The organism is Escherichia sp. Marseille-Q3837, assembly GCF_916618735.1.
Taxonomy (GTDB): Bacteria; Pseudomonadota; Gammaproteobacteria; order Enterobacterales; family Enterobacteriaceae; genus Escherichia; species Escherichia ruysiae.
This window is the reverse complement of the sequence record NZ_CAKAKC010000001.1, coordinates 2475102-2532772: the sequence shown is the minus strand read 5'-3', so window position 1 is coordinate 2532772 and position 57671 is coordinate 2475102. Positions and strand designations below refer to the sequence as shown.

Genomic DNA, 57671 nt, shown 5'->3' with positions numbered 1-57671 from the left:
AGATTACTGGGCGGCAAACTTACCGGTAAACCGTGGGCGCTGGAATTTCGACACCATTCGCTACGATTATTACCTCGATGATAATGTCGCTTTTGAAGCATTTAAAGCCGGTGCTTTTGATTTGCGTATGGAAAACGACGCCAAAAACTGGGCCACGCGCTATACCGGTAAAAATTTCGACAAAAAATATATCATCAAAGACGAACAAAAGAACGAGTCGGCACAGGATACGCGCTGGCTGGCGTTTAACATTCAGCGTCCGGTATTCAGCGATCGCCGGGTCCGGGAAGCGATCACTCTCGCCTTTGACTTTGAATGGATGAACAAGGCGTTGTTTTACAATGCCTGGAGTCGCACGAACAGTTATTTTCAGAATACCGAATACGCGGCCAGAAATTACCCCGACGCAGCTGAACTGGTGCTTCTGGCGCCGATGAAAAAAGATCTACCGCCAGAAGTCTTCACGCAAATCTACCAGCCGCCGGTATCCAAAGGCGATGGCTACGATCGTGACAACCTGTTAAAAGCCGACAAACTTCTCAACGAAGCGGGCTGGGTGCTGAAGGGGCAGCAACGCGTAAATGCCACAACGGGTCAACCGCTCAGCTTTGAGTTATTGCTGCCTTCGAGCAGCAATAGTCAGTGGGTATTGCCGTTCCAGCACAGCCTGCAACGGCTGGGTATCAGTATGGACATTCGCAAGGTGGATAACTCGCAAATTACCAACCGAATGCGCAGTCGCGACTATGACATGATGCCGCGCGTGTGGCGAGCAATGCCGTGGCCCAGTTCCGATTTACAGATTTCCTGGTCATCGGAATATATCAATTCCACTTATAATGCACCCGGCGTGCAAAGTCCGGTTATCGACTCGCTGATCAACCAGATTATTGCCGCGCAGGGAAATAAAGAAAAATTGCTGCCGTTAGGGCGCGCACTGGATCGCGTATTAACGTGGAATTATTACATGCTGCCAATGTGGTACATGGCGGAAGACCGTCTCGCCTGGTGGGATAAATTCTCCCAACCCGCTGTGCGCCCTATTTACAGCCTCGGTATCGATACCTGGTGGTATGACGTCAATAAAGCGACCAAACTGCCGTCAGCCAGACAACAGGGAGAGTAGATGGGCGCTTATCTGATTCGCCGTCTGTTGCTGGTGATCCCAACGTTATGGGCGATTATCACCATCAACTTTTTCATCGTGCAAATTGCGCCTGGCGGTCCGGTCGACCAGGCCATCGCCGCCATTGAGTTTGGTAATGCCGGAGTATTACCCGGCGCAGGCGGTGAAGGTGTTCGTGCCAGCCATGCGCAAACGGGCGTCGGCAATATCAGCGACAGTAATTACCGTGGCGGACGCGGATTAGATCCAGAAGTGATCGCCGAGATCACTCATCGCTACGGTTTCGATAAGCCGATCCACGAACGTTACTTCAAAATGCTCTGGGACTACATCCGCTTTGATTTTGGCGACAGCTTGTTTCGCAGCGCCTCGGTGCTGACGCTGATTAAAGACAGTCTGCCGGTTTCCATCACCCTCGGATTGTGGAGCACGCTAATTATCTATCTGGTGTCGATTCCGTTAGGCATTCGCAAAGCTGTTTATAACGGTAGCCGCTTTGACGTCTGGAGTAGCGCATTTATCATCATCGGTTACGCCATTCCGGCCTTTTTATTTGCCATCTTGCTGATTGTCTTCTTCGCAGGCGGCAGCTATTTCGACCTGTTCCCTCTACGCGGCCTGGTTTCCGCTAACTTTGATTCGCTGCCGTGGTATCAGAAAATCACTGATTATCTGTGGCATATCACGTTACCCGTGCTGGCGACAGTGATTGGCGGCTTTGCGGCACTTACGATGCTGACCAAAAACTCATTCCTTGATGAAGTGCGCAAGCAATACGTGGTTACCGCGCGTGCGAAAGGGGTCAGTGAGAAAAATATTCTCTGGAAACATGTGTTTCGTAACGCCATGCTGCTGGTGATTGCCGGTTTTCCGGCGACGTTTATCAGCATGTTTTTCACCGGTTCGCTGTTGATTGAGGTGATGTTTTCGCTCAATGGCCTCGGCTTACTGGGCTACGAAGCGACCGTCTCGCGCGATTATCCGGTGATGTTTGGCACCTTGTATATTTTCACCCTGATTGGCCTGCTGCTGAATATCGTCAGTGATATCAGCTATACGCTGGTCGATCCGCGTATTGATTTTGAGGGACGTTAATGTCGCGACTCAGCCCCGTCAATCAGGCCCGTTGGGCGCGTTTTCGCCATAACCGTCGCGGCTACTGGTCGTTATGGATTTTCCTCGTCTTGTTTGGTTTGAGTTTGTGTTCTGAACTTATCGCCAACGATAAACCGTTGCTGGTGCGTTATGACGGCAGCTGGTATTTCCCGTTGCTGAAAAACTACAGCGAAAGCGATTTTGGCGGTCCGCTGGCAAGCCAGGCAGATTATCAGGACCCGTGGCTGAAACAACGGCTGGAAAATAACGGCTGGGTACTGTGGGCACCGATTCGCTTTGGTGCTACCAGTATCAACTTTGCTACCGATAAGCCCTTCCCTTCTCCCCCCTCCCGGCAAAACTGGCTGGGAACAGATGCCAACGGCGGCGATGTGCTGGCGCGCATTCTCTATGGCACGCGGATCTCAGTTCTGTTTGGCCTGATGCTGACCCTCTGCTCCAGCGTGATGGGCGTGCTGGCGGGGGCGCTACAAGGCTATTACGGCGGGAAAGTCGATCTCTGGGGGCAACGTTTTATTGAAGTATGGTCGGGGATGCCGACGCTGTTTTTGATTATTTTACTTTCCAGCGTCGTACAGCCTAACTTCTGGTGGCTGTTGGCAATTACCGTCTTGTTTGGCTGGATGAGTCTGGTCGGTGTGGTGCGGGCGGAGTTTTTACGTACCCGTAATTTCGACTACATCCGCGCGGCGCAGGCGCTTGGCGTCAGCGATCGCAGTATCATTCTGCGTCATATGTTGCCAAATGCCATGGTCGCTACCCTTACCTTTTTACCGTTTATTTTATGCAGTTCAATAACTACCCTGACCTCACTCGATTTCCTCGGCTTCGGTCTGCCGCTCGGTTCACCGTCACTCGGCGAACTGCTGTTACAAGGGAAAAATAACCTTCAGGCCCCGTGGCTTGGGATCACCGCCTTCTTGTCGGTGGCGATATTGTTGTCTTTGCTGATCTTTATTGGTGAAGCCGTCCGCGACGCATTTGATCCTAATAAGGCGGTGTAGCATGACGCAAACTCTGTTAGCGATTGAAAACTTGTCGGTGGGTTTTCGCCATCAGCAAACTGTCCGTACCGTAGTGAATGATGTTTCACTACAGATTGAGGCTGGCGAAACGCTGGCGCTGGTGGGCGAGTCAGGTTCTGGCAAGAGCGTTACTGCACTGTCGATTTTACGTCTGCTCCCTTCCCCGCCGGTAGAATATCTTGCTGGAGATATTCGTTTTCATGGCGAATCGCTACTTCATGCCAGCGAGCAAACGTTGCGCGGCGTACGCGGTAATAAGGTAGCCATGATCTTCCAGGAGCCAATGGTGTCGTTAAATCCATTGCATACTCTGGAAAAACAGCTTTATGAAGTGCTTTCACTCCATCGCGGGATGCGACGAGAAGCGGCACGTGGCGAGATATTAAATTGCCTTGATCGCGTCGGTATCCGTCAGGCAGCAAAACGACTGGCAGATTACCCTCATCAGCTCTCAGGCGGCGAACGCCAGCGGGTGATGATTGCAATGGCGCTATTAACGCGCCCGGAATTATTAATTGCCGATGAACCGACTACCGCACTGGACGTCTCTGTCCAGGCGCAGATTTTACAGTTGTTGCGCGAACTGCAACATGAACTGAATATGGGGATGCTGTTTATTACTCATAACCTCAGCATCGTCAGAAAACTGGCTCACCGCGTGGCAGTGATGCAAAACGGTCACTGCGTGGAGCAAAATAACGCCACTGCGCTATTTGCCTCTCCTGTTCATCCTTACACGCAAAAGCTACTCAACAGCGAGCCGTCAGGCGACCCGGTGCCGTTGCCAGAACCAGCCTCAACGCTGCTTGATGTTGAACAGCTTCAGGTTGCCTTCCCCATTCGCAAAGGGATTTTGAAACGCGTTGTCGATCATAACGTGGTAGTGAAAGACATCAGTTTTACGCTACGAGCAGGTGAAACGCTGGGTTTAGTGGGCGAGTCCGGTTCCGGGAAAAGCACGACAGGACTGGCGCTGCTGCGACTGATTAACTCTCAGGGCAGCATCGTCTTTGACGGTCAGCCATTGCAAAATTTAAATCGCCGCCAGCTATTGCCGATTCGCCATCGCATTCAGGTGGTATTTCAGGATCCAAACTCCTCGCTCAACCCACGACTCAACGTATTGCAGATAATTGAGGAAGGGTTGCGGGTTCACCAGCCGACGCTTTCTGCCGCACAACGCGAACAACAAGTGAAAGCCGTGATGCATGAAGTGGGGTTAGATCCTGAAACACGCCACCGCTATCCGGCAGAGTTTTCCGGGGGGCAACGACAACGCATAGCGATTGCCAGAGCGTTGATTCTTAAGCCTTCACTGATCATTCTTGATGAGCCAACATCGTCGCTCGACAAAACGGTACAGGCGCAAATATTGACGCTATTGAAATCATTGCAACAAAAGCATCAACTGGCCTATTTGTTTATCAGCCACGATTTGCACGTTGTCCGCGCGTTATGTCATCAGGTTATCGTACTGCGACAAGGGGAAGTGGTGGAACAAGGGCCGTGCGCACGCGTATTTGCCGCACCACAGCAGGAGTATACGCGTCAGCTACTGGCGTTAAGCTGACGCTTAAAAAGGATTGTAATTTGAGAAGGGCTCGGCAATTGCCACACCAAAATTTTTCAATCGGCATGTCGCCGCAAACTCATCATGGCGATTTACAAACAGGCACGGCTCACCTTCACACTCCAGTACCGAGCATGGAACTTCAATGTCGCTTAACGCCTGGCTTAGTTTGTACATCACCGACCATGCATTATCACCATCCGGGCTAAGCAATTTAAGCGCCACCAGGCTGTTGTCACCGCACGGTCCATTTTGCGGAATCGGTTCAACCTTCGAACCTGCGAAACCAGCAGACCAGCGATAGTTCTGCGGCAGTCGATGGACGATTGAGAGTTGTAATGAAGTCACTTATTTTCCCCGGAAGCACATTTACTTCACAATTTGTTTACATCAATTTTAACACATCATCAACAATCCGTCTTTATACAGATCGTAAAGATTGATGCCTCGCCTGCGTGGCCTCTATGGCTCTGATTTAAATAATATCTGCGGGCGCGGTCACGTTTGCGGGGCTATATGTACCCGTTTCTGCGATCTAACTCAACCTTTTTAACTACAATGATGTGACTTTTTACACAAATTGATTTTACATAAAATAAACAAATGACGGGAGACTGATAGATTTGCGGTTGATATGCATCAACAAAGGAAGCCTTTTAGCTTCCCCGTTGTGCAATAGATCACCGTTTTTTCGGCCGACTGGCGTACAGACAGAAGAGAATGGAGCAGGTCGCACAGAACGCAATCGACCAGATCATCGGCCATGCGGAGTTAAAGGTCGCAAGGGAGAGCAATGCACCGACAATGGCGCCAATACCAAAGCGGAAGGTTCCTGCCAGCGATGATGCCGTTCCCGCCATATGGGGAAACTCATCCAGAATGACCGCCATCGCATTGGATGACACCATCGACACGCAGCCCACAAACGCCGCCACACCAACCACCAGCGACCAGAACCCCAACCCCAGCAGCGCACTGATGACCATCCACGCTGCCATAATAAATTGTATCCACAGCCCCGACCGGAACATATTCAGCGCGCCAATGCGGCGAACAAAGCGACTGTTAAAGATGGTCATCACGAACAAGAAAACAATATTCAGCGCAAAGTAATAACCAAAGTTTTCCGGCGCGACGTGGTTAATTTCAATGTAGACAAACGGTCCGGCGCTTAAGAATGAGAACATCCCGGCAAAGCTGAAACCGCTGGCCAGCATATAACTCAGGACGCGCTTATGGCGGAACAGTGCGGCAAAGTTGCCAATGGTGGTACGGATGTGAAACGGCTGACGACGCTCCGGCGGTAACGTTTCTTTGATCAGGAAGAAGATCATCGCCGAAGCCAGAATCGCCGCCACGGCGAGGATCCAGAAAATGTAATGCCAGCTCAGCCACACCAGCACCCAGCCGCCAACAATCGGCGCCATCAGAGGCGCGATGGTCGTTACCAGCATGACAAACGACATCATCCGCGAGAACTCTTCTTTCGGGTAGATGTCGCGCATCAGGGCGTTGATGACCACGCTGGCCGCCGCCGCTGCCAGCCCGTGAAAGAAACGCATCACAATCAGCTGATCGATAGTTTGCGCCAGTGCACACGCCACCGCCGCCGCAGCAAATACCAGCGTACCGCCAAGAACCACCGGCTTACGCCCGAAGCTATCCGCCATCGGCCCGTAGATTAACTGCCCCAACGCAAAACCCAGAATATAGGTACTCAGGGTCATCTGCGTACTGCCCGCTGGCACACCAAACTGCGCAGAAATCACTGGCAGCGCGGGCAGATACATATCAATCGACAGCGGCATCAACATGGCCAGCAGGCCAAGGATAAAAACAATAGCAAACGACGAATGCTGTCGGGTGGTCACAACGGGCTCCTGAAAGTTATTAAAGTGTTAGACGACGCTGGCAACTTCTTCTTCAGTTAATGGACGATATTCACCGGGTGCTAAATCAGCATCCAGCGTAATGCCGCCAATACGTTCACGATGCAGCTCAACCACGTGGTTACCCACGGCGGCGAACATGCGTTTCACCTGATGATAACGCCCTTCGCTGATGGTCAGACGTACCTGCGTCGGCGTAATCACTTCCAGCACAGCAGGCTTAGTGAGATCTTTTTCGTTATGTAACTGCACGCCTTTAGCAAACTGCTCTGCCGTATCGGCTGCCACCGGGGACTCCAGCGTCACCAGGTAGGTTTTCTCGCAATGATGACGTGGAGAAGTAATGCGGTGCGACCACTGACCATCGTCAGTCATCAGCACCAGGCCGGTAGTGTCGATATCTAGCCGCCCTGCTGCGTGTAGTTTCCACGCCACAGGTTCATCCAGAAAATAGAGCACCGTTGGGTGATCCGGATCGTCAGTAGAACAAACATAGCCCTGAGGCTTATTGAGCATGAAGTAACGTGGTCCGTGTTGCTGTGCCAGCGGGTTTCCATCGTAAGCCACACTGTGTTCAGGGAGCAGTTTAAACGCTGCATTGCGGACGATTTCGCCATCGACGGTGACACGAGTAGCACGGATTTCACGCCCGGCAATAGCACGGCTAACGCCGAGTTGCTGTGCGATAAATTTATCAAGTCGCATGTGTGTGATTTTGCCTGTAAAAAACGGAGGTCGGGTAATGACCCGAAAATCTGAACTGTTGTTCGCCCAGTATAGCGGTCTAATAACTTCCCTCAAGAGAAAAAGATCCGTGGCATACTATTAGCAGAATAATCTACCTACGCGAGACCATGATTTTTACACTCCGTCCATATCAGCAAGAAGCCGTGGATGCCACGCTCAACCATTTTCGTCGTCATAAAACCCCTGCCGTTATCGTGCTGCCTACTGGTGCAGGTAAAAGCCTGGTGATAGCGGAACTGGCACGGCTGGCGCGTGGTCGCGTGCTGGTGCTGGCGCACGTCAAAGAGCTGGTGGCGCAAAACCATGCAAAATATCAGGCTCTGGGGCTGGAAGCCGATATTTTTGCCGCCGGGCTGAAGCGTAAAGAGAGCCACGGTAAAGTGGTGTTTGGCAGCGTGCAGTCCGTCGCTCGCAATCTCGATGCCTTTCAGGGTGAATTTTCGCTGTTGATTGTCGATGAATGCCACCGCATTGGCGACGATGAAGAGAGCCAGTATCAGCAAATCCTTACTCACCTGACAAAAGTGAATCCCCACTTACGCCTGTTGGGGCTGACCGCCACGCCTTTTCGGCTGGGCAAAGGCTGGATCTACCAGTTCCATTATCACGGCATGGTACGTGGCGACGAGAAAGCCCTTTTCCGTGACTGCATTTATGAGCTGCCGCTGCGTTATATGATTAAACACGGCTATCTGACGCCACCAGAACGGCTTGATATGCCGGTAGTGCAATACGATTTCAGCCGCTTGCAGGCACAGAGCAATGGGCTGTTCAGTGAAGCCGATCTCAACCGCGAGCTGAAAAAACAACAACGTATTACGCCGCACATCATCAGCCAGATTATGGAGTTCGCCGCAACGCGCAAAGGGGTGATGATTTTCGCCGCGACGGTTGAACACGCAAAAGAGATTGTGGGATTGCTGCCCGCCGAAGATGCAGCACTCATTACCGGTGACACACCCGGCGCTGAACGTGATGTATTAATTGAAGATTTTAAAGCCCAGCGTTTTCGCTATCTGGTCAACGTTGCGGTACTGACCACCGGATTTGACGCCCCGCACGTCGATCTTATCGCCATCCTGCGCCCTACTGAATCAGTGAGTCTTTACCAACAAATTGTCGGACGCGGTCTGCGTCTGGCGCCCGGCAAGACTGATTGCTTAATTCTTGATTATGCGGGTAATCCTCACGATCTCTACGCGCCAGAAGTTGGCACCCCAAAAGGCAAAAGTGACAACGTTCCGGTACAGGTTTTCTGCCCTGCCTGCGGTTTTGCCAACACCTTCTGGGGCAAAACGACCGCCGACGGTACATTGATTGAACACTTTGGTCGTCGCTGTCAGGGGTGGTTTGAAGATGACGACGGTCATCGCGAACAGTGTGACTTCCGTTTCCGTTTTAAAAATTGCCCACAATGTAACGCGGAAAACGATATTGCCGCCCGACGATGCCGCGAATGTGACACGGTACTGGTTGATCCAGACGACATGTTAAAAGCGGCGCTACGACTCAAAGACGCGCTGGTATTACGCTGTAGCGGCATGTCTTTGCAGCATGGTCACGACGAGAAAGGCGAATGGCTGAAAATCACCTATTACGATGAAGACGGCGCGGATGTGAGTGAGCGTTTCCGTCTACAAACGCCCGCCCAGCGTACCGCCTTCGAACAACTTTTTATCCGCCCGCATACGCGCACACCGGGCATCCCTCTGCGCTGGATAACCGCCGCCGATATCCTCGCCCAGCAAGCCTTATTGCGCCATCCGGATTTTGTTGTTGCCCGCATGAAAGGTCAGTACTGGCAAGTGCGTGAAAAAGTGTTCGATTACGAAGGTCGTTTTCGTCGGGCGCATGAATTACGCGGTTAATGGTAGTTTTGATTGATGTATAAGGCGATTGAGTATAGAATCTCGCCCGCTTTTGCATACGCAAAGCAGATCACTTACCTGTTGCTGGGTCGCCTGTAGCAGGATTAATTTAAGAGAGAAAGAAATGTTTACTATCAACGCAGAAGTACGTAAAGAGCAGGGTAAGGGTGCGAGCCGCCGCCTGCGTGCCGCTAACAAGTTCCCGGCAATCATCTACGGTGGCAAAGAAGCGCCGCTGGCTATCGAGCTGGATCACGACAAAGTCATGAACATGCAAGCTAAAGCTGAATTCTACAGCGAAGTTCTGACCATCGTTGTTGACGGTAAAGAAATCAAAGTTAAAGCTCAGGATGTACAGCGTCACCCGTACAAACCGAAGCTGCAGCACATCGACTTCGTTCGCGCTTAATTGCTGAATAAGTTGTAAAAAACCCCGCTCCGGCGGGGTTTTTTGTATCCGCAGATTATGCCTGATGCGACGCAGTGCGTCTTATCAGGCATACAGGTATTACCGTTATTTGCAGGCCAGAGAAGGCGTCACGCCGCATCTGGCATTCATTACGTAAAACCGATTAATTACCGCCAGACGTCCGGCGCTGAAGCTGATCGCGCAAGTTCGGCGGCGTGCCCTTAATGGTCAGGGTATCGGTCGCCGGGTCCCAGAAAATCCGTTCGCCTAACAGCATTGCATCAAAGTTGATGGTTAAGCCACCACCGCTACCGGCAAACTTAGTCAACTGACGCAGCGTGCTACGATCTGCCGGGAAGCTCTCTTCCAGTTCATAGCCTTTTTCAGCCGCAAATTCCGTGAAGCTCACTTCGCTGACGCCCGCCAGTTCTTTCGACAGCGACTCCAGCTCGATCTCTTCGCCCGCCTGCAATTGCTCATTACAGTAGCTATAAACCTGCTGGCGAACGTTCTGCCGTTCTGCTTTATCCAGTTGCGCTTCGGCGGTAAAGTCATCGACCGCCTGTAACAGTCCACGGTTTTGCGCTTTCGCGTTCAACCCTTCGCTGGCACCGAGGAAATCCATAAAGAAATCTGCCACTTTGCGCCCTACTCGCCCTTTCAGGAAAGTGAGATAACGGGTCGATTCTGGATTGGTTTCCCACTCGGTCAAATCGATACGCGCAACGATATCAGCATGATTAATATCGAGATAATGGGTCGGGTTGATGTCGAGGTTTTCGTTAACGCGCATACTGCTTAAATTGTTCAGTACGCAAATCAGCAAATACTCAACCGCCAGATAGCGATAGTGACAAAACAGCACGAAGCCGCCGTCAGCAAAAGGATATTTCGCCAGTTCGTCACGCAGGCGACCAGTTGCTGCCCGACTAAATGCCAGAAAGTCTTCTTCGCCCTGACGCTGTAAGCGCAGCGTCTGCGCCAGTTCACTTTCCTCGCTAAACAAACCGTAGGCTTTATTCTTGGCGCTATAGACACGATGCAGCTCCGCCACCATCTCAACGACGGTTTCCGTCGGTTCCAGCAATGAATCGCGCAGCACCAGCTCAAGGTTCTGCTCATCACGCTTGATAAGCTGGTGCAGAGCAATCTGGTTGATATCCAGACTCATGATAAACTCTCCTTTTAGACCGGGCGGTATTCAACCACCGCCGGTTAAGCGACGCAATAAAAGATGGCGGTCATTTTACAGAAGGTGGCGTAACGCGAATGATTTAAAGTATAAAAAAGCAGAAAAAAAACCGTTGCTACGGTAATATGTTGCCCTTTCATCAACTAACTGATTTCGATTTATGCCACAAATTTCCCGCTACAGTGATGAACAGGTTGAACAATTGCTCGCAGAGCTGCTCAACGTACTGGAAAAACATAAGGCTCCGACCGACCTTTCCCTGATGGTGTTAGGCAATATGGTCACCAACCTTATCAACACCAGCATTGCCCCGGCTCAGCGCCAGGCGATTGCCAACTCTTTTGCCCGCGCCTTACAGTCCTCTATCAACGAAGACAAAGCGCACTAAGGGAAACAGATAACAGGTTATGGTAACTCATCGTCAGCGCTACCGTGAAAAAGTCTCCCAGATGGTCAGTTGGGGGCACTGGTTTGCACTGTTCAATATTCTGCTTTCGCTCGTCATTGGCAGCCGTTACCTGTTTATCGCCGACTGGCCGACAACGCTTGCGGGTCGTATTTATTCCTACGTAAGCATTATCGGTCATTTCAGCTTCCTGGTGTTCGCCACCTATTTGCTGATCCTCTTCCCGCTGACCTTTATTGTCGGCTCCCAGAGGCTGATGAGGTTTTTGTCCGTCATTCTGGCAACGGCGGGAATGACGCTATTACTGATCGATAGCGAAGTCTTTACCCGTTTCCATCTCCATCTTAATCCCATCGTCTGGCAGCTAGTTATCAACCCGGACGAAAATGAGATGGCGCGCGACTGGCAGCTGATGTTCATCAGTGTGCCGGTAATATTATTGCTTGAACTGGTATTTGCGACGTGGAGCTGGCAAAAGCTGCGCAGCCTGACACGTCGTCGGCGCTTCGCCCGTCCGCTGGCCGCATTCTTATTCATCGCCTTTATCGCCTCGCATGTGGTGTATATCTGGGCCGATGCCAACTTCTATCGCCCGATCACCATGCAGCGCGCTAACCTGCCGCTTTCGTACCCGATGACGGCGCGACGTTTTCTTGAGAAGCATGGTCTGCTTGATGCGCAGGAGTATCAACGCCGTCTTATTGAGCAAGGCAATCCAGATGCTGTTTCCGTACAGTATCCGTTAAGCGAACTGCGCTACCGCGATATGGGCACCGGGCAAAACGTCTTGCTGATTACTGTCGATGGCCTGAACTACTCACGCTTTGAGAAGCAGATGCCTGCGCTGGCAGGCTTTGCGGAACAAAATATTTCGTTCACGCGCCATATGAGTTCCGGCAACACGACCGACAACGGCATCTTTGGCCTGTTCTATGGCATATCGCCAAGTTATATGGACGGCATTCTGTCGACCCGTACACCTGCGGCATTAATTACCGCGCTTAACCAGCAAGGCTATCAACTGGGGTTATTCTCATCCGATGGCTTTACCAGCCCGTTGTATCGTCAGGCATTGTTGTCAGACTTCTCAATGCCGAGCGTTCGCACGCAATCCGATGAGCAGACTGCCACACAGTGGATCAACTGGCTGAGCCGCTACGCGCAAGAAGATAATCGCTGGTTCTCATGGGTATCTTTCAATGGCACTAACATTGACGACAGCAATCAGCAGGCATTTGCACGGAAATATAGCCGCGCGGCAGGTAATGTCGATGACCAGATTAACCGCGTTCTTGATGCGCTGAAAGCGTCCGGCAAGCTGGACAATACGGTGGTGATTATTACTGCCGGTCGGGGCATTCCGCTGGTCGAAGAGGAAGAAACCTTTGACTGGTCCCACGGTCATCTTCAGGTGCCGTTAGTGATTCACTGGCCAGGCACACCGGCACAGCGAATTAATACCCTGACCGACCATACCGATCTGATGACCACGCTGATGCAACGTCTGCTACACGTCAGCACACCGGCGAGCGAATATTCGCAAGGTCAGGATTTGTTCAACCCTGAGCGCCGTCATTACTGGGTGACTGCGGCGGATAACAATACGCTGGCAATTACCACCCCGAAAATGACGCTGGTACTGAACAATAACGGTAAATACCGCACTTACAACTTACGTGGCGAAAGAGTGAAAGACGAAAAACCACAGTTAAGTTTGTTATTGCAAGTGCTGACAGACGAGAAGCGTTTCATCGCTAACTGATTAATTATAAATCAGTTAGCAAAATATCTTACTTGCAATCGGTGTGGAAAACGGTAGTATAAGCAGCCACGAGTCGGCACGTAGCGCAGCCTGGTAGCGCACCGTCATGGGGTGTCGGGGGTCGGAGGTTCAAATCCTCTCGTGCCGACCAAAAATCCCAAGAAAACCAACCTTTACGGTTGGTTTTTTTATATCCACAGCATTGTCTTGCTACCCTCACTTGCAGTTTTACTACATGCCCATACATAAAATGGGGTAACATTCACGCGCCTGGTAGCGTTACCAACGCTACGCTCAAACATAATGATTCTAATAAAACCTCAGGAGACTACTATGCCTGAAGCAACGCCTTTTCAGGTGATGATTGTGGATGATCATCCACTTATGCGACGCGGTGTTCGTCAGTTACTGGAGCTTGATCCTGGTTTTGAAGTGGTCGCCGAAGCAGGCGACGGCGCTAGTGCTATCGATCTGGCTAATCGACTGGATATCGACGTTATCTTGCTGGATCTCAATATGAAAGGTATGAGTGGCCTGGATACCCTCAATGCCTTGCGCAGGGATGGCGTTACCGCGCAAATTATTATCCTGACCGTATCAGATGCCTCCAGCGATGTCTTTGCACTGATAGACGCAGGCGCAGACGGCTATCTGCTAAAAGACAGCGACCCGGAAGTATTGCTGGAAGCAATTCGCGCCGGAGCAAAAGGCAGCAAAGTCTTTAGCGAACGCGTCAATCAGTACTTGCGCGAACGTGAAATGTTCGGTGCGGAAGAAGATCCCTTCAGCGTGCTGACGGAGCGTGAGCTGGATGTTCTGCACGAGCTGGCGCAAGGGCTGTCGAATAAGCAAATTGCCTCGGTGTTGAATATTTCTGAGCAGACGGTAAAAGTGCACATTCGCAATCTGCTGCGTAAACTCAATGTCCGCTCACGCGTGGCGGCCACCATTCTGTTCCTGCAACAACGCGGGACACAATAAAAAAATAGCCCGATGGATTTATCATCGGGCTGAGATTGATGACAAACGCAAAACTGCCTGATGCGCTATGCTTATCAGGCCTACGCAGATCGAGCAATGTATTGAATTTGCACGATTTTGTAGGCCGAATAAGGCGATCACGCCGCATCCGGCATAAACATAGCGCACGTTGTCATCCGCCTGGCTCCAATGGCGTCACCATCGGGCTTCTTCTTACTTACTCTCCTGCGGCGACAAATGCTGCATCGCCTGCGCGATACTGCGCTCAATCACCGCACGGCGAGTATCGTTGGCAGGTAAGAGTTTCAACATCATCTCCCACGCGGCAACGGCTTCGCCAAATCGCTGCTGCTCAAAGGCGTTAAACGCATACATGCTCAGCACGCGAATATTGCTGTGGTCACTTCTCACCAGTTGACGCAACAACTCGCCGCCCAGGCGGTTATCGTTGGGGTCAGAAGAACGCGTTAACGCCTCCGCGTAACCTAGCGCAGCATCACTGTTTTTCGGATCGAGGCGATACGCAGTGGCATATGCATCGGTCGCGATACTGGCGTTACCCAGCGCCATCCCAACGCGACCCAACATAATCCAGCCTTCAATATCTCCTGGATTTTTTTGCAGTTGAGTACGCATCCCCAGCGCAAGACGTGACATCTCTTCTTCGTTGAGCGGATCGGCTTTCGGATCCAGCGCCCTGTCCAGCAACGCCGGAGCCTGCGCCGTGGCCTGCTGCCAGATTTTCACCTGCTGATAATTGCCAGTCTGGTAGTAGCTGACGCCAGCTACAATTAACGCCACCACAATACCCGGCAGATAAACAACATATCCGGCACGCTTACCTTCCGGCACGCTTTGTTCAGGAAACTCCTCCTGCGCCACATGCACCCGACGCCGCGAGCGGGAGTAAATCACCCAGCCGCCGATACCAATAGCGACAACTGGCAGCACCCACAGCAGCACGGTCAGCGGTGTTAATGGCGGATCGTAAGTGACGAAGTTGCCGTAACGCGCCACCATATAATCAACAATCTCTTTCTTGCTTTTACCTTCCTGCATCAGTTCATACACTTTCTGGCGCAGGTCAGTGGCAATCATCGAGTTGGAATCGGCAATACTGTTGTTCTGGCATTTCGGGCAGCGCAGTTCTTCCGTGAGCTGGCGGAACTGCTGTTCCTGTGCTTCATCTTTAAACTGCAACACGTCGATGGTCGCCAGCGCCGAGCCGGAGATCATCAGCATCAGCACGCCCAATAAAAACCTCATTGTGCGGCCTCCTTACTGTATTTCTCCCACAGCGGCTTGATCTCTTCTTCCCAGACGCGAGGATTGAGATCGCCCGCATGGCGATAGCGAATGATGCCGTTGCCATCGATGAGAAACGTTTCTGGCGCGCCATACACGCCGAGATCCAGCCCTAACATGCCGTCGCCATCAAACAGGCTTAGCGCGTAAGGATTGCCCAGTTCTTTCAGCCAGCTAATTGCTTTCTGCCAGTCGTCTTTATAGTTCATACCCACCACGCGGATGCCCTGCGCAGAAAGCTGATTCAGATATTGATGTTCCGCACGGCAGGTCGGGCACCAGGTCGCCCAGACGTTAAGCAGCACCGGTTTGCCCTGAGTCAGCACATCTGCCTGATAAAACTGCCCCGGATTGTCCAGTGATTCGAGGCGAAACGTCGGCACTGGCTTGCCAATGAGCGCCGATTCCAGATTGGTCGGATCATCCCCTTCGGCATTACGCGCCAGCTGCCACAGCAATGCTGCGGCAATCGCCAGGAAGATAATCAAAGGAATTAACAATACTTTGCGCTTCATACAGCCTCCGGCGCAGTTTTCTGCGGGTTCACGCGCTTACGATAGCGAGGATCAAACAGACACAGCAGTCCGCCCAACGCCATCATCAGCCCGCCCGCCCAAATCCAGCGAACAAATGGTTTGTAGTAAAGACGCACGGCCCACGCGCCGTTTTCCAGCTCTTCACCGAGTGCCGCGTACAGGTCACGCGTGATGCCACCGTCAATCGCCGCTTCGGTCATCATCGACCCGGCAGTGTTGTAATAACGTTTTTCTGCATACAGCACTGTTTCCGGCTTGCCATCTCGCGTTACGCCGATAGTCGCCACACCGCCACGCCAGTTCGGACCAGTCACCTCTTTGACATCACGGAAGGTGAAGCGATATTCATGAATATCGACGCTATCGCCGGACTTCATGCGCACATCACGCTCAACGCTATAGTTCTGGCTAAAAGCAATGCCAACAATTGTCACTGCCAGCCCCAGGTGAGCCGCCACCATCCCCCAATAACTGAAGGTGGTTTTCGTGCCGCGTGAAATACGCAGCGCAGCTTCCGCAATTGCCAGCACCGCAATCCAGCAGGCCATTGCCAGACCGAGCACCGTCATCGCCACAACTTTGCTTTCGAACAGCCACGGCAACAGCAGCGACAGCACCAGCGTAGAGATGAAGGCGATAATCAACAAATTGCGGATTTTACGCGGGCGATCGCGTCCCCAGCGCACCAGAGGGCCGACACCAAGCAGTAGCGCAAACGGCACCATCAGCCAGGTAAACATAGTGTTGAAGAACGGTTCGCCAATCGAAATACTGCCCAGTCCCAGTTGCTTGTGCACCAGCGGCAGCAGCGTCCCCAGCAACACCACCAGCATCGCGGCGACCAGCAAAACGTTGTTCGCTAACAGCAAAGATTCCCGCGACCACAGCGCATTGTTTACGCGTGAGCGAACTTTGTGTCCACGCGCGGCAAACAGCAGCAGCGAACCACCAATCACCAGCACCATAAAGGCGAGGATAAACATACCGCGTGCCGGATCAGACGCAAACGCGTGTACCGATACCAGCACGCCGGAACGCACGAGGAAAGTCCCCAACAGACACAACGAGAAGGCACTGATTGCCAGCAGTAATGTCCACGCTTTGAAGCTGGCGCGTTGTTCAGTGACCGCCAGTGAGTGCATCAGCGCAGTCCCCACCAGCCACGGCATAAACGAGGCGTTTTCTACCGGATCCCAGAACCACCAGCCGCCCCAGCCGAGTTCGTAATAGGCCCATGCGGAACCAAGCACAATGCCGAGCGTCAGGAAGATCCACGCCGCCAGCGTCCACGGACGGGTAAAACGTGCGTAAGTGCTGTCCAGACGCCCACTCAGCAAAGAAGCAATGGCAAAAGCAAACGCCACCGAGAAGCCGACGTACCCCATATAAAGCAGAGGCGGATGGAAGATTAGCCCCGGATCCTGCAACAGCGGGTTAAGATCGCGACCTTCAATCGGGAAGTTCGGCAACGTGCGTGAGAACGGGTTAGAGGTAAAGAGAATGAACAGCAAAAAGCCGACACTGACCATCCCCATTATCGCCAGTACGCGAGCAACAATATCCAGCGGAATACGCTGGCTAAAAATCGCTACCGCAAACGTCCAGCCGCTCATCAGCAGCACCCACAGCAGTAGCGAGCCTTCATGCGCGCCCCAGGTAGCCGCCACGCGATACCACACCGGAAGCTGGGTATTGGAGTTGCTGGCAACATAGGTGACGGTAAAGTCGTTGACCACGAAAGCATTGACCAGCACCAGAAATGCGCCAGCCACAGTCATGAACAGTAGCCAGGCAAACAAGCGGGAAGACGCCATCATGCGCGCATCTCCGCGCGCCACGCCCCATAACGGATACACGGACAGCAGCAGCGCAATTCCTAGCGCCAGGCACAGCAGCCCGTTACCAATTTCTGGCATCATGATGCTGGATCCTTATAAACACTCGCCGGGCGACGGTGATTCGCTTCCATCGCTTTTTCGACTTCTGGCGGCGTATAGTTTTCATCGTGTTTCGCCAGCACTTCTTTCGCGAGGATATGATTGCCTTTTTCCAGTTCGCCCTGCACCACAACGCCCTGCCCTTCACGGAACAGATCCGGCAAAATGCCTTCGTAAGAGACATCCACTGAGCCTTCAGCGTCGTAAATGGTGAACGTTACTTTCAGCGAATTGGGATCGCGCTGCACGCTCCCCGGCATCACCATTCCGCCGACGCGCAGGCGCTGCCCGACTTCCGGCATCTGTTGGGTTTCACGTTTGCCGTAGAGAATCTCCCCCGGCGTATAAAAAAGATCGATATTCGAGCGCAGCGCATATAGCACCAGACCGATAGTCAGCGCCAGCCCCGCCAGAACGGCACAGGCAATCCACAAGCGGTTTTTACGGCGAATATTCATGCAGCCTCCTGCTGTTGCGCAGCACGTAAACGCGCCTCACGCGCCCGCTGTTGCGCCACGCCACGCAGAATTGCGCGATGCTGCATCACCGAGTGCACGACCAAAACCACCAGCGGAATAACGGTCATCACCACCGCCAGCCAGACATAAAAGGCGTAACCGCCCATTGCGAAAAATTCATTCCAGGAAGCAAATGCAGGGGTCATTTACGGCCTCTTTTCAGTATCAGTTCACTCACCCACGGACGGCGTTTTTCCATCAGCAAAATCAAATTACGCATCCGCATCAGCGTCAGCGTGGCAGACAGCAGCAGGAAGCCGAAAATCGACCAGCGCAGCGGCGAACGCATCGCCGGATCGATACTTTGCTGCATCCGCGTTGATCCCTGATGCAGGGTGTTCCACCACTCCACGGAGTAATGAATAATCGGCAGATTCACCACGCCAATCAGCACCAGAATACCTGCCGCACGGCCTGCCAGACGCCGGTCGTCGAAGGCGTGCCACAGGGCAATCACACCCACATACAAAAACAGCAGCACCAGTTCAGAAGTCAGGCGTGCGTCCCATACCCACCAGGTGCCCCACATCGGTTTTCCCCACGCAGAACCGGTGACCAGGGCAATAAAGGTAAACACGGCACCAATGGGCGCCATCGCCGCCACCGCCAGGTTGGCTATTTTCATCTGCCAGATAAGGCCAATAAACGCGGCCACCGCCATTGAGGCATAAATCCCCATTGACCAGATCGCCGCAGGTACATGCAGATAGATAATGCGGTAGCTATTTCCCTGTTGATAATCAGCGGGGGCAAAGCCGAATCCCCAGATCCAGCCGACGGTAAGCACAACCACACTGGCGATTGCCAGCCACGGTATAAACCAGCCACAGATTTGGTACAGCCGTGGTGGGATCGCCAGTTGATGCAGTGTTTTCCACATAGTTTCGATACCAGACTTGAACAAAAATCAGTAATCCAGCGTTATTGAATGCTGATTCTTAACGCTGCCGCCGTCGCAAAAGGACTTAATGTCGCGGTGCCTGCCAGCAACGCGCCTAAAATTGCCAGATACCCGTCAACGGGCAAATGCATCGAAGCCGCGTCCATCGCGGCGGTGGCAAAGATGAGTAATGGGATAGTCAGCGGTAATACCAGAATGCTCAGTAGCACGCCGCCGCGCTTAAGTCCCACCGTCAGTGCCACGCCAGGTGCGCCGAGAAAGCCAAGCGTTGGGGTTCCCAGCAGCAGCGTCAGCGCCATCACTTGCCAGCCATAAACGTCCATTCCCAGTAGCAATGCCACCAGAGGCGAGAGGATGAGTAACGGCAGACCGGTTACCATCCAGTGCGCCATCACCTTCGCCAGCACAACGGCAGGCAAGGGTAACGGCAACAACATCAATTGTTCAAGACTGCCGTCCTGCAAATCATCACGGAACAGCCGCTCCAGCGCCAACAGTGAAGAAAGCAGCGCCGCAACCCAGATAACTCCCGGTGCAATACGCGCCAGCAGCTGCGGCTCCGGGCCAATACTGAGCGGAAAAAGGGTAATAACAATCAGGAAGAACCACAGCGGATTAGCGATTTCGGCACTATGGCGAAACGCCACGCGCAGCTCAAGACGGAAAATGCGCCAGAACATCATGCGGCCCTCGTTTGCGTCAGTGAAATGCGGCGAATTTTACTTTCAGCAACGTTGAGCGGCTGGTGAGTGGTCAGAATCACAATCCCCCCCTGCTCCGTATGTTGCGCCATTCGCTGGGTCAGACGATCGACGCCGTTAACGTCAATCGCGGTAAAAGGTTCGTCGAGGATCCATAACGTGGCACGGGTCAACCACAGACGCGCTAAAGCGACGCGGCGTTGTTGCCCGGCAGAAAGTTGATTTACCGGAATATCTTCGAATCCGGCAAGCCCGGCCTGCGCCAGAGCTTCCAGACATTGTGCGGTATCGCCATCGCGATGATAAAAGTGCAGATTTTCTAACGCCGTCAGCCGGGTTTTGATCCCCGGCTGATGGCCTATCCATAACAGGTTTTGATGGTAGCTGTCGCGTACCTGATGCAAGGGCTGCCCTTGCCAGAGAACGTCACCCGCATCAGGGCGAGACAATCCCGTCAGCAAACGGAGAAGCGTTGTCTTCCCCGCGCCGTTGCTACCGGTGATTTGTACCCACTCTCCTGCGTTCAGCGTAAATGATAAACCACTAAATAAGGTTCGTTCATCCCGCTCACAAAGTAACTCTCTGGCTTCAAGCATACCCAAGCAATAACCCTGTTAAAAACCTGGCTCGACTTCACGCATATCGGGCAGCTTGTGCGCTATCCCTTTATGGCAATCAATACAGGTTTGCCCATCTTTCACCGCCTGGTCGTGCATCTTAGCGGCAACAGATTTCTGGGCGGTTGTATCCATATACTCGAAGTTGTGACAGTTACGGCACTCCTGCGAGTTATTGTCCTTCATGCGCCGCCACTCATTCTGTGCCATCGTCAGGCGATGAGCTTCAAATTTCTGCGGCGTGTCAATAACGCCAAAAATTTTACCATACAGCTCTTTACTTGCTTTGAGCTTGCGTATCATCTTCGGCACAAACTCGTGCGGAACGTGACAATCCGGACAGGTCGCACGGACGCCGCTACGGTTGTTGTAGTGCACGGAATCCATGTATTCCTGATACACCGTGTTACGCATTTCGTGGCAGCTAATGCAGAACTCTTCGGTGTTGGCTTTTTCCATACCGGTGTTAAAGCCGCCCCAGAAGACGATGCCGCCGACAAAACCGATCAACAGCAGCGTCCCCAGCGCCAGACGGCTGGGGGTACGCCACCATTTCCACAGGCGCTTAATCAGACCAGGCTTACGGTCAGAATTTCCCATAATAACCTCTTATTTCCCGTAACCTTTTGATGGGGTAAAGGTATTCCCCACGATTGGCGCGGTATCGGCCTGCGGCACGTGACATTGCAGACAGAAGTAACGACGCGGAGCCACTTCTGCGCCCACTTTGCCGTCGCTGTCCATAAAGTGAGTAGGACTGATACGCGGCGCGCCAGTGGTGCGATAACTTTCGACACCGTGGCACTGCAAGCAGCGGTTGGTATTGGTCGTTACCTGATAACCTTCAACGCTATGCGGGATCATTGGCGGCTGATTCACATAGTTCAGCGGCATCCGATCCTGCTCTTTTGGCATCCGAATGGCCCCTTCCTGCGTCCCGGATACTTCCGGCGACTGGCTAAAATCGACGCCATTAGCCGCCCAAACCGCGCCGCTTACCACCAGGGCCAGCATCGCCGTCCATTGACACAGCGCCTTCTTCAGGTCATGGCTTTTCATGATTTCGCTCCCGAACTCCATCGTGTAGTTATTGTAAATACATCCTCAGAACAGACATCCACGCAGCGACCGCACGTCATGCAATCGCGGCTGGTGACCTGCACCGGGCTTTGTTCATCCAGCACCGGGGCACGTAGCACATGCGGTTCCGGGCAAACATGAAAACAATCCATACAGCGGTTACATTTCTGCCGATCGGTGGCCGCAACGGTAATCACACCTTTGCTACCCAGCACGCCATACAGTGCACCAACCGGACAAATGTGCCCGCACCAGCCGTGTTCAACGACCAGTAGATCAAATAAAAACAGCGCGAGAATAAGCAGCGCGCCGCTACCGAAACCCATTACCAGGCTACGCCCCATCAGGGAAACGGGGTTGATCCATTCCCAGATGAGCGAGCCAGTTAAGGCCGAACCCACCAGAATGACCACCAACAGCACGTAGCGAATGTGGCGCGGGATCGTCGCAGACTGATTAAGGTCAAAACGCCGGCGCAACCAGTTCGCTAAGTCGGTAATCGGGTTCAGCGGGCAGACCCAACTGCAAAATAATCGCTTTCCTGCCAGGGCGTAGAGCACGGTGATAATTACCGCACCGGTCAACGCCACCGTGGCAGGCAGATGACCGCTGGCAAGGCTTTGCAGCGTCATCAGCGGATCGGTCAGCGGAACGGTGTCGAATAACAGGCTACTGCTGTAGTTGCCGTGCAAAATCCACACACCAAACCACGGGCCGCTCAAAAACATCCCCAGCACGAAGAACTGACAAAGGCGACGCAATACCAGCCAACGGTGAGTGCGCCACCAGCCTTTTTTCTCCAGCGCCTCGCGCCCGGCGTCACGTTTACGATTTGCCATTGTTCCCCTCCAGCCAGCCGAAGCGGTAATGGTGACCTAACTCCCCTTTCGCCAGTGACAGCGGTAACACCTTGATTGCCGGTTGTTCCAGCACGCACACTTTTTCGCACTTACCGCAGCCGGTACAGGCGTCGCTGTGAACCGTCGGCAGAAAGCGGGCGTGCTTACCGGTACGCGTGTTGCGCTCCAGCTCCAGGGTGATTGCCTCATCAATTTTCGGGCATTCGCGATAACAAACATCGCAGCGCAGCCCCTGAAAGTTGAGGCAGTTCTCCTGATCCACCAACACCGCCAGCCCCATTCGCGCGTCGTCGATCGATTCGATCTCACGATCCAACGCACCGCTCGGGCACACTTTGGCGCACGGAATGTCCTCACACATTTCGCAAGGAATATCCCGTGCGACAAAATATGGCGTGCCCGCCGACAGGCCAGAAGCCAGCGTCGCCAGTTTTAAGGTGTCATAAGGGCAAGCCTGAACACACTGACCGCAACGCACACAGGCACTGGCAAAGGCGTTCTCGTTTATGGCTCCGGGCGGGCGCAACCGCACGCCAGATGCGCGTGCGGTTTGCTGTTGTAACCCCAGCGCCACACCCACGGCAGCCAGCCCGCCTGCTGTGCGAACGACATCGCGCAGAAAGCGGCGGCGACCATTTTGAGGTTTCGCTGACCGGGACATAATGGCTTACACCTTCTCCAGTTTGACCGCGCACTTCTTGAAGTCCGTCTCTTTCGAGAGCGGATCGGTCGCATCCAGCGTCAGTTTGTTAACCAGCTGTGCGGCGTCGAAGAACGGCATATACACCAGCCCCTGCGGCGGACGGTTACGACCGCGCGTTTCAACAATCGAGATCACTTCGCCACGGCGAGAAACCACTTTCACTTTGTCGCCACGGCGCAGATCGCGCGCTTTCGCATCCAACGGGTGAATAAACAGGACCGCTTCCGGGAAGGCACGGTGCAGTTCTGGTACACGGCGAGTCATACTGCCGGTGTGCCAGTGCTCCAGGACGCGTCCGGTAGAGAGCCACAGATCGTACTCTTCATCCGGTGCTTCCGCCGCCGGTTCGAACGGCAGTGCGAAGATCACCGCTTTGCCATCCGGTTTACCGTAGAACTTATAGCCTTCGCCCGCTTTCACGTACGGGTCGTTACCTTCGCTGTAACGCCACTGCGTTTCTTTACCGTTCACCACCGGCCAGCGCAGACCGCGCGCTTTGTGGTAGTCATCGAACGGTGCCAGATCGTGACCGTGACCGCGACCAAACCATGCGTACTCTTCGAACAGCCCTTTTTGCAGATAGAAGCCCAGCTCGCGGGATTCATCGTTCAGCTGATCTTCCGCCAGTTCGGATACCGGGAATTTGCTCACTTCGGGGGTGGCATACAGAACTTCGTACAGCGTTTTGCCACGCAGTTCCGGTTTCTTCGCCAGCAGCTCTTCCGGCCATACTTCTTCTGTTTTGAAGCGGCGGGAGAACTGGACTAACTGCCAGAGATCCGATTTCGCTTCGCCCGGTGCCTGTACCTGCTGACGCCAGAACTGAGTACGGCGTTCGGCATTACCGTAAGCGCCCTCTTTCTCTACCCACATTGCGGTCGGCAGGATCAAGTCCGCTGCCAGCGCACTGACTGTCGGATACGGATCGGAGACGATGATGAAGTTGCGCGGATCGCGCCAGCCCGGCATACGCTCTTCATTAATGTTCGGCCCGGCCTGCATGTTATTGGTACACATGGTCCAGTAAACATTCAGCTTGCCGTCTTTCAGCGCACGGTCTTGTGCCACCGCGTGCAGACCGATTTTCGCCGGAATGGTGCCGCTCGGGATATTCCACTTCTTCTCGCAGATATCACGGTGTTTCTCGTTAGTCACCACCATGTCCGCAGGCAGACGGTGAGCAAAGGTGCCCACTTCACGCGCAGTACCACACGCGGAAGGCTGCCCGGTCAGGGAGAACGGACCACAACCCGGCTGGGAAATTTTGCCGGTCAGCAGGTGCAGGTTGTAGACCAGGTTGTTGGCCCACACGCCACGAGTATGCTGGTTGAAGCCCATCGTCCAGTAGGAGATGACTTTCTTGTTCGGATCGGCATACAGCTGCGCCAGTTGTTCTAACTGGTCTTTCGGCACGCCGGTCATTTCGGCAGTTTTTTCCAGCGTATACTCAGCAACGAAGGCTTTGTAATCTTCAAAGCTCATCGGTTCGGAGGCGTCAGAACCTGGATTCTTCGCTGCTTTTTCCAGCGGATGGGTCGGACGTAAACCGTAGCCGATGTCCGTCGCCCCTTTACGCAGATTAACGTGTTTGCTGAAGAAGTCCTGATTTATCGCATTGTTTTGAATGATATAGTTGGCGATGTAGTTCAGGATCACCAGGTCAGACTGTGGCGTAAAGATGATGCCGTTATCCGCCAGCTCGAAGCTACGATGCTGGTAGGTAGAAAGCACCGCTACGGTGACGTTCTGATTAGAGAGACGACGGTTAGTGATGCGCGACCAGAGGATCGGGTGCATCTCCGCCATGTTTGCGCCCCACAGCACAAACGCGTCAGCCTGCTCGATGTCGTCATAGCAGCCCATCGGCTCATCCATACCAAAGGTACGCATAAAGCCAACTACTGCCGACGCCATACAGTGACGCGCGTTCGGGTCGATGTTGTTCGAACGGAAGCCCGCTTTGAACAACTTGGACGCAGCATAACCTTCCCAGATAGTCCATTGACCAGAACCGAACATACCGATCGATTCCGGCCCTTTTTCTTTCAGGGCGGTTTTGAATTTCTCTTCCATCACATCGAAGGCTTGATCCCAGGTGATTGGGGTAAATTCGCCTTCTTTGTCATATTTACCGTTTTTCATACGCAGCAGCGGCTGCGTCAAACGGTCTTTACCGTACATGATTTTGGGCAGGAAATAGCCCTTAATGCAGTTCAGGCCACGGTTAACCGGTGCGTCCGGGTCGCCCTGACAGGCCACCACACGCCCCTGCTGCGTTCCGACCAGAACGCCGCAACCAGTACCACAGAAACGGCACGGCGCTTTATCCCATTTAATGGCTTCCTGCTGACCAACAACGGCGCGGGCAACGCCCGGCACGCTGAGACCGGCAGCCGCCGCAGCGGCCGCAACGGCGTTAGCTTTCATAAAGCTACGACGACTGAGTTTCATGGTGTTTCCTCACCTTGCTCTTCCTGCTGGTGATAAACCAGCGACACCGCCAGCACGCCCTCTACGTTGCGTACTGACTCAATGGTTTGGATCAGCGTTTCGCTGTCTTCTGCTTCCACCACCACAATCAACTGACCGCTCGGCGCGTCGCTGACAGCAACTTCACAGCCGGGAAAGGCGTTCAGTTGGGTGCTGATGTCTGAAATTCGTTCGCTTTTGGCCTGAACGACCAGGCTGCAAACTTGCCAGTTAGTGTGCATGGAGATACTCCGCAGTTATGGCTGATACCGGACAGCTGGCTGCACATGCTCCACATCCGTTGCAAAGTTGGCTATTAAGTTGCGGCTGGTAGATCCCGGAGAGCGTCGGGCGAAAGATAATTGCCATTGGCTCACAGCTATCCTGACAGCGGCGGCATTCAACTGACTGATACGCCAGGCACGCGTCCCCAATGGTGAACTGCAAATCCCAGGCCCTGGTGTGGCGCGGAGAAAATAGCGATTCGGGGCAAGCCTGCGCGCAGGCGTAACAGAAGCTGCACTCGTTATTTTTGAAATTAACGCTCGGATAGCCACCCGCGCCGCGTTGCAGAATGTTGTTTTCACAAGCATTAATACAGGCGTCGCAGCGGGTGCAATAGGTCAGAAAATGAGATTCATCACCGGACCAGGGCGGACGGATACCGTTACTGGCTTTGCGCCAGCGACCAGTGAGTATGCCCCGACGGGATGCATCAATCTTCACATTGACCTTCCATCATTAACGCGCTCTGAAAACTGAGAGCGACCAAATAAACCGCATAATTAATAAGCCATTTTTATAGCCGCTAAGATATTAAAGGATGTGTCAAAGATGCATACCCCGATCGGGGTAAAACCTGTAGCAGGATCAAAAGAGTGGTGGGAAGAGTGGCAAAAACGGGCTTTTGCTCACATTTCAAATGGTTATAAACATATTTATATAGCGATTAATTCACCAGAAATATTTCTCCAGGCTTCACCATTCATCAGAATTTAACACTAAAAGGGCAGGTAAAATTGTCTGAATATTCTTTAGGTTATTCATAAAGCAAATTAATAAATCTGATGAATATGTTAACCTTCAGCGACATCATCGGTGAAAACCTATAAATGAAGAAGGAAAGCAAAAATGAAGACCATTCTACCTGCAGTATTGTTTGCCGCTTTCGCTACCACCTCCGCCTGGGCGGCAGAGAGTGTCCAGCCACTGGAGAAAGTAGCGCCTTATCCACAAGCTGAAAAAGGCATGAAGCGTCAGGTGATTCAGTTAACTCCGCAAGAAGATGAATCTACCCTGAAAGTAGAACTGTTAATCGGTCAGACGCTGGAAGTCGATTGCAATTTGCATCGTCTCGGCGGGAAGCTGGAAAGCAAAACGCTGGAAGGCTGGGGCTATGATTATTATGTCTTTGATAAAGTAAGCTCCCCGGTTTCGACGATGATGGCCTGCCCGGATGGCAAGAAAGAGAAGAAATTTGTCACCGCGTATCTGGGCGATGCTGGAATGCTGCGTTACAACAGTAAGCTGCCGATCGTGGTGTATACGCCAGACAATGTGGATGTGAAGTACCGCATTTGGAAGGCGGAAGAAAAAATTGACAACGCGGTAGTTCGCTAAACTGCTGTGAAGTGCTGCACTCCGTAGGCCGAATAAGACGGTTACGCCGCATCCGACATCTGGCGCACGAGCCGGTTGCTTGATGCGACGCTGACGCGTCTTATCAGGCCTACGCTACTGTGAAATGCGGCACCCCGTAGGTCGGATAAGGCGGTTACGCCGCATCCGACACTCAATGCCGGATGCGGCGCACCATTACAACGCAATATCCGCCACTTCTTTTTGAACGGGTTGCGGTTTCAACTGCGGTTTCGGCGTACTGTCTGCCGCCTGCGGCTTATCGTATTTCAGCCCCAGCACTTCGCTGGTGTACTGCAACTCGCGTTCTGTTGCCGCCACATCGCCGTTCAGCTTACGGCCATAAGACGGAACGATCGCTTTCAACGTGGCCTGCCATCGCGGACTGGAAACACGATCACCAAATACTTTTTCCAGCAGATTCAACATAATCGGCGCGGCAGTTGACGCCCCCGGCGATGCCCCCAGCAGCGCGGCAATGGTTCCTTGCTGGTCGCTGACCACTTCTGTACCCAGACGCAGCACGCCGCCTTTCTCGGCATCGCGTTTGATAATCTGCACACGCTGTCCTGCTTGCCACAAACGCCAGTCCTCTTTTTTCGCCTGCGGATAGTACTCTTTCAACGCTTCAAAACGATCCTCTTCACTCAACATCACCTGACTTACCAGATATTTCACCAGATCGAAATTATCCAGCCCGACGTGCATCATCGGCATCACGTTAGAGGTGGTGGTGGAACTCATCAGATCCCACAGTGAACCGTTTTTGAGGAACTTGGTTGAGAAAGTGGCAAATGGCCCAAACAGCACTACGCGTTTACCGTCCAGCACACGGGTATCGATATGCGGAACCGACATCGGTGGTGCGCCAACGGATGCTTTACCGTAAACCTTCGCCAGATGGTGATTAACCACGTCCGGGTTTTCCGAAACAAGGAACTGACCGCCCACCGGGAAACCGGCGTAGTCTTTCGCTTCCGGAATCCCCGATTCCTGTAACAGCTTCAGCGCCGCACCGCCCGCGCCGATAAAGACAAATTTGGCGCGGATGTTCTGTGCAGTGCCATTTTTCAGATCGGCAACGGTGACTGTCCAGGTGTTATCGTCATTACGCTTTAGGGCGCGGACTTCGCTGTTGAGTTGCAGCGAGAAGTTAGATTTCTTCTGCAAGGAAGCAATTAACTGGCGGGTGATCTCGCCGTAGTTCACATCGGTACCAATTTCCGTACGCGTGGCTGCCACTTTCTGTTGCGGATCGCGCCCTTCCATCACTAACGGTGCCCACTCTTTGATCTGCGCGTGATCTTCAGAGTAACGCATACCGCGAAATAGCGAGCTTTGTTGCAACGCGGCGTAACGGGCGCGTAGGAAATTGACGTTATCCTCGCCCCAGACAAAACTCATATGCGGAACGGTATTGATAAATGAACGCGGAGTACGCAGCACGCCGCGCTCGACCTGGTGCGCCCAGAACTGGCGGGAAATCTGAAATGCTTCGTTAATGGCGACTGCTTTTTCAATACTGATGCTGCCATCGGCGTTTTGCGGGGTGTAGTTCAGTTCCATCAGTGCAGAATGCCCGGTTCCGGCGTTGTTCCAGCCGTTCGAACTCTCCTGCGCGACACCCTCCAGGCGCTCCACCATGGTCATCGACCATTCAGGCTCCAGCTCGCGTAAATAGGTCCCCAACGTGGCGCTCATAATGCCGCCGCCAATCAACAGTACATCAGTTTCCTGCTCCTCGGACGCTTTCGCTTTTGCCGCCATAGAAACGGCATTAAGCCCCACGGCCATCGAGAAGAGCATGGCAGTCACTTTTTTCATCTTGTTAATGCCTTACTTTTAGTCGCTTTATTGCAGGTGAGATTTGCGCGGCATCAACGGTAACACTTAAGTAACAACATTTAAATAATGTTTATAAATTATATTCTAATTTTAGAAACATTATAATTTCGTTGATTAATTATATGGTTATTAGAAACGAAGGGATTTTTAGAATATTGACCTGGCGGCAGCGAGCCGCCAGGTCAGCGTCAAAATATTATGCCGTCCGGGCAACGGCATCACGCGAAGCAGCATCGCGCTCTTCGCCCGTCAGTTCGCTAAGTTGCCCGTTGCGCATCTCCAGCAGGCGGTCAGCGTGGATAAAGTAATGATCATCATGACTGATGGCGAAAATCGTTTTACCCATCTCCTGCATTAGCGGCAGCAGCACCTGATAAAACTCACGACGGAAGTGTGGGTCCTGATCCGCCGCCCATTCATCCAGCAGGATAATATCGCGTTCTTCTGCCAGCGTCAGCAACAGCGCCACGCGTTTTTTCTGCCCTTTTGATAACTTCAGGTTAACAATACGCCCGTTACTTAACTCCAGCTTATGAGCCATTTTCAGCTGCGCCAGCCACTTCTCAACCAGTTGCGGATTAGCAGGTTTACCCTCCGGCCCCAGCAGTTGATCGAACAGCCAGACATCGGTAAACACTGCCGAAAACAGTTTGCGATAATCTTCCGGTTTTTCGCCGCTGATGGGTTTACCATCCAGCAAAATTTCACCGCTTTGCGGCTGATACAACCCCGTCAGCAACATCGCCAGCGTCGATTTTCCGCTACCGTTGCCACCAATCAGAAACAACAGTTCGCCACGTTTAATGGTGAGGTTGAGTGGGCCAACGGAAAACGCGTTGTCCTGATAACTAAACGTCACGTTACGTAGCTCCAGCGTTTGCCAGTCAGGAAACGCCTGCGGGCGTGGAAACTCCGCTTTGAAAGGCGCGAGCGCGAATTTGTTCAGCTTGTTAAACGCCACCTGAGCCGTCAGCAGCGTCGGTAATGCGCCAACCGCAGAAAGCAGCGGCGTGCGCAGGAATAACAGCGTCAGCGAATAGGTCGCGGCAACGTTGGTATCAGCCCAACCGAGACTGTTCGCCATCCAGAACACCAGGCCGATAGCACCCAACATCATGATGTTTGACCAGTTCACAGCACTAAGATGGAAGGTGTCTGCGCGGATAATATGATGGCGATACTCTTGCGCATCAGGAATGTAGAGGTTGTTAAACACATACTCAGCGCGTTCACGGTTCAGGGTCAGCTCTTTGCGCCCTTCCAGAACGGTTTGAAAATCCGTGTACAGCTTGTCTTCGGTTTCACGCAGGGTCGCCATATGTTTGTATACCCGCGCCACCAGCACAAAACCGCCCCAGATGGTGACCGCCATCCAGATTGCCGTTACCAGCAACATTTTGCCCGACAGCATCCACAAATACGCCGCTGAACCGATAGTGAGAATGATCCCCTGCACCAGTTCCGGCAAACGAACAAAAGCAATGGTGATATTGCGCACATCGCTGGTTAACCCCGCCAGCAATGAGGCGCTACCGAGTTGTTCGATACGCTCAACGTGGGTATCCAGAATCCGCTTGATAAATTCGCTACGCAGTCGGTAAACGAAGTGGTGCCCCAGCGTAGTAAGTGCCAGTTGCGATCCCAGCGTCACTGCCATTAGCAACAGCAATAAACCCAGAAACTCCGGCAGCACCAGCAGACTGTTATCCGCCGTTTCGATAAGGCGCTGATTGATAAAAGCAATTAAGCCAATGCCTAATGCCGCACTGGCGAGGCTTAGCGCCATCACACTGATAAATGGCCAGCGATACTGCCGCCAGACAAGTACAAGAAGTTCCATGCAGAAAACCCGGACAATGAATTACAGCCCGCAGTTTAAACATCTCCGCGCTCACAGCAATAATAATTCTTATTTTTATTCTTTTTTACCTGCCTGACGGAATGTCAGATTGTAGCGGCAGTCGGCGGTGAGTGGATGAAAGCCCGCTTTGAGTGGTTGAATGCCGTGATAAAACAGCCGCGATTCACCGCCCCAAACCACCACGTCGCCATGCTCCAGCAACAGTCGTTTTAGCGGATCATTACGTTTGAGGCCACCAAATTGAAAAATCGCGGGTAAGCCCAGAGAAACAGAAACAATCGGTGCGCGCAGATCCGGTTCGTCTTTATCCTGATGTAACGACAGTTTCGCGCCAGGGGCATAGCGGTTGATCAGGCAAGCGTCAGGCTGGAAATCTGGATAGCCCGCCGCCGTAGCCGCACGTTGACATAAATTATGAAAACTCTGCGGCATGGCGGGCCACGGTTTATTTGTTTGCGGATCAATGGGCGAATAGAGATAACCCTGCCGATTGGTGGTCCAGCCCAGACGCCCGCAGTTGGTCATTGCCACCGACATGGTATATCCGCCGGGGGTAACCATCTGGCGAAACGGCGACTGGCGGGCGACGTCATTAATATCGCGGATCAGTTGTTCCGCAACGTTAAAGGCAAAGCGCCGTAAAATTGCCGCGCCAGGTGCCAGAGGTTCTTGCCACGGTTCAGCGTCAGCAAACAGATCCAACATTATTTTTCCTCGTTTTCAGCTTCACGGCGTAGCAACTGTGCTTTACGCGAAACCCCCCAGCGGTAACCGGAAAGTGTGCCATCACCACGTACCACCCGATGACAAGGTATAACGATCGCTAACTTATTGGCGGCGCAGGCACTTGCCACGGCACGTACCGCTTTCGGTTTGCCGATGGTGTTTGCCAGTTGCTGATAACTCACAGTTTCACCGCAAGGAATGGTACGCAGCGCCTGCCAGACTTGCTGTTGAAAAGCGGTGCCGCGAATATCCAGCGGCAACGTCAGCAGCGTATCGCGCTGATTGAGGCTGGCGATCACTTCGCGTAGGCGTTGCTGAAATTCCTCACCCGCCGGTTCGTCGCTGGCAGCGGGAAACATCTGCCGCAGTTCACTGATTAACGTCGCGTCATCATCACCCAGTAATATCGCGCAAATCCCCCGCTCGCTTTCTGCCACCAGGCAACGACCCAGCTCACAATCAGCCAGCGCATAACGCACAGCCAGGCTTTCGCCACCGTGACGAAACTGTTTAGCCGTCATGCCCAGCGTTTCATCGGCTTTACGGTAGTAACTGCTGCCGTCGGGGAATCCGGCATTGAGAATCGCCTGAGTCACGCTCTCCCCTTTTGCCAGAGATTCCCGTAAACGACGAGCGCGCCAGGCCTGCTGCCAGGCTTTAGGCGTCATTCCGGTCGTCGCTTTAAACAATCGATGCAAATGGAACGGACTCATCGCCACCTGGTCGGCTAAGGCTTCCAGCGTTACAGGCGTTTCCTGTTCCAGCAGTCGGCAGGCGTGGGTAATTTTATCAAGGCGATGTTGCTGGGGATTGGCTTTGTCTGGCTGACAACGTTTGCAGGGGCGAAAGCCAGCGGCAAGCGCCTCGCTGGCATCCGTATAGAAAGAAACGTTTTCCCGCAAGGCATGTCTGGCGCGGCAAGACGGACGGCAAAAGATGCCCGTGGTGCGCACGGCGAAGACAAATTCGCCGTCGGCGTTCGGGTCGCGGGCTAAGACAGATTGCCAGCGTTGATCATCAGTTAAGCGTGTGGCGTTTTTCATCATCAGCTCCCTGGTTAAGGATAGCCTTTAGTCTGCCCGGTCACCATCGCGCAAAAACCAACAATCTTGCGCTTTAATTTTTTTCGCTAATAAGGAAGCCTTTAAACTGCGGCGACATCCAGGTTTTAAAGCTATCGCCCTCTTTGGTGATCATATAGACCGCCAGCCCTTCCCGACGAACGACTTCTTTGGCTTTCTCCGGCCCAAGCACCATCAAACCTGTATCCCAGGCATCGGCTTCCAGCGCCGTCGGGGCAATCACCGTCACGGAGACCAGATTGTGTTCAATGGGACGCCCGGTTTGCGGATCGATAACATGGGAAAGGCGTTTGCCGTCCAGTTCGTAATAGTTGCGATAGCTGCCGGAGGTGCTAATCCCGTGACCGTTGATATCCACCACGGCCTGAACCGCGTTTTCTTTATCGGTCGGTTTTTGGATCGCCACTCGCCACGGCTGCTCTTCGCCGTTCATGCCACGGCTGTTCAGCGCGCCCCCCACCGACACCAGATAGCGGGAAATACCTTCCTGCTCCATTAAGCGTGCCAGATGATCTGCCGCATAACCTTCGCCGACGGTGGAGAGATCGACATATAAATCCGGCAGATCTTTTTGCAGATATTGCTGATGCGACTGATTAATGACCGTCAGGTGCTGCAAACCTGTTTTGGCTTTCATCGCGTCGATCTGTTCCTGGTTCGGGATTTGTACCGGCTGTTGTTCCGGGCCAAAGCCCCACAGATTCACCAGCGGCCCGACAGTAATATCCATCGCGCCATCGGTTTTGGCGCCAATGCGCAGCGAGGTGGTGATGATATCGGCCATCGCTTCACTTACCGGCCACGGTGACAAACTTTTCGAATCGTTAAAGCGCATCAGCGCGGAGTCTTTTTTATAGGTCGAAAGCAGCTGATCGTCGGCGTTCAGCTGGGTCTGAATCTTCTCTTTAAGTTCAGCACTGCGTTTGGCGTCAATGCCAGGGATGCTGGCACGCCAGAAGGTTCCCATCGTTTTGCCTTCAAGAACGGTAACTTCAGTAGCGTGGGGTTTGGCGGGTTGTGTTTTTTGATCGCAACCAACAAAGAAGAGCGCGGCAGCCAGCAATGCCATGCGGGTAAAGCTTATTTCCATACGTGATTATCCTCATGCGAACGGTCGCAAGAGTACACCAAAAAACTGCGTTTGTACGCTGAAAACAATGAAAAAAGGGCCCGCAGGCCCTTTGTTCGATATAAATCGAGATTAGAACTGGTAAACCAGACCCAGAGCTACGATGTCATCAGTGTTGATGCCAGCAGCGCGGGTGAACTGGTTGTCGTCCAGCAGGTTGATTTTGTAGTCAACGTAGGTGGACATGTTTTTGTTGAAGTAGTAGGTAGCACCAACATCAACATATTTCAGGATATCTTCGTCGTCGTAGTTACGACCAGCAACGACACCCAGGTTTTTACCTTTAGACTGCAGGTATGCTACAGACGGACGCAGACCGAAGTCGAACTGGTACTGAGCAACAGCTTCGAAGTTCTGTGCTTTGTTCGCCCAACCCAGGGAACCTACGCGAGTTGCGTTGTAGGTCTGGGTGTACTGAGCAGCCAGGTAGATGTTGTTAGCGTCGTATTTCAGACCACCGGTGTAGGTTTCAGCACGGTCGCCGTTACCGATGTAAGCAGCGGTGTTCTGAGCATCAGTACGTTTGGAGCTGGAAACTGCAGCACCGATACCGAAGCCTTCGTAATCATAAGTGATAGAACCGCCAACGCCGTCGCCGTTCTGACGCAGAGCACCACGACCGTTGTTGGTCATGCCTTCGCCGCTTACGCTGCCGTTTTTACCCTGGTACTGAACAGCAAAGTTCAGACCATCAACCAGACCGAAGAAGTCGGTGTTACGGTAGGTCGCGAAGCCGTTACCACGCTGCTGCATGAAGTTGTCAGAACCGTAAGTGTCGCCACCGAATTCTGGCAGTACGTCGGTCCAGGAAGTTACGTCGTAAACAACGCCGTAGTTACGACCGTAGTCGAAAGAACCAACGTCCTGGAATTTCAGACCAGCGAATGCTACACGGGTCCAGGAGTTTTCTTTGTTGTCTTCAGAGGTATTGCCCTGGATCTGATATTCCCACTGGCCGTAACCGGTCAGCTGGTCAGTAACCTGAGTTTCGCCTTTGAAACCAAGACGTACATAGGTCTGGTCGCCGTCTTCTGACTTGTTGTCAGAGAAATAGTGCAGGCCGTCTACTTTACCGTACAGATCTAATTTGTTGCCGTCTTTGTTGTAAACTTCAGCAGCGTTTGCTGCGCCTGCTACCAGCAGAGCTGGGACCAGGAGGGACAGTACTTTAACTTTCATGTTATTAACCCTCTGTTATATGCCTTTATTTGCTTTTTTATGCCACTGCATACTGATTAACCCTCATTAATCAGTCGGCAAGTCCATTCTCCCCAAAAATGCAGAATAATCCAACACGAATATGATACTAAAACTTTTAAGATGTTTCATTTGTCGCTATAGATGTTTCAAAATGTAAATATGATGGAACTTTTTAAGATTCTTGATGATTGGCGAAATAAGCACCTAACATCAAGCAATAATAATTCAAGGTTAAAATCAATAACTTATTCTTAAGTACTTGATAGCACTGAATGCCAAAACAAAATCTTCACTCGCAACTAAAATATGTCTCGCTATCATCATTAACTTTATTTATTACCGTCATTCATTTCTGAATGTCTGTTTACCCCTATTTCAACCGGATGCCTCGCATCCGGTTTTTTTTACCCTTCTTTACACAACTTTTATTTTTTTTGTACTACCGCTGGAAAATTATAACGCTTGTTAATAATTCACAAAAAATTAACAAGATATAATTCCCGCCATCTTTTCTTTATCCGTAATTAATTTCGCTCTTCTTTTTTGCAGATTATTTGTACAGCAGAATGCGGTGTGTACATCTATTTCTCATCTGGCAGAACGAGACATATCGTTGAGGAAGAGAGAATCATCTATCGGGTAATAGTCTGGAATTTCGCACTGTACCCTTTATACTGCCCTATCACTTCGCGAAGTTTTAACAGGTCATAAACACGAATGCGTCAGAAAGAGACAACGGCCACGACCCGCTTTTCACTCCTACCGGGGAGCATTACCCGCTTCTTTTTACTGTTGATCATTGTGTTGCTGGTGATGATGGGTGTAATGGTACAAAGCGCAGTCAACGCCTGGCTGAAAGATAAAAGCTACCAGATTGTCGACATTACTCATGCTATACAAAAGCGCGTCGATACCTGGCGTTACGTGACCTGGCAGATCTACGACAACATCGCTGCAACGACTTCACCTTCCACCAGTGAAAGTTTGCAAGAGACGCGTCTGAAACAGGATGTCTACTATCTGGAAAAACCGCGTCGCAAAACAGAAGCCCTGATCTTTGGTTCTCACGACAACTCAACGCTTGAGATGACCCAACGAATGTCTACTTATCTGGACACATTATGGGGCGCAGAAAATGTACCGTGGTCGATGTATTATCTGAACGGTCAGGATAACAGCCTGATTCTTATCTCGACCCTGCCGTTAAAAGATCTCACCTCCGGATTTAAAGAATCGACTGTCAGTGACATTGTTGATTCTCGTCGCGCGGAGATGCTGCAGCAGGCTAATGCCCTGGATGAACGTGAAAGTTTTTCTAACCTGCGCCGTCTTGCCTGGCAGAACGGTCATTATTTTACCTTGCGTACAACCTTTAACCAGCCGGGACATCTGGCAACAGTGGTTGCATTTGATCTGCCTATTAATGATTTAATCCCGCCAGGGATGCCGCTGGATAGCTTCCGTCTTGAACCAGAAGCAGGTACTGCGGGTAACAATAATAATGAGAAAGAAGCAACGGATAGCGTCAGCATTAACTTTAATAGTTCGAAGATTGAAATCTCTTCGGCGCTCAACTCCACCGATATGCGGCTGGTCTGGCAGGTTCCTTACGGCACTTTGCTGCTGGATACATTGCAAAACATTCTGCTGCCACTGCTGCTGAATATCGGTTTGCTGGCACTGGCGCTTTTTGGTTACACCACCTTTCGCCATTTCTCCGGGCGCAGCACAGAAAGCGTTCCCAGCACCGCAGTGAATAACGAACTGCGTATTTTGCGAGCAATAAATGAAGAGATTGTGTCACTGCTGCCACTCGGTCTGCTGGTTCACGATCAGGAATCGAATCGCACAGTTATCAGCAATAAGATTGCCGACCATCTGCTGCCGCATTTGAATCTGCAAAACATCACCACCATGGCAGAACAGCATCAGGGGATTATTCAGGCGACCGTCAATAACGAGCTGTATGAAATTCGCATGTTCCGCAGCCAGATAGCGCCGCGTACGCAAATCTTCATCATTCGCGATCAGGATCGCGAGGTGCTGGTGAACAAGAAACTCAAGCAGGCGCAGCGCCTGTATGAGAAAAACCAGCAGGGCCGGATGGCCTTTATGCAAAACATTGGCGATGCGCTGAAAGAACCCGCACGGTCACTGGCGGAGAGTGCGGCTAAACTCAACTCCCCGGAAAGCAAACAACTGGCAAATCAGGCTGATGTGCTGGTGCGCCTGGTCGATGAAATTCAGCTAGCGAATATTCTTGCGGACGATAGCTGGAAGAGCGAGACCGAGCTTTTCTCCGTACAGGATTTAATCGATGAAGTAGTGCCCGCAGTGCTACCAGCAATGAAACGCAAAGGCCTGCAACTGCTGATTAACAATCATCTGAAAGCACACGATATGCGCCGTGGCGATCGCGATGCTTTACGCCGTATTTTGCTGCTGTTGATGCAATATGCCGTCACCTCAACGCAACTGGGGAAAATTACCCTTGAGGTTGATCAGGATGAATCCTCTGACGAACGTCTGACTTTCCGCATTCTTGACACCGGAGATGGTGTAAGTATTCATGAAATGGATAATTTGCACTTCCCGTTCATCAACCAGACCCAAAGCGATCGCTATGGCAAGGCGAACCCGCTGGCATTCTGGTTAAGTGATCAACTAGCGCGAAAACTGGGCGGTCATTTAAATATTAAAACGCGGGACGGGCTTGGCACACGATACTCCGTGCATATAAAAATGCTCCCTGCTACCCCGGACGTTGAAGAGGAAGAAGAACGTTTACTGGATGATGTCACCGTGATGGTGGATGTAACTTCCACAGAAATTCGGAATATTGTCACTCGCCAGTTAGAAAATTGGGGTGCAACCTGTATCACACCCGATGAAAGATTAATTAGTCAGGATTATGATATCTTTTTAACGGATAATCCGTCTAATCTTACTGCCTCTGGCTTGCTTTTAAGCGATGATGAGTCTGGCGTACGGGAAATTGGGCCTGGTCAATTGTGCGTCAACTTCAATATGAGCAATGCTATGCAGGAAGCGGTCTTACAATTAATTGAAGTGCAACTGGCGCAGGAAGAGGTGACAGAATCGCCTATGGGTGGAGATGAAAATGCACAACTCCATGCCAGCGGCTATTATGCGCTCTTTGTAGACACAGTACCGGATGATGTTAAGAGGCTGTATACTGAAGCAGCAACCAGTGACTTTGCTGCATTAGCCCAAACGGCTCATCGTCTTAAAGGCGTGTTTGCCATGCTAAATCTGGTACCCGGCAAGCAGTTATGTGAAACGCTGGAACATCTTATTCGCGAGAAGGATGTCCCAGGAACAGAAAAATACATCAGCGACATTGACAGCTATGTCAAGAGCTTGCTGTAGCAAGGTAGCCTATTACATGAACAATATGAACGTAATTATTGCCGATGACCATCCGATAGTACTGTTCGGTATTCGCAAATCACTTGAGCAAATTGAGTGGGTGAATGTTGTCGGCGAATTTGAAGATTCCACAGCACTGATCAACAACCTGCCGAAACTGGATGCGCACGTGTTGATTACCGATCTCTCCATGCCTGGAGATAAATACGGTGACGGGATCACCTTGATCAAATACATCAAGCGTCATTTCCCTAGCCTGTCGATCATTGTTCTGACCATGAACAACAACCCGGCAATTCTTAGCGCGGTACTGGATCTGGATATCGAAGGAATCGTCCTGAAGCAAGGCGCGCCTACTGATCTGCCAAAAGCACTCGCCGCGCTGCAAAAAGGCAAGAAATTTACTCCGGAAAGCGTATCTCGTCTGCTGGAGAAAATCAGCGCCAGTGGTTACGGCGACAAGCGTCTCTCACCTAAAGAGAGTGAAGTACTGCGCCTGTTTGCAGAAGGTTTTCTGGTTACAGAGATTGCTAAAAAGCTCAACCGTAGCATCAAAACCATCAGCAGCCAGAAGAAATCCGCGATGATGAAGTTGGGTGTCGAGAACGATATCGCCCTGCTGAACTATCTCTCTTCTGTGACCTTAAGCCCAGCAGATAAAGAGTAATCTCCCGACAGGCCAGATAAGCACCGACCGCCGGATGCGGCGTGAACGCCTTATCCGGCCTACAAATCCCAATATTTCAATACACTGCACAAACATAGGCCTGATAAGACGCGCCAGCGTCGCATCAGGCTTTTGCTCCGACCGCTCCTACGATTTCCGCGCTTTCCTGACCCTCTCGGCATACATCGTCAGCGTCTGTTTTATGACATCCAGCGTCACGGGCTTCGACAGACAGCTATCCATCCCGGACTCCAGACACCGCTGCTTCTCTTCAGCCAACGCATTGGCAGTCACCCCGATTACCGGCAACGTTAGCCCTAACTGACGAATACGTTGCGTTAACCGGTAACCGTCCATATTCGGCATGTTGACGTCGCTAAGCACGATATCGATATGATTCTTGCTTAGTACATTAAGCGCATCGACGCCATCATTTGCCGTTTTACACTGATAACCCAACGATCCGAGCTGATCGGCTAGTAAGCGACGGTTAATCGGATGATCGTCAACCACCAGAATCATCATGTCGTCATTGCTGGTGGAATCTTTGTCCATCAATGGCAGAACGTTGGCAGGATCATCATTTTCAATTTCTATCCGATAGATACGCGCCAGTAGCACAGGCAGTTCATGCGACGAGGCGACGCTATGCACCCACTCACCGGGCGCTTTCTCCAGCGGAATACCAATATGCCGACGGCAGAACGTCACCACCGCTCTACCCTGCCATTTTTCGCTCAGCGCCTCATCCGTAATCAACACATCCTCTGGTGAGGGTTCCTGACCTTCGTATGTTGTAACGATTACACCACTGCGCTGCAAACTGGTTTCGATAAACTGGCATAGTGACGCATTACGTACCGCCAACCAGCAGCGTTTACCCGTTAATCCTTCGACACCTTTTTTATGTGGATATTGCGCACCATACAGCGGAATACGCACCGTAAACTGGCTTCCCATGCCTGGTTCAGACTCCACCGAGATGTCACCGTCCATCATGCTGATCAATTTTTCACAAATCGCCAGCCCCAGACCGGTTCCCTGGAAGTTACGCTGTACGCCCGTCCCTACCTGGAAGAAGGGATCAAAAAGCCGCACCACTTCTTTCGCCGGAATACCCACGCCAGTATCGCGAACACGAATAGAAAGATAATCACCATCAGCACGGACATGCAGAACAATGCAGCCGGTATCGGTAAATTTAATGGCGTTACTCAACAGATTGGAGATAACCTGCTGTAAACGCATCGGATCGCCGTTTAAAGCTACCGGCACATCCGGTTCAATAAAGCAGTACAAACCAAGCTGCTTTCGCACCACCAGCGGCAAATAGTTGGCGGTGATATGGTTCATCACTTCACGCGGTGAAAACTCACGTGGCTCTATCTTTAACTGTTCCGATTCAATCTTCGAGAAATCGAGAATGTCGCTGATAATTTTCAACAGCAGGCTGGAAGAGTTATTCATTGCCGTCACCAGACGGTCAACGCCTTTCGGCAACTCTTTGGTTTGCAACAGATCCAGGTTACCGATAATGCCATACAGCGGCGTTCGCAACTCGTGGCTGACGGTAGCAAGGAACATCGATTTCGACTGACTCGCCTGTTCTGCTGCCTGCGCCATCTCTTGCAACGACTCTTCCATCTTCACGCGCGAAGAAACATCGACCAGTACGCAAATCGCCACGTTTTCATTACGATAGCGAGAATGAACAAAGCTGATTTGCAGATTAGTATTGTTGCTGGTCAGGACATCGACAAAATTGACCTGCTGCCCGCAGATAATTTGCGTCAGCCGCTGGCGATCCTCATGCGTAAGCATGTTGAGATAGGTATGCGCCAGTTCGTTACTCAAAATATTGACGCCATCAGCGGTGCGCAAAATACAGATCCCCACCGGTGCGGAGGCGACAATCTTACGATTAAACTGCTCGTGTTCTTCCAGACGCTGGGCGTCACTTTCTGCCGGAATGAAAATACGCCGCTCGTACATCCGCGCGAGGGTGAAAAGCGCCGCACCAGCAATCACATTCAGCAAAATAGCGTTAAGTATCAGCATACGAATGCGTTCCAGCACCTGATCTACGGGCACCGAGTAAACAATACTTAACGATGATGGCGGCAGATTTTTCTTCAGCACCAGCTCATGGAAGCCTGGTGTATAACCAAACCAGGAACGTTCCTGCATCCAACGCGGTTCAGCCTCGATTTTGCTTTCTGGTCCGGTCAACGAAATCAGGGTATGACCATTCTCATCAAGGATAGTAACCCCCATCGGTAATGTACCTGGTAAGAAGAAGTTCTCCATCCGAATGGTTTGTTCAACGCCCAGCAAGGCCTGCAAACGGTTCGCCAGATACACCGGCGTCAGCGCGTAAAAATATCCAACGCCAGGACGCGGGCCTTCGCTGATCCAATAAAGGTTGCTGCCGCTGTCATCCTGCGGAGCATTACGATACTTATTGATGCGCTCATGCAGAGCTTTCAGGGCGGTGTCGCGTTCAACCGGCATATCACGCAGGCCAAAGTTTGCCATGCAGAGGTTATCGCTGCCGATCAAAAATACGCGGTTGAGATCGTAAGCCGCAGAAAAATTATCGCGCCAGTAGCGCATAAACCACGCCAGTGACTCCAGAGAGCCACGCCAGGTGTTACTCATCGCGGAACAGTCGGAATCGGCAAACAATGGTTCGAACACCGGCACATCCGCTTGCGTTTCTCGCCCACGCGGGGAAAGCACGCCGTTTTCTACAGATAAGCGATTTTCAGCAATGTACTTCAGCTCTTTCATCACGTCAGAAGTGCGCTGAATAAACCGCTGAGCCTGATCGGAACTCAGGTTAAATTCCTGACGAATCTCTGATTCTCGCTGATGCAGGGCATTGACGATATAAAACACTGATGAAAAAGCAATCAGCAACCAGAGCAATAACGCCAATGCTCTGAACATATAGCGCGAGACTTTCAGGGTTGTGCGAAAAGAAGCAAGGTATTTCAAAGGGGCGAAGCTCCGCCTCAGGTGACCGATGGAGTGTGGTTAAGGTAGCGGTAAAAGCGTGCCACCGCAATGTTCTCTCTTCTCGGTAATATGATACACCGCCGAGAAATCATCACCTTAACCCCCGATAATCGTCATATATCGGACAAGATTGATGGATTTCAGCATGCATTATATGAAGTGGATTTATCCACGCCGCTTACGCAATCAAATGATCCTGATGGCAATCCTGATGGTCATTGTCCCAACGCTTACTATTGGTTATATCGTAGAAACGGAAGGACGTTCAGCAGTCTTATCTGAAAAAGAGAAAAAACTTTCTGCCGTGGTCAACCTGCTTAATCAGGCGCTAGGCGATCGCTACGATCTCTACATCGACTTACCGCGTGAAGAGCGTATCCGCGCATTGAATGCAGAGCTTGCCCCCATTACCGAAAATATTACTCGCGCCTTTCCTGGCATAGGCGCTGGTTATTATAACAAGACGCTGGATGCGATAATCACCTACGCGCCTTCATCGCTATATCAGAATAATGTGGGCGTGACTATTGCTGCGGATCACCCTGGTCGCGAAGTTATGCGTACAAATACCCCTTTGGTTTATTCAGGCAGGCAGGTGCGCGGCGATATTTTGAATTCAATGATCCCCATTGAACGTAATGGTGAAGTCCTCGGTTATATCTGGGCCAATGAATTAACCGAAGATATTCGCCGCCAGGCCTGGAAAATGGATGTGAGGATTATCATTGTACTCACCGCCGGTTTGCTGATAAGCCTGTTGTTGATTGTGCTTTTCTCCCGTCGCCTGAGCGCCAATATAGATATCATCACCGATGGCCTCTCGACTCTGGCGCAAAATATTCCCACTCGATTACCACAATTGCCCGGTGAAATGGGGCAAATCAGTCAGAGTGTTAACAACCTCGCCCAGGCACTGCGTGAAACGCGGACACTTAACGATCTGATTATTGAAAACGCTGCCGATGGCGTCATTGCCATCGACCGCCAGGGTGATGTAACCACCATGAACCCAGCAGCAGAAGTCATCACTGGCTATCAACGTCATGAACTGGTAGGGCAGCCTTACTCCATGTTGTTCGACAATACTCAGTTCTACAGTCCAGTTCTGGATACGCTGGAACATGGCACCGAACACGTGGCGCTGGAGATCAGTTTTCCAGGCCGTGACCGCACCATTGAAATCAGTGTCACTACCAGTCGTATTCATAACACGCATGGTGAAATGATAGGTGCTTTGGTGATTTTCTCTGATTTAACTGCCCGCAAAGAAACCCAACGCCGCATGGCGCAAGCTGAACGCCTCGCCACACTGGGTGAGCTGATGGCTGGCGTGGCGCATGAAGTCCGTAATCCGCTGACGGCTATTCGTGGTTATGTACAGATCTTGCGCCAACAAACCACTGACCAAATACATCAGGAATATCTTTCTGTAGTACTCAAAGAAATCGACTCAATTAACAAAGTCATTCAGCAATTGCTCGATTTTTCACGCCCACGCCACAGTCAATGGCAACAAGTCAGCCTCAATGCATTGGTTGAAGAAACTCTGGTACTGGTGCAAACCGCCGGCGTACAAGCGCGAGTCGACTTCATAAGCGAACTGGACAATGAATTAAGCCTGATTAGTGCCGATCGCGAACTGCTCAAACAGGTACTCCTGAATATCCTGATCAATGCCGTCCAGGCTATCAGTGCACGAGGGAAAATTCGCATTCGAACCTGGCAGTACAGCGACTCACAACAGGCCATTTCGATAGAAGACAACGGCTGTGGCATTGATCTCTCGCTGCAAAAAAAGATCTTCGATCCCTTTTTCACCACCAAAGCCTCAGGAACCGGACTTGGTCTGGCGTTAAGTCAACGCATCATTAATGCCCATCAGGGGGATATTCGCGTCACCAGTTTGCCGGGCTACGGCGCAACCTTCACCCTTATTTTACCGATCAACCCGCAGGGAAATCAGACTGTATGACCGCTATTAATCGCATCCTTATTGTTGATGATGAAGATAATGTTCGCCGTATGCTGAGCACCGCTTTTGCACTACAAGGATACGAAACACATTGTGCGAACAACGGACGCACCGCATTACACCTGTTTGCCGATATTCACCCCGACGTGGTGTTGATGGATATCCGTATGCCTGAGATGGACGGCATCAAGGCACTAAAGGAGATGCGCGGCCATGAGACCCGGACACCCGTTATTCTGATGACGGCCTATGCTGAAGTGGAAACCGCCGTCGAAGCACTACGCTGCGGTGCTTTCGACTATGTTATCAAACCGTTTGATCTCGATGAGTTGAATTTAATCGTTCAGCGCGCTTTACAACTCCAGTCAATGAAAAAAGAGATCCGCCATCTGCACCAGGCACTGAGCACCAGTTGGCAATGGGGGCACATTCTCACCAACAGCCCGGCGATGATGGACATCTGCAAAGACACCGCCAAAATAGCCCTTTCTCAGGCCAGCGTCTTGATTAGCGGTGAAAGCGGCACCGGGAAAGAATTGATTGCCAGAGCGATTCACTACAATTCGCGGCGGGCAAAGGGGCCGTTTATTAAAGTCAACTGCGCGGCGCTGCCGGAATCGTTGCTCGAAAGTGAACTGTTTGGTCACGAAAAAGGTGCATTTACTGGTGCACAAACCTTGCGTCAGGGATTATTTGAACGCGCCAATGAGGGGACTCTGCTCCTCGATGAAATTGGCGAAATGCCGCTGGTACTGCAAGCCAAATTACTACGCATTCTGCAGGAACGGGAATTTGAACGGATTGGCGGCCATCAGACCATAAAAGTTGATATCCGCATCATTGCCGCCACCAACCGCGACTTGCAGGCGATGGTAAAAGAAGGCACCTTCCGTGAAGATCTCTTTTATCGCCTTAACGTTATTCATTTAATACTGCCGCCTCTGCGCGATCGTCGGGAAGATATTTCCCTGTTAGCTAATCACTTTTTGCAAAAATTCAGTAGTGAGAATCAGCGCGATATTATCGACATCGATCCGATGGCAATGTCACTGCTTACCGCCTGGTCATGGCCGGGAAATATTCGAGAGCTTTCCAACGTCATTGAACGCGCCGTCGTAATGAACTCAGGTCCGATCATTTTTTCTGAGGATCTTCCGCCACAGATTCGTCAGCCAGTCTGTAATGCTGGTGAGGCAAAAACAGCCCCTGTCGGTGAGCGTAATTTAAAAGAGGAAATTAAACGCGTCGAAAAACGCATCATTATGGAAGTGCTGGAACAACAGGACGGAAACCGAACCCGCACCGCTTTGATGCTGGGCATCAGTCGCCGTGCATTGATGTATAAACTCCAGGAATACGGTATCGATCCGGCGGATGTATAACACCAAAACTTGCTATGCAGAAATTTGCACAGTGCGCAAATTTCTGCATAGCCAATCATCCTCCTTCTTAATCCCCACCTTATTTATCCTTTTATATTCAATCAGTTAAAAACAACATCAAATATTCTCATTCTGGCACTCCCCTTGCTATTCCCTGACTGTACCCACAACGGTGTATGCAAGAGGGATAAATAATGAAAACAAAATTGATGACATTACAAGACGCCTCCGGCTTCTTTCGTGACGGCATGACCATCATGGTGGGCGGATTTATGGGGATTGGCACTCCATCCCGCCTGGTTGAAGCATTACTGGAATCTGGTGTTCGCGACCTGACATTGATAGCCAATGATACCGCGTTTGTTGATACCGGCATCGGTCCGCTCATCGTCAATGGTCGAGTCCGCAAAGTGATTGCTTCACATATCGGCACCAACCCGGAAACAGGTCGGCGCATGATATCTGGTGAGATGGACGTCGTTCTGGTGCCGCAAGGTACGCTAATCGAGCAAATTCGCTGTGGTGGAGCTGGACTTGGTGGTTTTCTCACCCCAACCGGTGTCGGCACCGTCGTAGAGGAAGGCAAACAGACGCTGACACTCGACGGCAAAACCTGGCTGCTTGAACGCCCACTGCGCGCCGACCTGGCGCTCATTCGCGCTCATCGTTGCGACACACTTGGCAACCTGACCTATCAACTTAGCGCCCGCAACTTTAACCCCCTGATTGCCCTTGCGGCTGATATCACGCTGGTGGAGCCAGATGAACTGGTCGAAGTCGGCGAGCTGCAACCTGACCATATTGTCACCCCTGGTGCCGTTATCGACCACATCATCGTTTCACAGGAGAGCAAATAATGGATGCGAAACAACGTATTGCACGCCGTGTGGCACAAGAGCTTCGTGATGGTGACATCGTGAATCTGGGCATTGGTCTGCCGACGATGGTCGCCAACTATTTGCCAGAAGGCATTCATATCACTCTGCAATCGGAAAACGGCTTCCTCGGTTTAGGCCCGGTCACGACAGCGCATCCAGATCTGGTTAACGCAGGCGGACAACCATGCGGCGTTTTACCCGGCGCAGCCATGTTTGACAGCGCCATGTCATTTGCGCTGATCCGTGGCGGTCATATTGATGCCTGCGTGCTCGGTGGTTTGCAGGTAGACGAAGAAGCCAACCTCGCGAACTGGGTAGTGCCTGGAAAAATGGTGCCCGGTATGGGTGGCGCGATGGATCTGGTGACCGGGGCGCGCAAAGTGATCATTGCCATGGAACATTGCGCCAAAGATGGTTCACCGAAAATTTTGCGCCGCTGCACCATGCCGCTCACTGCGCAACACGCGGTGCATATGCTGGTCACTGAACTGGCTGTCTTTCGTTTCATTGACGGCAAAATGTGGCTCACCGAAATTGCCGACGGGTGTGATTTAGCCACCGTGCGTGCCAAAACCGAAGCTCAGTTTGAAGTAGCCGCCGATCTGAATACGCAACGGGGTGATTTATGATTGGTCGCATCTCGCGTTTTATGACGCGCTTTGTCAGCCGGTGGCTTCCCGATCCTCTGATCTTTGCCATGTTGCTGACGTTGCTAACGTTCGTGATCGCGCTTTGGTTAACACCACAAACGCCGATCAGCATGGTGAAAATGTGGGGGGACGGTTTCTGGAACTTGCTGGCGTTCGGTATGCAGATGGCGCTGATCATCGTTACCGGTCATGCCCTTGCCAGCTCTGCTCCGGTGAAAAGCTTGCTGCGGACTGCCGCCTCCGCCGCAAAAACACCCGTACAGGGCGTCATGCTGGTCACTTTCTTCGGTTCCGTCGCTTGTGTCATCAACTGGGGATTTGGTCTGGTTGTCGGCGCAATGTTCGCCCGTGAAGTCGCCCGGCGAGTACCTGGCTCTGATTATCCGTTGCTCATTGCCTGCGCCTACATTGGTTTTCTCACCTGGGGTGGCGGCTTCTCTGGCTCAATGCCTCTGTTGGCTGCAACACCGGGCAACCCGGTTGAGCATATCGCCGGGCTTATCCCGGTGGGCGATACTCTGTTCAGTGGTTTTAACATTTTCATCACTGTGGCATTGATTGTGGTGATGCCATTTATCACCCGCATGATGATGCCAAAACCGTCTGACGTGGTGAGTATCGATCCGAAACTACTCATGGAAGAGGCTGATTTTCAGAAGCAGCTACCGAAAGATGCACCACCCTCCGAGCGACTGGAGGAAAGTCGCATCCTGACGTTGATCATCGGCGCACTGGGTATCGCTTACCTGGCGATGTACTTCATCGAACATGGCTTCAACATCACCATCAATACCGTCAACCTGATGTTTATGATTGCAGGTCTGCTGCTACATAAAACGCCAATGGCTTATATGCGAGCTATCAGCGCGGCAGCACGCAGTACCGCCGGTATTCTGGTGCAATTCCCCTTCTACGCCGGGATCCAACTGATGATGGAGCACTCCGGTCTGGGCGGACTCATTACCGAATTCTTTATCAATGTTGCGAACAAAGACACCTTCCCGGTAATGACCTTCTTTAGTTCTGCACTGATTAACTTCGCCGTTCCGTCTGGTGGCGGTCACTGGGTTATTCAGGGACCTTTCGTGATACCCGCAGCCCAGGCGCTGGGCGCTGATCTCGGTAAATCGGTAATGGCGATCGCCTACGGCGAGCAATGGATGAACATGGCACAACCGTTCTGGGCGCTGCCAGCACTGGCAATCGCCGGGCTCGGTGTCCGCGACATCATGGGCTATTGCATCACTGCCCTGCTCTTCTCCGGCGTCATTTTCGTCATTGGTTTAACGCTGTTCTGACGGCAACTCTACAGACAGAAGGAATATAAAATGAAAAATTGTGTCATCGTCAGTGCGGTACGTACTGCCATCGGTAGTTTTAATGGTTCACTCGCCTCCACCAGCGCCATCGATCTGGGGGCAACAGTAATTCAGGCCGCCATTGAACGCGCAAAACTCGATTCACAACACGTCGATGAAGTGATTATGGGTAACGTATTGCAGGCCGGGCTGGGGCAAAATCCGGCTCGTCAGGCACTGCTAAAAAGCGGACTGGCAGAAACGGTGTGCGGATTTACGGTCAACAAAGTATGTGGTTCTGGTCTGAAAAGCGTGGCGCTTGCCGCCCAGGCAATTCAGGCCGGTCAGGCACAGAGCATCGTAGCGGGTGGAATGGAGAACATGAGTTTAGCGCCCTATTTACTCGATGCAAAAGCACGCTCTGGTTATCGTCTTGGAGACGGACAGGTTTATGACGTGATCCTGCGCGATGGCCTGATGTGCGCCACTCACGGTTATCATATGGGTATTACCGCCGAGAACGTTGCCAAAGAGTACGGAATTACCCGTGAAATGCAGGATGAACTGGCGCTACATTCACAGCGTAAAGCGGCAGCAGCCATTGAGTCCGGTGCTTTTACCGCCGAAATTGTCCCGGTAAATGTTGTCACACGGAAGAAAAACATCGTCTTCGATCGCGATGAATTCCCGAAAGTAGATTCTACTGCAGAAGCTCTTGCTGCATTGCGCCCGGCCTTCGACAAAGCCGGAACGGTCACCGCCGGGAACGCGTCTGGCATTAACGATGGGGCTGCCGCACTGGTGATTATGGAAGAATCTGCGGCGCTGGCGGCAGGCCTAAAACCACTGGCACGCATTAAAAGCTATGCCAGCGGTGGCGTGCCCCCTGCATTGATGGGTATGGGACCAGTACCTGCCACGCAAAAAGCGTTACAACTGGCGGGGCTACAACTGGCAGACATTGATCTCATCGAAGCCAATGAAGCATTTGCTGCGCAGTTCCTTGCCGTTGGGAAAACCCTGGGCTTTGATCCTGAGAAAGTGAATGTCAACGGCGGAGCCATCGCGCTGGGGCACCCTATCGGTGCCAGTGGTGCTCGTATTCTGGTCACGTTATTACATGCAATGCAGACACGCGATAAAACGCTGGGTCTGGCGACGCTGTGCATTGGCGGCGGTCAGGGAATTGCGATGGTGATTGAACGATTGAATTAACCAACAAAAACGCCCGATAGCGAAAGTCATCGGGCGTTTTCTTAAACATCGACAGTGAAAGTAACCTCATTAATTACCAGTCAAAACTTTTCACCAGCGTCAGCTCGCCAGCATTACGCATCGGTACAATAAATGTTTCCTGTTTCTCATTGACCGATCCTTCATCGGTGATCAGCGTCAGTTGGGCGGTGGTTAATTCCGTTTCGCTGCGTCCGCCATAGTAGTTGATATACACCTGATAGCGCCCGTGAACTGGCGCTGGCATGGCGAAAATCTCGGGTCCGTACCCCGTCGTGACATCCATATCCAGTGCGCCACTGTTTTTCAGCACCGTGTTACCGTACCAGGCGTGTTCGCCATCAGGCGTAACGACATGAAGATCGAGGTCGGTATTATCCGTATCCCACGAGAGAACCAGCCGTAAACGTGCACGAATCGTTCCTGTACCCGGCGTTGAGTAAAACTGCATTTTTTGTCGGCTTTGCCCATACGGGCTGATGACCTGCACACTGTTGCTGCCTTCAATGCCCTGACGCCAGCGGAAAGTAGGGCTATTGCACCAAAACCTACAAGGCCATAAAACCGCCAGCCTTTCGCCTTTTTTCACCACTCATTGCCACATTCCTTGTGTAAAGCCAGCCATTTTTTATGGGCGATGCACAACTTTATCGCGCCCTAATACGACAAAAGCCCAGACTTTGCAGCCTGGACTTTTCAATTCAAAAAAGGGAGATGGCTCCCTTTTGACATGAATAAATAAAATTATTCTTCTTCTGGCTCGTCGTCAACGTCCACTTCCGGAGCGATTTCATCGTCCCCTTCCGCAGCACTGCCATCGATGGTATCCAGATCTTCCTCGTCAACCGGTTCAGCAACACGTTGCAGACCCACTACGTTTTCATCTTCCGCAGTACGGATGAGGATCACGCCCTGGGTGTTACGACCCACGATGCTGATTTCTGAAACGCGGGTACGTACCAGCGTACCGGCATCGGTGATCATCATGATCTGATCGCAGTCATCAACCTGTACCGCACCAACCACTAAACCGTTACGTTCAGTCACTTTGATGGAGATAACCCCTTTCGTCGCACGCGACTTAGTTGGGTATTCCGCCACCGCAGTACGTTTACCGTAACCGTTTTGTGTTGCAGTAAGGATTGCGCCATCGCCACGCGGTACGATCAGAGACACGACTTTATCGCCTTCGCCTAAACGAATACCGCGAACACCCGTGGTGTTGCAGCCCATCGCACGGACAGAAGACTCTTTAAAGCGCACCACTTTACCTTCGGCGGAGAACAGCATTACTTCGTCTTCGCCACTGGTCAGATCAACGCCGATCAGCTCATCGCCTTCAACCAGCTTGATCGCCACTTTACCGGCGGTACGCAGACGGTTGAATTCGGTGAGGACGGTTTTCTTCACAGTACCGTTAGCCGTCGCCATGAAGACTTTCACGCCTTCTTCAAACTCGGTCACAGGCAGGATCGCGGTGATACGTTCGTCCTGTTCCAGCGGCAGCAGGTTGACGATCGGACGACCACGTGCACCACGAGAAGCTTCCGGCAACTGATAAACCTTCATCGAATAGACGCGACCACGGCTGGAGAAGCACAGGATATGATCGTGGGTGTTCGCCACCAGCAGTCGGTCGATAAAGTCTTCTTCTTTAATACGTGCAGCAGATTTACCTTTCCCGCCACGACGCTGCGCTTCGTATTCCGAAAGCGGCTGGTACTTCACGTAGCCCTGGTGAGAGAGCGTCACGACCACATCTTCCTGAGTGATCAGATCTTCCAGGTTGATGTCTGCGCTGTTGGCAGTGATTTCAGTACGACGTTTGTCGCCGAACTGTTCACGAACCAGTTCCAGCTCTTCGCGGATCACTTCCATCAGACGATCGGCGCTACCCAGAATACGCAGCAGTTCCGCGATCTGATCCAGCAGTTCTTTGTATTCGTCGAGCAGTTTTTCGTGCTCAAGGCCGGTCAGTTTCTGCAAACGCAGATCCAGAATTGCCTGAGCTTGCTGTTCGGTCAGGTAGTACAGACCGTCACGCACGCCGAACTCTGGCTCCAGCCATTCCGGACGCGCAGCATCGTCACCCGCACGCTCCAGCATCGCGGCAACGTTGCCCAGCTGCCACGGATTAGCAACCAGCGCGGTTTTCGCTTCTGCAGGCGTCGGCGCATGACGGATCAGTTCAATGATCGGGTCGATGTTCGCCAGTGCTACGGCTAATGCTTCAAGGATATGAGCACGATCGCGGGCTTTACGCAGTTCGAAAATGGTACGACGGGTCACCACTTCGCGACGGTGACGGACAAACGCAGCGATAATGTCTTTCAGGTTCATGATCTTCGGCTGACCATGGTGCAATGCAACCATGTTGATACCGAAAGAAACCTGCAGCTGGGTCTGGGAGTAGAGGTTGTTGAGCACCACTTCACCGACCGCATCGCGTTTAACTTCAATCACGATGCGCATACCGTCTTTGTCAGACTCGTCACGCAGCGCGCTGATGCCTTCCACGCGTTTTTCTTTTACCAGTTCCGCAATCTTCTCGATCAGGCGCGCTTTGTTCACCTGATACGGAATTTCGTGGACGATAATGGTTTCACGCCCGGTTTTGGCGTCAACTTCCACTTCGGCACGAGCGCGGATATACACCTTGCCGCGACCGGTACGGTAAGCTTCTTCAATACCGCGACGACCGTTAATGATTGCCGCCGTTGGGAAGTCCGGCCCCGGGATGTGTTCCATCAGCCCTTCAATGCTGATGTCTTCATCATCGATATACGCCAGACAACCGTTGATGACTTCCGTCAGGTTGTGTGGCGGGATGTTGGTTGCCATACCTACGGCGATACCGGAAGAACCGTTCACCAGCAGGTTAGGAATTTTGGTCGGCATGACGTCCGGAATTTTTTCCGTACCGTCATAGTTATCAACGAAATCGACCGTCTCTTTTTCGAGATCGGCCATCAGTTCATGGGCAATTTTCGCCAGACGGATTTCCGTATAACGCATTGCCGCCGCAGAGTCGCCGTCGATAGAACCGAAGTTACCCTGACCGTCTACCAGCATGTAACGCAGCGAAAATGGCTGCGCCATACGGACGATCGTGTCATAGACCGCCGAGTCACCATGGGGATGGTATTTACCGATTACGTCACCAACGACACGGGCAGATTTTTTATAGGCTTTGTTCCAGTCATTGCCTAGTACGTTCATGGCGTAAAGTACGCGACGGTGTACCGGCTTCAGGCCATCTCGGACATCTGGCAGCGCACGGCCAACAATGACCGACATCGCATAATCCAGATAGGAGCTCTTCAGCTCTTCCTCAATGTTGACCGGTGTAATTTCTCTCGCAAGGTCGCTCATCTAACCGCTATCCCTCTACTGTATCCCGGATTCAAAGGTCGCAAATTATAACACAGCCGCGCAGATTGAGGTAAACCTATACGCTTTATTCACCTGCAATGCCTGATATACTCGATTGTCTTGCCAATTACGGAGTAGAAGTGCCAATGAATGCCGAAAAATCGCCGGTAAACCATAATGTAGACCACGAAGAGATCGCTAAATTTGAAGCTGTCGCCTCCCGCTGGTGGGATCTGGAAGGCGAGTTCAAACCACTGCACCGCATTAACCCGCTGCGTCTGGGCTATATTGCCGAGCGTGCTGGCGGTTTATTTGGCAAAAAGGTGCTCGATGTCGGTTGTGGCGGCGGCATTCTGGCTGAGAGTATGGCGCGCGAAGGCGCGACGGTGACCGGCCTGGATATGGGTTTTGAACCGCTACAAGTTGCAAAGCTACACGCGCTGGAAAGCGGTATTCAGGTGGAGTACGTGCAGGAAACCGTTGAAGAACACGCAGCAAAACATGCCGGACAGTATGATGTGGTGACCTGCATGGAGATGCTGGAGCACGTCCCCGATCCACAGTCAGTGGTTAGAGCCTGTGCGCAACTGGTGAAACCGGGCGGCGATGTCTTTTTCTCCACGCTTAACCGCAACGGCAAGTCATGGCTGATGGCGGTGGTCGGCGCGGAATATATTTTGCGCATGGTGCCCAAAGGCACACATGATGTGAAGAAGTTTATTAAACCGGCAGAACTGCTGGGCTGGGTGGATCAGACCAGTCTTAAAGAGCGCCATATGACCGGGCTACATTACAACCCAATCACAAATACTTTTAAGCTCGGCCCCGGCGTGGATGTGAACTATATGCTGCACACGCAGAATAAGTGAGATTGTTGACCGGATACATCTGACAACCGCGCCAATGCCTGATGCGACGCTTGCCGCGTCTTATCAGACCTACAAATGACTCCCCTGTTGACCGGATTCATCTGGCAACCGTACCAATGCCTGATGCGACGCTTGCCGCGTCTTATCAGGCCTACAAATGGCTCTCCTGTTGACCGGATTCATCTGGCAACCGTACCAATGCCTGATGCGACGCTTGCTGTGTCTTATCAGGCTTACAAATGACTCCCCCGTAGGTCGGATAAGGCGTTTACGCCGCACCCGGCAACGATGCCGGGCGGACAACAATTACCATTTCACCGTCATCGACAAAAATCCTGCCGTCTGGGCAAAATCATCACTTCCCTTCTGCCATGCAACGCTGCCGCGCAGGGAAACTCGCTGGCTAATATTGCCTGTTATCCCCACTTTTATTTCACCACGCTGCTTCGCCGCATCGTCGCTGATATTGCTGCCATCGTCTTCAATTTCCGCCGAATGGGGATGGTGATAATAATTCAGATCCAGGGTTGGCGTGATATGGAAAGCATTACGCCATTCGCTATGTATCCCGACACGCGTCTGAATATCATCGCCCTGCGATTGCGACACCCGCGCACGGTTAGCGGCGGTAAAATCATTCTGCTGCACGCCCTGATAAATCACCTGCGCCTGTGGTTCGATTACCACACCATGCCCCGATAACCACTGATAGCCAGCTTCCAGCGAGGCGATGCTCCCCGACGAGTGGTAATGATCCGCGCCATCGCCTTGTTCGGAAACATCATTGCTAAACCACGCGTATTGCAGCCAGCTATCCAGCCACGCCCCCTGCTGCTGGCTACCATGCTGAAACCAGCTCGAAGTCAGCCCAACGGCATAACCGTGGTTCTGGTTATCGGCGCGAGTTCCAGTCATATTCGAGCGGCTGTCGCCCTGGTTATCGCTGTAGCCACCGACAATCCCAAGCATCCATTCGCCATCATCGCCCCAGCGCCCCCTAAACAGGTCACCGCTAAGCTGCACCGTAGAGGTGTCTTCATGCTGAGCCAGTTGCCCTGCCGCCGTGTAATGATAACGTCCGCCGATAATGCGCAAATGCAGCGTCTGACCGTTGCTACCTGCGTGATCGTGTCGCTCCATCACAAACGCCTGATTTGCCGCCCGAAGGTTATTAAGATATCCACCAATTTTTGCATTCAACACCGGCTGATAAGCGGGCGTGGGAGCCGGATCGGGAGTCGGATCTGGATCAGGTGGCGATGGAGGCGTGACTTTTTGTGATCGCAAATACCAGTCGTTGTTATCTTCCACCAGCGTGTAGTCATACGCTCCCATATTGACGTAGCCGCTGCCCGCCAGACTGAACTGCGCGTTATTTTGAAATTGTGTGGGATCGCCAGCGAAATCAACCACTTTTATACCTGTAGATGTCGGATCGCCAATGCCAGTAATGGGGTTAACCACCACGGTCGTGTTGCCAGCGGTATTACCGTTCAACACCAACCGGTCGCTTACCGAGTCATCGCCGTTTAATTCGCTGTCGAGCAACAACGTACCGCCACCGTTGTAATCACCGTTTACGATCAGGGTATCGCCAGCGACGCCATTTTGCAGGCTGACCGCGCCGAAAGTATTGCTCAGATCACCATTGATCGTCACGCCAGGAAGATAAGTCAGGATGTCAGTTTCAAGGTTGGTATTAAGCTCGCCCGTTAACGTAACGCCATCGGTGACATTCACCAGCGTACCGCCACCGTTAAATAATGAGGCGTCGAGCGCCACAGACGTATCCTGCCCGGTTAAACGCAAAACCGTGCCATCGCTGATGTCGATAGTGCCACTGGAACTGGCATCAATAGACTGAATATCCTGATCCGCGCCAGTCTCGAACGTTGCCCCGTCACCAACCCACAGCGACGAAGCGTAAGGAAAGATATCCGCAACATCACCTTTCAGCGTACCTTCTTCCACTCGCACCGCCGACTGCGCCGTGCCGCTGGCAGTCAGTTCCAGCGTGCCTGCACCGGTTTTCGTCAGTGTGGTTCCCGCGTCCTGGTGCTGTCCACTGCTGTCGGCGATCAATGCGCCCCACTGCGTCACTGCACCATCGTCAACCACAATTTCGCCATCAGCGCGCATTTCGATATCACGCCCATGACCAGCCATCGCAGAGCGAGTATCGACATCAGCCGTAATCTCCATCGCGCTATCTTGTTGATTATCAGTGAAGATAACCTGGCGGTTATAGTGAGTATCACCAAGCTGAGAATTGTTGCTCACTACCAGCGTGCCGGAAGCGATTTGTGTTGTGCCGAGGTATTGATTGTCATTCGCCAGGCTTACCTGTCCATCGCCTGCATCTACCACTACATAGACGCCTTTTTTCCCGTCATCGCCAATATGCAAATCCTCACCACTATAAAGATCGACAACGTCCTGCTGACCAATCACCGTACCGCCGTTACCACTGATTTCCAGCCCATCGTTCTCTGACGTACCGCTCTGCCAGGTGGTGAAATCGGAAAGATCTAATACGCCACCGTTTAATACAATTGACTGCGGATCGTCCTGCATCGCCGCCAGATCCGCCGCGTTTCCCGCCAGCGAGAGGATTGCGCCATCTTCTACCACGACATCGCCGGTCAGTGCCATCGACGACGCCCCCGCCAGCGCATAGCTACCATTTTCAGCAATGGTCAGTTGCCCTTCACCTTCAATAGTTCCGCTAAACCCGCCGGCATTTACCGTCACGTTACCGCCAGCATCAATATTTAAAGTGCCATTCTGAAAACCCGTCAGTGAGTGAACAAAAGTCTGCTGTGTTGCGCCAACGTTAAGTTCTGCCTGATCATCCCGATGACTGATACTGCCGACCATCAGTCCATAGCAATTTTGTGGATTACTCTGGCAACGATCATCGCCAACATTCATCAGCGAATTGCTACGCCCCAGCGTCACTTCACCGTTTTCAACCCGCATCTCGCCGGTAAAATTATTATTATCCGCATTAAGCACCAGTTCGCCTGCGCCGGTTTTGCTGATACTTCCGGTTCCGGCAATGGAATCGAGCGCACCATCGTTGCTCAGGTCACCAATAATCAACGTTTTATTACCAGCGATATCAAACCTGACCTGACTTGAATCGATGTACATAAAGCCGCCCGCCGATGCAGATGGCGCATCGCCATATCCTGCGGCACTGTTGTTCTCATCCATCAAAACGCCACCGTTGTAGCTGTAGCTGGCATCAACCGAAATATCAATAAGATAGGGAGAGTTCGTACTACTGCTATAAATTGCGCCACCGTAACCTTCAGCAATATTATCTGTAAACGTGGTGTTATTAATTATTGTGAACTCTGATGGGTGAATGGTTTCCGTATTATTATCAGTGATATCGATAGCGCCACCATCGCCATCACTGTAACTTGTTGATGTATATGCCCGATTATGATTAAAAATCGTATTATTTAAGTAAATATTATTATTAATCGAATAAATTGCGCCACCTTTGCCGTCGTTAGCAATATTACCTGTAAATACAGCATTGGTAACGCTAAGATCAATATCACCAGCGTCATTTGTACCCGCAGAATAGATTGCCCCGCCATATCCTCCTGCCACATTACTGTCGAAGATAACCTGAGTAAGATTCAGCGTTGAGTTTTCTTTCGCAAAAATAGCACCTCCATTATTATATTCACCACTCACGGTATTATTTTCGAACAGAGTCATACCTGTTC

General features: G+C 52.0%; 48 protein-coding genes, 1 tRNA gene and 2 pseudogenes (2 of these 51 cut by a window edge). 21 read left to right on the top strand and 30 right to left on the bottom strand.

Annotated elements, in window-relative coordinates:
- The 4 genes in view from LG381_RS11835 to yejF are tightly spaced (at most 1 nt apart) and all read left to right on the top strand, a layout consistent with a single transcriptional unit that may run on beyond the window.
- Window positions 1-1126 carry the 3' portion of an extracellular solute-binding protein gene (locus LG381_RS11835; RefSeq protein WP_222680270.1) on the top strand. The gene continues 689 nt to the left of window position 1, outside the view, so 1126 of the gene's 1815 nt are visible here — the last part of the coding sequence; its start codon lies beyond the left edge, outside the window; it ends in the stop codon at window positions 1124-1126.
- On the top strand, window positions 1127-2221 hold the full coding sequence (locus LG381_RS11830) for a microcin C ABC transporter permease YejB (protein WP_000501604.1): 1095 nt from the start codon (window positions 1127-1129) through the stop codon (window positions 2219-2221).
- Entirely contained in the window at window positions 2221-3246 is a 1026-nt protein-coding gene (locus tag LG381_RS11825) for an ABC transporter permease (protein ID WP_000088916.1), read from the top strand. The genes LG381_RS11830 and LG381_RS11825 overlap by 1 nt, the downstream gene beginning before the upstream one ends.
- Before the next feature lies 1 nt (window position 3247).
- A complete protein-coding gene (gene yejF / locus LG381_RS11820) occupies window positions 3248-4837 on the top strand; it encodes a microcin C ABC transporter ATP-binding protein YejF (protein ID WP_032225719.1) in 1590 nt (529 codons plus the stop codon).
- Window positions 4838-4840: 3 nt separating this feature from the next.
- Here yejF and LG381_RS11815 read toward each other — a convergent pair whose 3' ends face one another.
- The 3 genes from LG381_RS11815 to rsuA all read right to left on the bottom strand — a co-directional run bounded on the left by LG381_RS11815 (window position 4841) and on the right by rsuA (window position 7431).
- On the bottom strand, window positions 4841-5185 hold the full coding sequence (locus LG381_RS11815; protein ID WP_000202796.1) for a YejG family protein: 345 nt from the start codon (window positions 5183-5185) through the stop codon (window positions 4841-4843).
- Between the two features lie 332 nt (window positions 5186-5517).
- Window positions 5518-6708 (bottom strand): multidrug efflux MFS transporter Bcr, encoded by a 1191-nt coding sequence (gene bcr / locus LG381_RS11810; RefSeq protein ID WP_000213383.1) that lies wholly within the window; start codon window positions 6706-6708, stop codon window positions 5518-5520.
- A 27-nt stretch (window positions 6709-6735) separates the two neighbouring features.
- The gene (gene rsuA, locus LG381_RS11805) at window positions 6736-7431 is read right to left on the bottom strand and encodes a 16S rRNA pseudouridine(516) synthase RsuA (RefSeq protein ID WP_024212366.1); all 696 of its coding nucleotides are present in this window, start codon (window positions 7429-7431) and stop codon (window positions 6736-6738) included.
- A gap of 149 nt (window positions 7432-7580) precedes the next feature.
- On the opposite strand from rsuA, the gene LG381_RS11800 reads away from it, so the two are divergent.
- Window positions 7581-9341, top strand: coding sequence for a DEAD/DEAH box helicase (locus LG381_RS11800; protein WP_000578056.1), 1761 nt, complete (start codon window positions 7581-7583; stop codon window positions 9339-9341).
- A 124-nt stretch (window positions 9342-9465) separates the two neighbouring features.
- Window positions 9466-9750, top strand: a complete 285-nt coding sequence (gene rplY / locus LG381_RS11795) for a 50S ribosomal protein L25 (protein ID WP_000494183.1) — start codon at window positions 9466-9468, stop codon at window positions 9748-9750.
- Window positions 9751-9913: 163 nt separating this feature from the next.
- On the opposite strand, the gene yejK is transcribed toward rplY, so the two are convergent.
- Window positions 9914-10921, bottom strand: a complete 1008-nt coding sequence (gene yejK / locus LG381_RS11790) for a nucleoid-associated protein YejK (RefSeq protein WP_000050780.1) — start codon at window positions 10919-10921, stop codon at window positions 9914-9916.
- A gap of 181 nt (window positions 10922-11102) precedes the next feature.
- Here yejK and LG381_RS11785 point away from each other — a divergent pair, with 181 nt between their 5' ends.
- The 4 genes from LG381_RS11785 (at window position 11103) to narP (ending at window position 14091) form a co-directional block, all read left to right on the top strand.
- Entirely contained in the window at window positions 11103-11330 is a 228-nt protein-coding gene (locus LG381_RS11785; RefSeq protein WP_001135667.1) for a YejL family protein, read from the top strand.
- 19 nt (window positions 11331-11349) lie between these two features.
- Window positions 11350-13110 carry an LPS biosynthesis-modulating metalloenzyme YejM gene (yejM, locus tag LG381_RS11780; protein WP_032225722.1) on the top strand — a complete coding sequence of 587 codons (1761 nt, stop codon included), beginning with the start codon at window positions 11350-11352 and terminating at the stop codon, window positions 13108-13110.
- Window positions 13111-13184: 74 nt separating this feature from the next.
- Window positions 13185-13261, top strand: a tRNA-Pro gene (locus tag LG381_RS11775).
- Window positions 13262-13443: 182 nt separating this feature from the next.
- On the top strand, window positions 13444-14091 hold the full coding sequence (narP, locus tag LG381_RS11770) for a nitrate/nitrite response regulator protein NarP (protein WP_010348111.1): 648 nt from the start codon (window positions 13444-13446) through the stop codon (window positions 14089-14091).
- A gap of 213 nt (window positions 14092-14304) precedes the next feature.
- Here the strand turns inward: narP and ccmH are convergent, their stop codons facing one another.
- Genes ccmH through napF form a run of 15 tightly spaced genes read right to left on the bottom strand, consistent with a single transcriptional unit; the run spans window position 14305 to window position 26444 of the window.
- Window positions 14305-15357 carry a cytochrome c-type biogenesis thiol:disulfide oxidoreductase CcmH gene (gene ccmH / locus LG381_RS11765; RefSeq protein ID WP_222680266.1) on the bottom strand — a complete coding sequence of 351 codons (1053 nt, stop codon included), beginning with the start codon at window positions 15355-15357 and terminating at the stop codon, window positions 14305-14307.
- The gene (gene dsbE / locus LG381_RS11760; protein ID WP_225762444.1) at window positions 15354-15911 is read right to left on the bottom strand and encodes a thiol:disulfide interchange protein DsbE; all 558 of its coding nucleotides are present in this window, start codon (window positions 15909-15911) and stop codon (window positions 15354-15356) included. The genes ccmH and dsbE overlap by 4 nt, the downstream gene beginning before the upstream one ends.
- Window positions 15908-17851: a cytochrome c-type biogenesis heme lyase CcmF gene (gene ccmF, locus LG381_RS11755; protein ID WP_000982467.1), complete on the bottom strand. Its 1944-nt coding sequence runs from the start codon at window positions 17849-17851 to the stop codon at window positions 15908-15910. Before ccmF ends, dsbE begins: the two co-directional genes overlap by 4 nt.
- A complete protein-coding gene (gene ccmE / locus LG381_RS11750) occupies window positions 17848-18327 on the bottom strand; it encodes a cytochrome c maturation protein CcmE (protein WP_001026418.1) in 480 nt (159 codons plus the stop codon). The genes ccmF and ccmE overlap by 4 nt, the downstream gene beginning before the upstream one ends.
- The gene (ccmD, locus tag LG381_RS11745; RefSeq protein WP_000186547.1) at window positions 18324-18533 is read right to left on the bottom strand and encodes a heme exporter protein CcmD; all 210 of its coding nucleotides are present in this window, start codon (window positions 18531-18533) and stop codon (window positions 18324-18326) included. Before ccmD ends, ccmE begins: the two co-directional genes overlap by 4 nt.
- Window positions 18530-19267: a heme exporter protein CcmC gene (ccmC, locus tag LG381_RS11740; protein WP_225762443.1), complete on the bottom strand. Its 738-nt coding sequence runs from the start codon at window positions 19265-19267 to the stop codon at window positions 18530-18532. Before ccmC ends, ccmD begins: the two co-directional genes overlap by 4 nt.
- Window positions 19268-19308: 41 nt before the next feature.
- The gene (gene ccmB, locus LG381_RS11735) at window positions 19309-19971 is read right to left on the bottom strand and encodes a heme exporter protein CcmB (RefSeq protein ID WP_000971739.1); all 663 of its coding nucleotides are present in this window, start codon (window positions 19969-19971) and stop codon (window positions 19309-19311) included.
- Window positions 19968-20591 carry a cytochrome c biogenesis heme-transporting ATPase CcmA gene (gene ccmA, locus LG381_RS11730; RefSeq protein ID WP_000525568.1) on the bottom strand — a complete coding sequence of 208 codons (624 nt, stop codon included), beginning with the start codon at window positions 20589-20591 and terminating at the stop codon, window positions 19968-19970. The genes ccmB and ccmA overlap by 4 nt, the downstream gene beginning before the upstream one ends.
- A gap of 12 nt (window positions 20592-20603) precedes the next feature.
- Window positions 20604-21206, bottom strand: coding sequence for a cytochrome c-type protein NapC (napC, locus tag LG381_RS11725; protein WP_000528376.1), 603 nt, complete (start codon window positions 21204-21206; stop codon window positions 20604-20606).
- A 9-nt stretch (window positions 21207-21215) separates the two neighbouring features.
- Window positions 21216-21665 carry a nitrate reductase cytochrome c-type subunit gene (gene napB / locus LG381_RS11720; RefSeq protein WP_000835174.1) on the bottom strand — a complete coding sequence of 150 codons (450 nt, stop codon included), beginning with the start codon at window positions 21663-21665 and terminating at the stop codon, window positions 21216-21218.
- Window positions 21662-22525: a quinol dehydrogenase ferredoxin subunit NapH gene (gene napH, locus LG381_RS11715; protein WP_225762442.1), complete on the bottom strand. Its 864-nt coding sequence runs from the start codon at window positions 22523-22525 to the stop codon at window positions 21662-21664. The genes napB and napH overlap by 4 nt, the downstream gene beginning before the upstream one ends.
- The gene (gene napG, locus LG381_RS11710) at window positions 22512-23207 is read right to left on the bottom strand and encodes a ferredoxin-type protein NapG (RefSeq protein ID WP_000091291.1); all 696 of its coding nucleotides are present in this window, start codon (window positions 23205-23207) and stop codon (window positions 22512-22514) included. The genes napH and napG overlap by 14 nt, the downstream gene beginning before the upstream one ends.
- A gap of 6 nt (window positions 23208-23213) precedes the next feature.
- Entirely contained in the window at window positions 23214-25700 is a 2487-nt protein-coding gene (gene napA, locus LG381_RS11705) for a periplasmic nitrate reductase subunit alpha (protein WP_000778067.1), read from the bottom strand.
- Entirely contained in the window at window positions 25697-25960 is a 264-nt protein-coding gene (gene napD, locus LG381_RS11700) for a chaperone NapD (RefSeq protein ID WP_000557378.1), read from the bottom strand. The genes napA and napD overlap by 4 nt, the downstream gene beginning before the upstream one ends.
- Window positions 25950-26444: a ferredoxin-type protein NapF gene (gene napF, locus LG381_RS11695; protein ID WP_000686746.1), complete on the bottom strand. Its 495-nt coding sequence runs from the start codon at window positions 26442-26444 to the stop codon at window positions 25950-25952. Before napF ends, napD begins: the two co-directional genes overlap by 11 nt.
- Before the next feature lie 108 nt (window positions 26445-26552).
- Between napF and LG381_RS11690 the strand changes: the two genes are divergently transcribed.
- Window positions 26553-26717, top strand: a complete 165-nt coding sequence (locus LG381_RS11690) for a hypothetical protein (RefSeq protein ID WP_021551082.1) — start codon at window positions 26553-26555, stop codon at window positions 26715-26717.
- Window positions 26718-26849: 132 nt separating this feature from the next.
- Complete coding sequence (eco, locus tag LG381_RS11685; RefSeq protein WP_032225728.1) at window positions 26850-27338, top strand: serine protease inhibitor ecotin; 489 nt, start codon at window positions 26850-26852, stop codon at window positions 27336-27338.
- Window positions 27339-27533: 195 nt separating this feature from the next.
- On the opposite strand, the gene mqo is transcribed toward eco, so the two are convergent.
- From mqo to ompC, 6 genes are all read right to left on the bottom strand, one after another.
- Entirely contained in the window at window positions 27534-29180 is a 1647-nt protein-coding gene (mqo, locus tag LG381_RS11680; RefSeq protein ID WP_225762441.1) for a malate dehydrogenase (quinone), read from the bottom strand.
- A 217-nt stretch (window positions 29181-29397) separates the two neighbouring features.
- Window positions 29398-31041 (bottom strand): microcin J25 efflux ABC transporter YojI, encoded by a 1644-nt coding sequence (yojI, locus tag LG381_RS11675; RefSeq protein WP_225762440.1) that lies wholly within the window; start codon window positions 31039-31041, stop codon window positions 29398-29400.
- 75 nt (window positions 31042-31116) lie between these two features.
- The gene (gene alkB, locus LG381_RS11670) at window positions 31117-31767 is read right to left on the bottom strand and encodes a DNA oxidative demethylase AlkB (RefSeq protein ID WP_225762439.1); all 651 of its coding nucleotides are present in this window, start codon (window positions 31765-31767) and stop codon (window positions 31117-31119) included.
- The gene (ada, locus tag LG381_RS11665) at window positions 31767-32831 is read right to left on the bottom strand and encodes a bifunctional DNA-binding transcriptional regulator/O6-methylguanine-DNA methyltransferase Ada (protein WP_105281378.1); all 1065 of its coding nucleotides are present in this window, start codon (window positions 32829-32831) and stop codon (window positions 31767-31769) included. Before ada ends, alkB begins: the two co-directional genes overlap by 1 nt.
- Before the next feature lie 73 nt (window positions 32832-32904).
- Window positions 32905-33960: an FAD:protein FMN transferase ApbE gene (gene apbE, locus LG381_RS11660; RefSeq protein ID WP_225762438.1), complete on the bottom strand. Its 1056-nt coding sequence runs from the start codon at window positions 33958-33960 to the stop codon at window positions 32905-32907.
- 111 nt (window positions 33961-34071) lie between these two features.
- Window positions 34072-35178: a porin OmpC gene (gene ompC, locus LG381_RS11655; RefSeq protein ID WP_021551088.1), complete on the bottom strand. Its 1107-nt coding sequence runs from the start codon at window positions 35176-35178 to the stop codon at window positions 34072-34074.
- A 738-nt stretch (window positions 35179-35916) separates the two neighbouring features.
- Between ompC and rcsD the strand changes: the two genes are divergently transcribed.
- Window positions 35917-38589: a phosphotransferase RcsD gene (gene rcsD, locus LG381_RS11650; RefSeq protein WP_085460953.1), complete on the top strand. Its 2673-nt coding sequence runs from the start codon at window positions 35917-35919 to the stop codon at window positions 38587-38589.
- 16 nt (window positions 38590-38605) lie between these two features.
- Window positions 38606-39256: a response regulator transcription factor RcsB gene (rcsB, locus tag LG381_RS11645; protein WP_001516743.1), complete on the top strand. Its 651-nt coding sequence runs from the start codon at window positions 38606-38608 to the stop codon at window positions 39254-39256.
- Between the two features lie 147 nt (window positions 39257-39403).
- Here the strand turns inward: rcsB and rcsC are convergent, their stop codons facing one another.
- Window positions 39404-42253, bottom strand: coding sequence for a two-component system sensor histidine kinase RcsC (gene rcsC, locus LG381_RS11640; RefSeq protein WP_032225735.1), 2850 nt, complete (start codon window positions 42251-42253; stop codon window positions 39404-39406).
- Between the two features lie 166 nt (window positions 42254-42419).
- On the opposite strand from rcsC, the gene atoS reads away from it, so the two are divergent.
- The 6 genes from atoS (at window position 42420) to atoB (ending at window position 49669) form a co-directional block, all read left to right on the top strand.
- Window positions 42420-44246: a two-component system sensor histidine kinase AtoS gene (atoS, locus tag LG381_RS11635; RefSeq protein ID WP_225762437.1), complete on the top strand. Its 1827-nt coding sequence runs from the start codon at window positions 42420-42422 to the stop codon at window positions 44244-44246.
- Window positions 44243-45628 carry an acetoacetate metabolism transcriptional regulator AtoC gene (gene atoC, locus LG381_RS11630; RefSeq protein WP_225762436.1) on the top strand — a complete coding sequence of 462 codons (1386 nt, stop codon included), beginning with the start codon at window positions 44243-44245 and terminating at the stop codon, window positions 45626-45628. The genes atoS and atoC overlap by 4 nt, the downstream gene beginning before the upstream one ends.
- A 194-nt stretch (window positions 45629-45822) precedes the next feature.
- Window positions 45823-46485: an acetate CoA-transferase subunit alpha gene (atoD, locus tag LG381_RS11625; RefSeq protein WP_000850524.1), complete on the top strand. Its 663-nt coding sequence runs from the start codon at window positions 45823-45825 to the stop codon at window positions 46483-46485.
- Window positions 46485-47135: an acetate CoA-transferase subunit beta gene (gene atoA / locus LG381_RS11620; protein ID WP_000339060.1), complete on the top strand. Its 651-nt coding sequence runs from the start codon at window positions 46485-46487 to the stop codon at window positions 47133-47135. Before atoD ends, atoA begins: the two co-directional genes overlap by 1 nt.
- Window positions 47132-48454: a TIGR00366 family protein gene (locus LG381_RS11615; protein WP_213835737.1), complete on the top strand. Its 1323-nt coding sequence runs from the start codon at window positions 47132-47134 to the stop codon at window positions 48452-48454. Before atoA ends, LG381_RS11615 begins: the two co-directional genes overlap by 4 nt.
- 30 nt (window positions 48455-48484) lie before the next feature.
- Complete coding sequence (gene atoB / locus LG381_RS11610) at window positions 48485-49669, top strand: acetyl-CoA acetyltransferase (protein WP_175119475.1); 1185 nt, start codon at window positions 48485-48487, stop codon at window positions 49667-49669.
- A gap of 73 nt (window positions 49670-49742) precedes the next feature.
- Here atoB and LG381_RS11605 read toward each other — a convergent pair.
- The 3 genes and pseudogenes from LG381_RS11605 to gyrA all read right to left on the bottom strand — a co-directional run.
- A pseudogene (locus tag LG381_RS11605) lies at window positions 49743-50192 on the bottom strand (YfaP family protein); the annotation flags it as partial.
- Window positions 50183-50272: pseudogene (locus LG381_RS11600) on the bottom strand (hypothetical protein); the annotation flags it as partial. The pseudogenes LG381_RS11600 and LG381_RS11605, both read right to left, overlap by 10 nt.
- 159 nt (window positions 50273-50431) lie before the next feature.
- Complete coding sequence (gene gyrA, locus LG381_RS11595; protein WP_001281237.1) at window positions 50432-53059, bottom strand: DNA topoisomerase (ATP-hydrolyzing) subunit A; 2628 nt, start codon at window positions 53057-53059, stop codon at window positions 50432-50434.
- Between the two features lie 146 nt (window positions 53060-53205).
- Between gyrA and ubiG the strand changes: the two genes are divergently transcribed.
- The gene (gene ubiG, locus LG381_RS11590) at window positions 53206-53928 is read left to right on the top strand and encodes a bifunctional 2-polyprenyl-6-hydroxyphenol methylase/3-demethylubiquinol 3-O-methyltransferase UbiG (protein WP_000990776.1); all 723 of its coding nucleotides are present in this window, start codon (window positions 53206-53208) and stop codon (window positions 53926-53928) included.
- Window positions 53929-54234: 306 nt separating this feature from the next.
- Here ubiG and yfaL read toward each other — a convergent pair whose 3' ends face one another.
- Window positions 54235-57671, bottom strand: partial view of an AIDA-I family autotransporter adhesin YfaL/EhaC gene (yfaL, locus tag LG381_RS11585; protein ID WP_225762435.1) — the 3' portion only. 292 nt of this gene lie beyond the right edge of the window; 3437 of the gene's 3729 nt are visible here — the last part of the coding sequence; the start codon falls outside the window, past its right edge; it ends in the stop codon at window positions 54235-54237.

What these genes read in the sequence shown, in the direction of transcription:
- LG381_RS11830 (WP_000501604.1), top strand. Translation starts at nt 1,127, where the DNA reads ATGGGCGCTTATCTGATTCGCCGTCTGTTGCTGGTGATCCCAACGTTA.
- LG381_RS11825 (WP_000088916.1), top strand. Translation starts at nt 2,221, where the DNA reads ATGTCGCGACTCAGCCCCGTCAATCAGGCCCGTTGGGCGCGTTTTCGC.
- yejF (WP_032225719.1), top strand. Translation starts at nt 3,248, where the DNA reads ATGACGCAAACTCTGTTAGCGATTGAAAACTTGTCGGTGGGTTTTCGC.
- rsuA (WP_024212366.1), bottom strand. Translation starts at nt 7,431, where the DNA reads ATGCGACTTGATAAATTTATCGCACAGCAACTCGGCGTTAGCCGTGCT.
- LG381_RS11800 (WP_000578056.1), top strand. Translation starts at nt 7,581, where the DNA reads ATGATTTTTACACTCCGTCCATATCAGCAAGAAGCCGTGGATGCCACG.
- rplY (WP_000494183.1), top strand. Translation starts at nt 9,466, where the DNA reads ATGTTTACTATCAACGCAGAAGTACGTAAAGAGCAGGGTAAGGGTGCG.
- yejK (WP_000050780.1), bottom strand. Translation starts at nt 10,921, where the DNA reads ATGAGTCTGGATATCAACCAGATTGCTCTGCACCAGCTTATCAAGCGT.
- LG381_RS11785 (WP_001135667.1), top strand. Translation starts at nt 11,103, where the DNA reads ATGCCACAAATTTCCCGCTACAGTGATGAACAGGTTGAACAATTGCTC.
- yejM (WP_032225722.1), top strand. Translation starts at nt 11,350, where the DNA reads ATGGTAACTCATCGTCAGCGCTACCGTGAAAAAGTCTCCCAGATGGTC.
- narP (WP_010348111.1), top strand. Translation starts at nt 13,444, where the DNA reads ATGCCTGAAGCAACGCCTTTTCAGGTGATGATTGTGGATGATCATCCA.
- ccmH (WP_222680266.1), bottom strand. Translation starts at nt 15,357, where the DNA reads ATGAGGTTTTTATTGGGCGTGCTGATGCTGATGATCTCCGGCTCGGCG.
- dsbE (WP_225762444.1), bottom strand. Translation starts at nt 15,911, where the DNA reads ATGAAGCGCAAAGTATTGTTAATTCCTTTGATTATCTTCCTGGCGATT.
- ccmF (WP_000982467.1), bottom strand. Translation starts at nt 17,851, where the DNA reads ATGATGCCAGAAATTGGTAACGGGCTGCTGTGCCTGGCGCTAGGAATT.
- ccmE (WP_001026418.1), bottom strand. Translation starts at nt 18,327, where the DNA reads ATGAATATTCGCCGTAAAAACCGCTTGTGGATTGCCTGTGCCGTTCTG.
- ccmD (WP_000186547.1), bottom strand. Translation starts at nt 18,533, where the DNA reads ATGACCCCTGCATTTGCTTCCTGGAATGAATTTTTCGCAATGGGCGGT.
- ccmC (WP_225762443.1), bottom strand. Translation starts at nt 19,267, where the DNA reads ATGTGGAAAACACTGCATCAACTGGCGATCCCACCACGGCTGTACCAA.
- ccmB (WP_000971739.1), bottom strand. Translation starts at nt 19,971, where the DNA reads ATGATGTTCTGGCGCATTTTCCGTCTTGAGCTGCGCGTGGCGTTTCGC.
- napC (WP_000528376.1), bottom strand. Translation starts at nt 21,206, where the DNA reads ATGGGAAATTCTGACCGTAAGCCTGGTCTGATTAAGCGCCTGTGGAAA.
- napB (WP_000835174.1), bottom strand. Translation starts at nt 21,665, where the DNA reads ATGAAAAGCCATGACCTGAAGAAGGCGCTGTGTCAATGGACGGCGATG.
- napH (WP_225762442.1), bottom strand. Translation starts at nt 22,525, where the DNA reads ATGGCAAATCGTAAACGTGACGCCGGGCGCGAGGCGCTGGAGAAAAAA.
- napG (WP_000091291.1), bottom strand. Translation starts at nt 23,207, where the DNA reads ATGTCCCGGTCAGCGAAACCTCAAAATGGTCGCCGCCGCTTTCTGCGC.
- napA (WP_000778067.1), bottom strand. Translation starts at nt 25,700, where the DNA reads ATGAAACTCAGTCGTCGTAGCTTTATGAAAGCTAACGCCGTTGCGGCC.
- napD (WP_000557378.1), bottom strand. Translation starts at nt 25,960, where the DNA reads ATGCACACTAACTGGCAAGTTTGCAGCCTGGTCGTTCAGGCCAAAAGC.
- LG381_RS11690 (WP_021551082.1), top strand. Translation starts at nt 26,553, where the DNA reads ATGCATACCCCGATCGGGGTAAAACCTGTAGCAGGATCAAAAGAGTGG.
- eco (WP_032225728.1), top strand. Translation starts at nt 26,850, where the DNA reads ATGAAGACCATTCTACCTGCAGTATTGTTTGCCGCTTTCGCTACCACC.
- mqo (WP_225762441.1), bottom strand. Translation starts at nt 29,180, where the DNA reads ATGAAAAAAGTGACTGCCATGCTCTTCTCGATGGCCGTGGGGCTTAAT.
- yojI (WP_225762440.1), bottom strand. Translation starts at nt 31,041, where the DNA reads ATGGAACTTCTTGTACTTGTCTGGCGGCAGTATCGCTGGCCATTTATC.
- alkB (WP_225762439.1), bottom strand. Translation starts at nt 31,767, where the DNA reads ATGTTGGATCTGTTTGCTGACGCTGAACCGTGGCAAGAACCTCTGGCA.
- ada (WP_105281378.1), bottom strand. Translation starts at nt 32,831, where the DNA reads ATGAAAAACGCCACACGCTTAACTGATGATCAACGCTGGCAATCTGTC.
- apbE (WP_225762438.1), bottom strand. Translation starts at nt 33,960, where the DNA reads ATGGAAATAAGCTTTACCCGCATGGCATTGCTGGCTGCCGCGCTCTTC.
- ompC (WP_021551088.1), bottom strand. Translation starts at nt 35,178, where the DNA reads ATGAAAGTTAAAGTACTGTCCCTCCTGGTCCCAGCTCTGCTGGTAGCA.
- rcsD (WP_085460953.1), top strand. Translation starts at nt 35,917, where the DNA reads ATGCGTCAGAAAGAGACAACGGCCACGACCCGCTTTTCACTCCTACCG.
- rcsB (WP_001516743.1), top strand. Translation starts at nt 38,606, where the DNA reads ATGAACAATATGAACGTAATTATTGCCGATGACCATCCGATAGTACTG.
- atoS (WP_225762437.1), top strand. Translation starts at nt 42,420, where the DNA reads ATGCATTATATGAAGTGGATTTATCCACGCCGCTTACGCAATCAAATG.
- atoC (WP_225762436.1), top strand. Translation starts at nt 44,243, where the DNA reads ATGACCGCTATTAATCGCATCCTTATTGTTGATGATGAAGATAATGTT.
- atoD (WP_000850524.1), top strand. Translation starts at nt 45,823, where the DNA reads ATGAAAACAAAATTGATGACATTACAAGACGCCTCCGGCTTCTTTCGT.
- atoA (WP_000339060.1), top strand. Translation starts at nt 46,485, where the DNA reads ATGGATGCGAAACAACGTATTGCACGCCGTGTGGCACAAGAGCTTCGT.
- LG381_RS11615 (WP_213835737.1), top strand. Translation starts at nt 47,132, where the DNA reads ATGATTGGTCGCATCTCGCGTTTTATGACGCGCTTTGTCAGCCGGTGG.
- atoB (WP_175119475.1), top strand. Translation starts at nt 48,485, where the DNA reads ATGAAAAATTGTGTCATCGTCAGTGCGGTACGTACTGCCATCGGTAGT.
- gyrA (WP_001281237.1), bottom strand. Translation starts at nt 53,059, where the DNA reads ATGAGCGACCTTGCGAGAGAAATTACACCGGTCAACATTGAGGAAGAG.
- ubiG (WP_000990776.1), top strand. Translation starts at nt 53,206, where the DNA reads ATGAATGCCGAAAAATCGCCGGTAAACCATAATGTAGACCACGAAGAG.